The following is a 55507-nucleotide window of genomic DNA, read 5'->3' as shown; positions in this document are numbered from 1 at the left end:
GACGGTGATCTACAACGCCCTGCTGGCCACCCTGTCGCCCGGCGATGAGGTGATCGTGCCGGCGCCCTATTGGGTGAGCTACCCCGACATGGTGCTGCTGGCGGGCGGGGAGCCGGTGCGGGTGGTCGGGCATGAGGCCGACGGCTTCAAGCTGAAGCCCGCCGCGCTGGAAGCGGCGATCACGCCCCGCACGAAATGGCTGATCCTGAACTCGCCGTCGAACCCGACCGGCGCGGCCTATACGGGGGCCGAGCTGGAGGCGCTGGCCGCCGTGCTGCGCCGTCACCCGCAGGTCTGGATCCTGACCGACGACATGTATGAGCACCTGATCTACGGCGACTTCGACTACCGCACGATCGCCCAGGTGGCGCCGGACCTCTACGACCGGACGCTGACGGTGAACGGCGTGTCCAAGGCCTACGCCATGACCGGCTGGCGCATCGGCTACGGCGGCGGGCCCAAACCGCTGATCGACCTGATGCGCAAGGTGGCGGGACAGACCACGTCCAACCCGTCCTCGATCAGCCAGTGGGCGGCGGTCGAGGCGTTGAGCGGGCCGCAGGATTTCATCGCCGAGCGGGCGAAACATTTCGAGGCGCGGCGCGATCTGGTCGTGTCGATGTTGAACCAGGCCACCGGCATCCGCTGCGCCACGCCCGAGGGCGCCTTCTACGTCTATCCGTCGATCGAGGGGCTGATCGGCAAGACGACCGGCGGCGGCGTGGTGATCGACAGCGACGACACGTTCGCGACCGAACTGCTGGACGCCGAAGGGGTGGCGGTGGTGCAGGGCTCGGCCTTCGGCCTGAGCCCCTATTTCCGCATCAGCTATGCGACGTCCGAGAGCGTGCTGGAGGAAGGCTGCCGGCGGATCCAGCGGTTTTGCGCGGGTCTGCGCTAGATTCACTTTTGAATATTGTTTCAACTCCGACTACCATAACACGGATTTCGGAGCGGAGACTTTTCAATGACCCAGCCAGTGGATTCGGCGGCTCTCAAAGCCGCTTTCGCCGCGCGGCTTTTGCAGGCTTGCGATGCGGCAGGAGTGCCGCCGCGCCATCGGGGCCGTCTACGCTGGATCCGCGACGAAATGCAGCGTCGGTTCAATGAGCAAGTAACAGTTGAAGGCGTCCGGAAATGGTTGTCCGGGGAGGTGTTTCCTCGCCCGGGAAAGTTGACGATGCTCGCCGCCATTCTTGGCGTCGCTCCGGGCTGGCTTTCAAATGGTCCCAGCGCCACCGCAGTGGAGGAGAAGACCGCTCCGTTTCGCCATGCCAAGCCGCCAGCCGAAGCCGACCGGGGTCGGCTTATCCTGGACCGCATTCGGGAAAGGCTGGGCGGAACAGTCACGATCATGCCCGGGGTCGATCTCACTGAGCCCACGGGAGAAATCTGGGACGCGGAGCGTGACTGACCGTCCAATTCTGCTCGATACCTGCGCGGCGCTTTGGCTCGCGGCGGGGGAGATGAAGAGCCCCGCATTGGACGAAGTCCGATCGACCCTCTCCGCCGGGACGTCCGTCCTCGTGTCTCCGATCACCGCGTGGGAGGTCGGCATGCTGGTTTCCAAGCGGCGGATCGCCCTCGCCATGCCGGTGCTGACCTGGTTCGAAGCTTTGGTGGAGGCTGGTATTGATCGCGCCGAGCTGTCGCCCGCGGTCCTCGTCGCTGCGACCGAGCTCAACGCACCCGGGCTCCGTGACCCGGCCGACCGGGTCATCGCCGCGACCGCGCGCGCCTTCCACTACAGGCTCATGACCCGTGACCGGCCGTTGCTGGATTTCGCGGCCGCAGGGCACGCTTCCGCGATCGCGTGCTGAACGCTCAGGCCGCCCGGCTGACCGCGAAATCCGCCAGCTGTTCCAGCGCTTCGCGCCAATCGCTCGCCGGCAATGCCCGCAGGGCGGCCTTGGCGACGTCGGCGTACTCACCGGCGGTGTCGAGGGTGGCGCTGACGGCGCCGGTGCCGAACACCAGTTCGCGGGCCCGGCGGAAATCGTCGTCGGTGCGCTGGCCCTGATTGATGGTGCGGTCCCAGAAGGCGTCCTCGCGGCCGCGCGTACGGGCGGCGGCCAGCAGCAGGGGCATGGTCACCTTGCCCTCGCGGAAGTCGTCGCCGGCGTTCTTGCCCAGAACCTCGGACGTGCCGCCGTAGTCAAGGGCGTCGTCGGCCAGCTGGAAGGCCAGGCCGAGGTTCAGGCCATAGACGCGCAGGGCCTCGACGGATGTTTCGTCAGCCCCCGCGCCCACCGCGCCCGCCTCGGCGGCGGCGGCGAACAGTTCGGCGGTCTTGGCCGAGATGATGCGCAGATAGGTTTCCTGATCCAGATTCAGGTCGTGGGCGCGCGTCAGCTGCAGCACCTCGCCCTCGGAAATGACGCTGGAGGCGCGGGCGAGGATGCCCAGGGATCGCATCTGGCCGGTCTCGACCATCAGTTCAAAGGCGCGGGCGAACAGGAAGTCACCGACCAGGACGCTGGACGGCGCGCCCCAGATCAGATGGGCCGCGACCTTGCCGCGTCGCAGGTTCGAGCTGTCGACCACGTCATCGTGCAGCAGGGTGGCGGTGTGGATGAACTCAACCGCCGCCGCCAGTTTGACCGAAGCGGTGATATCGCCCGCCGCGCCGGAGGCGCGCGCGGCTGCCAGGGTCAGGAGAGGCCGCAGCCGCTTGCCGCCGGCGGAGATCAGATGCTCGGCCAGCAGGGGGATGACCGGCACCCGGGACTGCATCCGGTCGAGGATCAGGGCGTCGACGGTCGCCATGTCGCGCGCCGCCAGCCGCACGAGCGGCTCGACATTCCCCTTCGAGCGGGGCTCGGCGACGGTGAAAGCGTCCAACGGGAAACTCATCGAAACGGCGGCGCGGGGGAGAATCACGCCCGAATATCCAGCCGCCGCCTTGCCCGGCGACGATGCGGCGCACAATGGTGATCGCTCCATGAAGGGTCAAGCCGCGTGACCGTCGCACCGTTCCCTCAATTCGAAGGCGCCGCCGTCGAGAACGCCCTGCTGGGCGGGCGCGTCCGGCTGCGTCAGCCGGCCAAGGGCTACCGCGCGGGCATGGACGCCGCCCTGCTGGCGGCGGCCGTGGAGGCCGGGCCGAGGCAGCGGGTGATCGAGGCGGGCTGCGGCGCGGGCGCGGTGATGATGCAGATCGCCGCGCGGCGTCCCGACGCGGCCCTGACCGGGCTGGAGCGCGACCCGGCCATGGCGGCGCTGGCGCGGGAGAATGCGGCGCTGAACGGGGCGGACGCCCGGATCGTCGAGGGCGACGTCGCGGCGGGGTTCCGGACGCTCGACCTGCCGCCGTTCGACTGGGCCATCAGCAATCCGCCCTTCTTCGACGACCCGGGCGCCCTGCGGGCGCCGGCGGACAGCAAGCGCGGGGCCTGGATGGCCGACGACGGGCTGAAGGCCTGGACGACATTTCTGTTGAAGTCCGTGCGCGAGGGCGGGCGGATCGTGATCATCCACCGGGCCGACCGGCTGGCCGACCTGCTGGGGTTGCTGGGGGAGACGGCGGGTTCGTTCGCCGTGCGCGGCATTCATCCGTATGCGGACGAACCGGCAAAACGGGTGCTGGTGCAGGCCATCAAGACCGGCAGGGCGCCGTTGCGGCTGTTGCCGCCGCTTGTGCTGCACGACAGGTCGGGGGCGAAGCATACGGCGGAGGCGGAGGCGGTGTTGCGGGGCGAGGCCGCCCTGCCCTTCTGATCGCCGGCCCCTTGCGCTAGAGAGCCCCCATGTCCCTGCGTCCCCTCTTCGTCACCCAGGTCTACGAGGCCTCGCTGGCCGCCTCGCCGGGCTTCGCCGCCTTCAACGCCGGTCTGGCCGACGCCTGCCGCATGCTGGCCCTCGAGGATCAGGCCGGGCGGGCCTGGTGCCGGGAGCACGGCTATCGCGGCTACACCTCCTACGGCTCCCTGGCCGACCTGCCTCACCGCATGCCCGAGTTCGCGGACCTGAAGCGCCATCTGGACCGGCACGCGCTCGCCTATGCGAAGGCGCTGAATTTCGATCTGGCGCACAAGCCGCGGCTGGACAGCCTGTGGGTCAACATCCTCAAGCCCGGCGGCGGCCACACGGGCCATATCCATCCACACGCCTTCCTCAGCGGCACCGTCTATGTCGAGGTCCCCGACGGCGCCTCCGCGCTGAAGCTGGAGGACCCGCGCCTGCCGATGATGATGGCCCGCCCCGGCGTCCACGCCGACGCGCCCGAGGCGGAGCGGCCTTTCGTCTATCTGGCGCCGGCCGCCGGGACGGTGCTGATGTGGGAAAGCTGGCTGCGCCACGAGGTGCCGCCGAACGCGGCGAAAAGCGAGCGGATCTCGGTGAGTTTCAACTACGCCTGATCGGCCATCAAACCGCCCTCCCCCGCACCTAGGGATTTGCCGAACGGCGGCGCGGCGGCTACACCCCGCGCCAACCTCCCGACACCTCCAGACGACAGGGCGCACCGCACCTCATGGCGCAGCAATATATTTTCCAGATGCAGGGTCTGACCAAGACCTTTCCCGGCGGCAAGAAGATCTTCGAGAACATCTGGCTGAGCTTCTACAACGACGCCAAGATCGGCGTGGTCGGGGTCAACGGCTCGGGTAAATCCACCCTGCTGAAAATCATGGCCGGGCTGGACAGCGAGTTCAACGGCGAGGCCCGGGCCGCCGACGGGATCAAGCGCGGCTACCTCGAACAGGAGCCCCAGCTCAACGACAGCCTGACCGTCCGAGAGAACGTCGAGGCCTGGTGCGAGGAGAAGCAGTGGGTCAACCGCTTCAACGCCATCGCCATGGAAATGGCCGAGGAATACACTGACGAGCTGATGGCCGAGATGACGGCCCTGCAGGAAAAGATCGACGCCGGCGACGTCTGGGACATCGACGCCCGCATCGAAATGGCCATGGACGCCCTGCGCTGTCCGCCCGACGAGTCGGCCACGACCAACCTGTCTGGCGGTGAAAAGCGCCGCGTGGCGCTGGCGCGGCTGCTGCTGAGCAAGCCCGACATGCTGCTGCTCGACGAACCGACCAACCACCTGGACGCCGAGTCCGTGGCCTGGCTGCAGCATCACCTCGAGGCCTTCCCCGGCTGCGTCATCCTGGTGACCCACGACCGCTACTTCCTCGATCTGGTGACCAAGTGGACGCTGGAGCTGGACCGCGGCAAGGGCCATCCGCACGAGGGCAACTACTCCAGCTGGCTTGAGGCCAAGACCAAGCGCGTGGTGCAGGAGAACTCGGAATCCGAAGCCCGCCAGCGCGCCCTGACCCGCGAACTGGAATGGGTCCGCTCGGGCGCCAAGGCCCGTCAGGCCAAGTCCAAGGCCCGTCTGGCCGCCTATGAGCGGATGGTCGACGAGCAGGAAAGCATGCGCGGCGCCCAGACCCACGCGGTGATCCAGATCCCGCCCGGCCCCCGCCTCGGCAATGTCGTGCTGGAGGTCGAGAACCTCGAGAAGGAATATGGCGACAAGATCCTGTTCAAGGGCCTGTCGTTCAAACTGCCGCCCAACGGCATCGTCGGCGTCATCGGGCCAAACGGCGCCGGCAAGTCGACCCTGTTCCGCCTGATCACCGGACAAGAGAAACCCGACGGGGGCGTGATCAAGGTCGGTGAGACGGTCAAACTGGCCTATGTCGACCAGAGCCGCGACGATCTGGAGCCCAACAAGACCATCTGGGAAGTCATCTCGGGCGGCACCGACGTGATGATGGTCGGCAAGCGCGAGATCAACACCCGCGCCTATGTCGGCAGCTTCAACTTCAAGGGCGGCGACCAGCAGAAGAAGGTCGGCCAGCTGTCAGGCGGCGAGCGCAACCGCGTGCACCTGGCCAAGACCCTGGCGACCGGCGGCAACCTGCTGCTGCTCGACGAACCGACCAACGACCTCGACATCGAGACGCTGCAGAACCTCGAGGAGGCGCTGGAAGGCTTCGCCGGCTGCGCCGTGGTCATCTCCCACGACCGCTGGTTCCTCGACCGTCTGGCGACGCACATCCTGGCGTTTGAAGGCGACAGTCACGTCGAATGGTTCGAGGGCAACTTCGAAGCGTACGAGGAAGACAAGAAGCGGCGGCTGGGGGTGGAGAGCCTGATCCCGCACAGGATCAAGTTCCAGAAATTCGGGCGGTAACGCGGGGCGCGCCTTCAGTTTTATTGGCACAGCGAGTTCGTCGCCAGCCCACAAACTGTCCCGGATCGTCGATTTCCGTCCGTAACCGGTTTCGTCCGCCTTTGAAACGCGGCCGTGGGAACGGGGCAGATCCCAACTGGTAGCGCCAATCGTTGAACGCCGGTCCGGGCCGTCCCTGCAAGGGTCCGGCGCCCGTCGATCAAGCATCCTTTGCGGTTCGTCTGTTCATCAGCACGAACGGCGGGGATGAAACACCGATCTCCGTTCGTTGGCATTGCGAGGCCGATTGTCCGCCGCGAGCGGCAGCCGGATGGCAGTCAACCAGGGAGGATCGAATGGCGGCGTTTTCCAGCAAGGTGCGGAACGAGATTTTGGACGGGGACTGGCTCCCCTCGTCGTTTGGGCGATGGAATGCGCCCTTGAGCTTTTCGGACCTGTCGCTAACCGCGGTCGGCCACGTGTCGCCAGCCCCGCTGGTGCTGGCGGCCAATGATCCTGACGATGCCCGGGCCGGCTGGAACCTCGGCTGCGGCTGCGGGTGCAGCAAGCGCTACACCGAGTTTCAGGACGGCGTCGGCGACGGACCGCGCCCCACCAGCCTGCCCCTGGCCCTGATCACCACCGACCTGATCCCCGGCGATACCTCAACCACGGCGACCCTGGCGATCGATGGCGCCCATGTGGTTTCCACGATCGATACGATCGGCGACGAGGACTACTATTCGATCCAGCTGGTCGAGGGCCGGACCTACGACATCAGCATGTTCCTGGTCACCGGCGGCCCGAGCGGCGTCCCTCTGGCTGACGCCTACATCGAGTTGTATGACTCGCTCGGCAACTTGGTGGTGACGGCCGACGGCGGGGGGCCGAACACGCCTTCCGGCCTGGACGCCATCCTGACGTATACGGCGCAGAGCAGCGGGACCTTCTACGTCAACGCCCGGGCCTTTGACAACGCAAGCGCCAACGGGACGAGCGGGGATTTCGTCGGCGACTACGAGATATTCGCCGCGACCGTGGACACCAGCGCTCCGGGCGCCTACGTGCCTTTCTATTCACCCGACAGCCCGCTGCATTCCCTTGACTGGGGAACCCAGTTTTCGCGCACTTCGCGCAATCCGGATGGCGATAACGGCACACGCACGGACAACGGCGTCGCCAACGGCGGCTCCCCAATCGTCAACAGCGACTATGGGATCGTCGGCAAGAACGTCATCACCTACTACTACGCCCAGACCGGCGACATCTTTGTGAGCGAAAACCCGACCAGCCCGGGGCTGACCGAGAACATCGTCGCCCAAGGCATGAAGGACTGGGAGAAAGCCGCCTTCGAAAAGGCCTTCGACATCTATGAGAGCGTCGCCGACATCCAGTATGTGCGGGTGTTCAACCGCAATGAAGCCGACATCAAGATCATCACCTACGAAGGCACGCCCGGCGTCGGGGCCAGCCTGCTGGGCCGCATGAGCCCTCCCGGCGAGCAGAACGCCGGCCAGATGGAGGTCAACTCCGGCGACGCGCGCTGGACCGAGGAAGGCGTCTCGCAGGGCGGCTTCTACTTCCCCACCTTGCTGCACGAACTCGGTCACGGCCACGGCATGGCCCATCCGCACGACAACGGGGGCCGCTCCAGCGTGATGCGCGGCGCCGGACCGAGCGATGACCCGGTGGAAGGCGCCATCGGCGGCCAGTACGGCGACTTCGGCCTGAGCCAGCAGGTGTTCACCGTCATGTCGTACAATGACGGCTGGAACGAGGGCCTGGAGTCGGGCGGCGCTCCCGACGGCCACGGGCGGCCGCGGTCGGGTGGCATTACCGGCACGCAGGTCGATCATTTCGGCTGGGTCGGCACGCTGAGCCCGCTCGACATCGCGGTGCTACAGGACAAGTACGGCGTCAACGAGGAAACCGCGAGAGGCAACGACGTCTACACCATCGGCGATGTCAACCAGGCCGGCGCCTTCTATTCAACGATCTGGGACGGCGGCGGGACCGACGAAATCCGCTATGTCGGCGCACGCGACGCCACTATCGATCTGCGCGCGGCGACCCTGAAGTATGAGGAAGGCGGCGGCGGGCGCGTGTCGCACGCCCTCGGCGCCTGGACCGGATTCACCATCGCCAACGGCGTGACGATCGAAAACGCCACCGGCGGGTCGGGCGACGACGTCCTGACCGGCAACCACGTTGCCAACCGGCTGAGCGGCGGGTTTGGCGATGACGTGCTCGCTGGAGGCAGAGGCGCCGATATACTGGACGGCGGCTTTGGACGCGATACGGCCGACTATTCCGACGCCGCCGCGGGCGTCACGGTCAAGCTGAAGGCGTCGAAGGCGTCGAATGACGGCGACGGCGCGTCTGATACCCTGTTCAGCATCGAGGATCTGATCGGTTCGGCGTTCAACGACTTCCTGACGGGCGAGGACGGCGCCAACCGTCTGGACGGCGGTGCAGGCCACGACACGCTGAACGGTTTGGGAGGCGACGATACGCTGACGGGCGGATCCGGCGATGACACGATCAATGGCGGCGGGGGCGTGGACGTGGTCGTTCTGGCCGGCGTGCGGTCGGACTATGTCATCACCGCGGGCGCAACCGCCGGCGCCTATCCGGTCGAGGACACCATGGCCTTGCGGGACGGGATCGACTCCCTCGCCCAGGTCGAGTGGCTGCGCTTCGGCGACGGTTCGACGGCGAGGTTGTCCGACATGGTGGCGATCCCGTCGATCGCCTCCGGCAAGGCGACGACCGCCTTTGTGCAACCGGCGCTCGCTGACGACGAGTTTGTTCTGGGCAAACTGGACGTTGGGCCGCTGGTGCTACCCGGCGCAGGGTTTGGCGACTTCGCTTTCGAAGGCAGCGACCTGTCGACTTTGGTCCCCGCCAAGGACAACCGGATGCTGAACCTTTTCGACGACGGCGATCCGGCTTGGCGGCCCATGGTCGACGACGCGTGGTATTCGCCGCAGGGACACGACCACTGGCAATAAGGGTAACGGGACGCCGCCTGTCGGGGCGTCCCGAACCTCCGCCGCCGGTGCGCTCGCCGATGCAGGCTTGGCCATGACCCAGTCGCCTGATCTAATCGCCACATGCCCCACCGCCCTGCCCTCCTCATCATGCAGCGCCACCTCGCGCCATTGACGGCCTTTCTCGAGAGCGAATGGACGGTCTGGCGCTTCTGGGAGGGGCCGCCGGCAGAGGCGCAGGGGCAGATCAGGGCGCTGGTGGTGGCGGGGGAGTTTCCGCTGGACAAGGCGCTGATCGAAAGCCTGCCGGCGCTGCAGCTGATCGCCTGTTTCACCTCGGGCTATGACGGGATTGATGTCGACTGGTGCCGGGCGCGGGGGCTGCCGGTCAGCCATGCGCCGGGGGTCAATCACGAGGATGTGGCCGACCATGCGCTGGGCCTGATCCTGGCCGCGCGGCGGCAGATCGCGGCCGGGGACCGGGCCCTGCGAGCCGGCGGCTGGACGGTGGACGCCAAGATGATCACCCCGTCGCTGAAGGACCAGCGGCTGGGTGTCGTCGGCCTGGGATCGATCGGCGAGGCGGTGGCGCGACGCGGCGACGCGATGCGGATGGCGGTGAGCTGGTGGGGGCCGCGCGAGAAGGAAAGCCCGTGGCCGCGCGCGGACACGCTGCTGGAGCTGGCGCGGGACAGCGACATACTGGTGGTCGCCTGCAAGGCCGACGAAAGCAATCGCGGCCTGATCTCGCGGGCGGTGATCGAGGCGCTGGGGCCGCAAGGGCTGCTGGTCAATGTCGCGCGCGGTCAGCTGGTCGACGAGACGTCCCTGATCGCGGCGCTGAAGGACGGCCGGCTGGGTCAGGCGGCGCTGGACGTGTTCGAGGAGGAGCCGACCGACGCGGCGCGCTGGGCCGACGTACCCAACACCGTACTGACGCCGCACACCGGCGGGGCGACCACGGAGGCGGTGCAGGGCATGCTGACGCTGCTGATAGAGAACCTGCGGGCGGCCTTTGCGGGCGAGCCGCTGAAGACGCCGGTTCCGTAGCCCCCCCGGTCGGGATCAACCCCCGTCGGGCGGATTGTCCGGGAAGGTCGGCATGGTCGAGGCCGGGGGCGGCATGGCCACGGGCGGAGGCGGCGCCGGTCGCTGGGGCAGTTCGTCGTCAGCCAGCTGGCCGTCGCCGTCGCGGTCCATGCGGGTGAACATCCGTTGCGCCCCGGCGGACAATTCCTCGGCGCTGATGCGGGAGTCCCGATTGGCGTCGGACTGGACGATCATGGCGCGCATGCGGGAGCCGCCCATGGCCGCAACCGTCGGGTTGGCGAAAATGGCCAGCTCATCGCCGGTGATGCTGGCGTCCTGATTGACGTCCAGCCGGGTGAAGATGCGGGCGGACCAGGGCGCGACCTCCTCCGATGTGCGTGGCAGGCTCATGCCGCCGCCCATTCCACCCCCCATGCCGCCCCCCGGGGGCGGTGGGGTCTGGGCGGCCGCCGATCCGGCGAGCGCGGCGAGAAGGACGAAGGGGGCGATGAGGTTGATCGGGCGAAGGGTCATGGATGGCCTCACGACAACGGTTAGCCGTTGCACGCAGACTGATCCCGGATCCGGGGTCTGACCAGCGATTTTCCTTGCCAAATCATATAAGGATATCTTTATATAAAGGGATGTCGTTGACTGCAGACCAGACCGTCGAAGCCCTGCGCGCCGTAGGCGAGCCGACCCGCCTGAGGGTGCTGTCGCTGCTGGCCGGCGAGGAACTGTCCGTGATGGAGCTGTCGCGCATTCTGGACCAGAGCCAGCCGCGAGTGTCCCGCCATCTCAAGCTGATGGCCGACGCCGGCCTGATCGAGCGGTTTCCGGACGGTGCGCGCGTCTTCTACCGCCTGTCGTCGGACCTGCCGGCGCGGCGGCTGATCGATACAGTGCTGGACCTGCTGGACGTCTCGGCGGGCGAGGCCGACGACCGGCGGCTGGAAGCCGTCCGGCGCGACCGCGAACTGGCGGCCGGAGCCTATTTCGAGCGGATCGCGCCGCAGTGGGACCGGATCCGCTCGTTGTACGTCAGCGAAGGCGCGGTCGAGGCCGCCATCACCCGCGCCGCGGGGGACGGACCGTTCGAGCGGGTCGTCGACCTGGGCACCGGCTCGGGCCGGATGCTGACCCTGCTGGGCAGGAAGGCCAGGATGTCGGTCGGGCTGGATCTCAGCCAGAACATGCTGAACATCGCCCGCGCCAATGTGACCAGGGCGGGGCTGGACAAGGTCGAGCTGCGCCACGGCGACATCTTCGCCACCCGCCTGCCCGAACAGAGCGCCGATCTGGTGATGGTGCATCAGGTTCTGCACTACCTCGCCGATCCGGCGGCGGCGGTGGCCGAGGCGGCGCGGCTGGTCATGCCGGGGGGTCGGTTGCTGATCGTCGACTTCGCTCCGCATCAGCTCGAATATCTGCGCGAAGAGCATCAGCACCGCCGGCTCGGCTTCTCCGATGTCGAGATGCGGCGCTGGTTGTCCGCCGCCGGTCTGACCCCCAGCGCACCGATCGCCCTGCCCCCCGACACAGATGGTCTGACCGTCTCGATCTGGACCGCCGAACGCCCGGCCGTCGCCGCGGAGAAGGTCGCATGAGCATCGCCCCCCGCAGCCTGGCCGAGGCCCGCGCCCTGTTGCTGTCGCCGCTGGGGCCCGTGGCCCGGGCGGGGCAAGACCTGTCGCGTCCGAGCGTGTCGTTCGAATTCTTCCCGCCCAAGTCCGACGAGGCCGAGGTCAATCTGTGGAAGGCGGTCACCCGTCTGGCCCCGCTGGCGCCCGAGTTCGTCTCAGTCACCTACGGCGCGGGCGGCTCGACCCGCGAGCGGACCCACCGGACGGTGGAGCGCATCCTCGCCGAGACCCCGCTGACGCCGGCGGCGCACCTGACCTGCGTAGAGGCCAGCCGCGAGGAGGTCGACTCCGTCATCGAAGGTTATCGCGACGCCGGAGTGCGCCACATCGTGGCCCTGCGCGGCGATCCGCCGGGCGGGAACGGCATCGGCGGGGCTTATGTTCCGCGTACGGATGGTTACGCCAATGCGACCGAACTGACCGCCGCGATCACCGCAAAAGGCGGGTTTGACGTCATCGTCGGCTGCTATCCCGAGGGTCACCCGGAGAGCCCTTCCGCCGACCATGATCTTGACGTTCTGAAAGCCAAGGTCGACGCCGGCGCGACGCGGGCGATCAGCCAGTTCTTCTTCGACATCGACGCCTTCCTGCGTTTCCGTGATCGCGTGCGGGCGGCGGGGATCACCATTCCGCTGTCGCCGGGGATCATGCCGGTGACCAATTTCAACGGGCTGAAGCGGATGTCAGCGGCGTGCGGCGCGGCCGTGCCCGACTGGCTGGCGGCGCATTTCGACGGATTGGACAACGACCCGGAGACGCGCAAGCTGATCGCCGCCTCGGTGGCCGCCGAGACCTGCGCCCGGCTGCAGGAGGAAGGCTTCGCCGACTTCCACTTCTACACCCTGAACCGCGCCGACCTGGTCTATGCCATCTGCCGGGTGCTGGGTGTGCGTGAGACGCGGGCCGATGCGTGATCTCTCGACAGTCGCGCATGCCCTCCCCTTCCCCTCGAGGGGGAAGGGGTCGGGGGATGGGGTGGAGGCAGTTCCCCTCCGGACAAGGCGCCTGAGGCGTCGCCTATCGGTCGACCGCGCCTTTCGCACCCGTCCTTTATCAGCCTGCCTCCACCCCCACCCAACCCTCCCCCCTCAAGGGGCAGGGCTTTGGAGTTGTTCATGACCCGCAGCGAACGCATCGCCGCCCTTCACCGGGTCGCAAAGGAACGCATCCTCGTCCTCGACGGCGCCTGGGGCGTGATGATCCAGCGCAGCGACCTGTCGGAAGAGGATTTCCGCGGCGACCGCTTCAAGGATCACGACGGTCAGATGAAGGGCAATAACGACATCCTGTGCCTGACCCGGCCGGACATCATCGCCGGCCTGCACGACCAGTATTTCGCCGCCGGCGCCGACATCTCCGAGACCAACACCTTCTCGGCCACGGTCATCGCCCAGGACGATTACAAACTCGACGAACAGTCGGTCCGGGACATCAATCTGGAGGGCGCCAAACTGGCCCGCGCCGCCGCCGACCGCTGGACGGAAAAGGAGCCGCACAAGCCGCGCTTCGCCGCCGGTTCGATCGGGCCGCTGAACAAGATGCTGTCGATGTCGTCGGACGTGAACGACCCCGGCGCCCGGTTGGTGGCCTTCGATCAGGTCTATGACGCCTATCGCCATCAGGTGAAGGCGCTGAACGAGGGCGGGGTCGACCTCTATCTGATCGAGACCATCACCGACACGCTGAACTGCAAGGCCGCGATCAAGGCCATCAAGGACCTCGAGGACGAGGGTATGGAGGCCCTGCCGATCTGGATTTCGGGCACGATCACCGACCGTTCCGGCCGGACCCTGTCAGGCCAAACGGCCGAAGCCTTCTGGAACAGCGTGCGCCACGCCAGGCCGTTCGCCATCGGCTTCAACTGCGCCCTGGGCGCCGATCTGATGCGGCCGTTCATCGCCGAGCTGAGCCGGGTGGCCGACACCCTGGTCGCCGCCTATCCCAACGCCGGCCTGCCCAACGCCATGGGCCAGTACGACGAGGAACCGCACCAGACCGCCCACTTCCTCGAGGAATGGGCGGCCTCGGGTCTGGTCAACATCGTCGGCGGCTGCTGCGGCACCACACCGGAGCATATCCGGCACACGGCCGAGGCGGTGGCAGGGATGACGCCGCGGGCGATTCCGGAGCGGCCGGTGGCCATGCGGCTGTCCGGCCTCGAACCGTTCGAGCTGGTGGCATGATGCTTACCCTTCTCCGCTCATCCCGGCGAAAGCCGGGACCCAGTGCTCTGGGTGATGACACGCATCCGGATCACGCCGCCCGCAATCCCATGCACCCTGCCTTGCGAAAGCACTGGGTCCCGGCTTTCGCCGGGATGAGCGGAAGTTTGTAATGCGTCCCACCTTCATCAACGTCGGCGAGCGGACCAATGTCACCGGCTCGGCCAAATTCAAGAAGCTGATCATCGACGGCGACTATCCCGCCGCCCTGTCGGTGGCGCGTCAGCAGGTCGAGGCCGGGGCCTCGGTCATCGACATCAACATGGACGAGGGCCTGCTGGATTCGAAGCAGGCCATGGTCACCTTCCTCAACCTGATCGCGGCCGAGCCCGACATCGCCCGCGTGCCGGTGATGATCGACAGCTCAAAATGGGAGGTCATCGAGGCCGGGCTGAAATGCGTCCAGGGCAAGCCGATCGTCAATTCGATCTCGATGAAGGCGGGCGAGGCCGAGTTCCGCGAACAGGCGGTCAAATGCCTGCGCTACGGCGCCGCCGTGGTGGTCATGGCCTTCGACGAGGTCGGCCAGGCCGATACCGCCGCGCGCAAGATCGAGATCTGCACCCGCGCCTATCGCATCCTGGTGGACGAGGTCGGCTTCCCGCCCGAGGACATCATCTTCGACCCCAACATCTTCGCCGTGGCGACGGGGATCGAGGAGCACGACAACTACGCTGTCGACTTCATCGAGGCGACCAAGGTCATCAAGGCGACCCTGCCGTACGTGAGGGTGTCCGGCGGGGTGTCGAACGTCTCGTTCAGCTTCCGCGGCAACGAGCCGGTGCGCCGGGCGATCCACAGCGTCTTCCTGTACCACGCCATCCAGGCGGGCATGGACATGGGCATCGTCAACGCCGGCGACCTGCCCGTCTATACCGACATCGAGGCGACGCTGCGCGAGGCCGTCGAGGACGTGATCCTCAATCGCCGTCAGCGGACCAACGTCTCCAACACCGAACGCCTCGTCGACATCGCCCCGAACTACAAGGGCGACAAGGGCGTGGCCCGGGTCGTCGATCTGAAATGGCGCGACCAGCCTGTCGGCAAGCGGATTGAACACGCCCTGGTCAATGGCATCACCGAATACATCGACGCCGACACCGAGGAGGCGCGGCTGTCGTTCGACCGGCCGCTGCACGTCATCGAAGGTCCGCTGATGGACGGGATGAATGTGGTCGGCGACCTGTTCGGCTCGGGCAAGATGTTCCTGCCGCAGGTGGTCAAGTCGGCGCGGGTGATGAAACAGGCTGTCGCCTGGCTGGAGCCCTATATGGAGGCCGAAAAGGCCGGCAAGCCGCGCGAGCAGGCCGGCCGCATCCTGATGGCCACGGTCAAGGGCGATGTCCACGACATCGGCAAGAACATCGTCGGCGTCGTGCTGCAGTGTAACAACTACGAGGTCATCGACCTGGGCGTCATGGTCCCGGCCGACCGCATCCTCGACGCCGCTGTCGAGCACAAGGTCGACATCGTCGGCCTGTCGGGCCTGATCACGCCGTCGCTGGACGAGATGGTGTTCGTGGCCCGCGAGATGGAGCGCCGCGGCTTCGACATTCCGCTGCTGATCGGCGGGGCGACGACCAGTCGTACGCATACGGCGGTGAAGATCGAACCCGGCTATCGCGCCGGTTCGACCACCTATGTCATCGACGCCAGCCGCGCTGTCGGCGTGGTCTCGGGCCTGCTGTCGAAGACCGAACGGGCGAAGAACGAGGCCATCACGCGCGACGAATACGTCCGCATCCGCGAGCAATATGCGCGCGGTCAGGAGGTCAAGGCGCGGGCGGCCCTGCCCGCCGCGCGCCAGAACCGCTTCCGGGCCGATCCGGCGGTCCCCCTGCCCTGCGCGCCGTCCTTCCTCGGCGTGCGCGCCTTCGACAGCTGGGACCTCGGCGATCTGGCCGACCACATCGACTGGACCCCCTTCTTCGCCGGCTGGGAGCTGATCGGCCGCTATCCGCTGATCCTCGAGGACGAGATCGTAGGATCGGCGGCCCGCGATCTGTTCGCTGATGCACAGGCGATGCTGAAGCGGATCGTCGACGAGAAATGGTTCACCGCCCGGGGCGTGGTCGGCTTCTGGCCCGCCAATGCGGTCGGCGACGACATCGCCGTCTACGCCGACGAGACCAGAACCGAGGAGGTGGCCCGCTTCCACACCCTGCGCCAGCAGATCAGGAAGTCGAACGGCAAGCCCAATCTGGCCCTGTCGGACTTCGTGGCCGAGACCGGCTCTGACTACATCGGCGCCTTCGCCGTGACCGCCGGCCACGGCGAGCTGGAGATCGCCAAACGGTTCAAGGAGGCCGGCGACGACTATTCGGCCATCATGGCGACGACCCTGGCCGACCGCCTGGCCGAGGCCTTCGCCGAGGCGCTGCACAAGAAGGTGCGGACAGAGCTGTGGGGGCATGCGCCGGACGAGGCGACGACGGTCGAGGACCTGATCGCCGAGCAATATCAAGGCATTCGCCCAGCCCCCGGCTATCCGGCCCAGCCCGACCATACGGAGAAGGCGACGCTGTTCCGGCTGCTGCAGGCCGAAGACAACGCCGGCATGGCGCTGACGGAAAGCTTCGCCATGACGCCCCCGGCGTCGGTGTCGGGCCTGTATTTCGGCCATGCCGGGAGCCACTATTTCGGCGTCGGCAAGATCGATCCGGACCAGGTCGCCGACTACGCCCGGCGCAAGGGCTGGGACGTGGCGACGGCCGAGCGCTGGCTGTCGCCGATCCTCAACTATGACCCCGGCGCGCCCGCGCGAAGCGACGCAGCGTGACGCAGGAAGCCGGCCGCTTGGCCGGACCGGCGGGTTGATCTAACAAGGCAGGGCGGCGGGCGAGGCTCGGCGCGGTCCCGATTCACGGTCTGACTGGAGCCGGCATGAGCCCTTCGCCTTCCGAGAAGCGGCGCGGCTGGCACTGGAGCGACTATTGGCGAAGCGGTCGCACTGACGTCATGACGGTGCAGACGGCGGCCGGACCGGTCGCATTTGACACCGAACCGATCTGGGGGACTTGGTTCCAGTCCTTTGCTGCCGGCGCGCACCTGCTGGATCTCGCTACCGGAAACGGTCAGGTGGCGGGCTATGCGAGCGGCGCGTCTGCGGCGTGCGGCAAGGCCTTCGCGATCACGGGCGTCGACTATGCCGATGTCGAGGCCGCAGGCGCGCGCATGCCCCCTGATTGTCGGCTTTTGGGCGGCGTCGCCCTGGAAAAGCTGCCCTTCCCTGCGGCGTCCTTTGACGGCGCCTCATCGCAGTTCGGGATCGAATATGCGGACACCCGGCCCGCGCTCCAGGAGCTCGGTCGGGTGCTGAAGCCGGATGGCCGGGCATTGATGCTGATCCACCATTCCGACAGCGTCATCACTCGGCAGACGGCGGAGCAGATCGCGGCCTATGACGCGGTGCTGGGCAAATCCGGCGCGATCCGCCACGCCCGCCGCGCCTTTACCGCCCACCTCAAGGGCTTGCCCGCCGCCGCAGCGGAAGACGCGCTGAGGTCCGCGGTTCAGCAGGCCGCCGTCCGGCTCGAGCCGACGGTGGCGTTCGAGCCAGTGCGCTACATGGTGGGTTATCTCGATGACCTGGCGCGCGGCGTCGCCTCGTATGAGCCGAAAAGCGCCCTCGCCCGCCTCGAGGTTTTCGAGGCCGGGAATGCAGCGTGGCGGCATCGCCAGCAAAGCCAAACCCGGGCCGCGCTGGACGGACCGGGTCGGGATGCCTTTATCCAGCGAGCAGCCCAGGCGGGGCTGGCGCTGACGGAACGCGCCGAACTGACGGACGCCGGAGGTCAACGGATCGGCTGGCGGGCGGCGTTCCTGAAGTCATAGCGCGTTCCCCTCGGCGGACCCTTATTCCAAACCGACGTCCGCGGGTGTGGCCGGCGGGGTGGTGATGTGCTCACGGATGCGGCGCGCGGCGTGTTCGCAGCGGCCCGGCAGGCCGAAGAACAGGCCGAAGGCCTGGCTGCGCACGGCCTCTTCCTGACCGACGAGAGAGGTCCATCTGGCGGACGCTTCAGCGGCGGCGGCGGCGGCGGCGGCGCGACTGGCGGCGGTCTGGCGCGGCTCGGCGGCGATCAGGGCGGCGCGGAAATCAGACGCCTCCAGCTTGCCCAGACGGATGATGTCCAGATCCAGTGGATCGCCGTTGGTCAGGGTCTCGCCAAGCGCAACATGGCCGTTCACCAGCGCCTCGCACCAGGCGACGAGGGGATAGTCGCTCTCCGGCGCGCCCCGCGGCATCGGATTGGCGTAGGCCACGGCCTCGCGAAAGCGTTCCGCCTCGACCACATCGACGCCCGGCGCGGTGGATATGACTCCGACGTCCTGGGCTGGAGGCGGAGTCTGCGTGGCGATGACGAGGGCGGAGACGAGGCTGAGAAACATGAAGACATCCGGGATCGTGCAACGGGAAGGTCAGACCGCAACGCTTGAACAGGGCAGATGGTTTTTCTGCGGCGGCGGCCCGGGCAATAAAAAGGGCGGCGGACCCGAAGATCCGCCGCCCCAGATGTTCTCGAAGTCAGGCCCTAGAAGTTGGCGGTGACACCGACGAAGAAGTAACGGCCCAGCGAGTCATACAGCTGCGGGAAGGTGTTGCCGTTGCCGGTCGTACCGGTGCTCAGCGTCAGCTGCGGATCGTCATCCAGGACGTTGTTGACGCCGGCGCGGAGGGTGACGGTATCCATCACCTGCCAGACGGCAGCCAGGTCGAGGTAGTTCTCGGCATCGAAGTAGCGATCGATACGGGCGCCGCCGTTATTCAGCGAGCCGTTCGCCGCGAGAACGGCGACTTCAGCTTCGCCGTAGTGACGCCATGTGGCCGTGAGGTCCAGGTCCCACGGGGTGAGCCAGGTGACCCGGGCGCGGTGGCGGTATTCCGGGTTCGGGACGCCGCACTGGTTGGCGTAGAAGCCGGCGCAGTCATAGACCGAGTTGGCCGCGCCCAGTCCGGTGTCGGTGACCAGCGATTCCAGCAGGGTGCCCACGAAGGCGAACTGCATCGAACCCATGTTGGACATGCCCACGTCTTCGAGGTCGAAGGCATAGTTGGCGTTGAAGTCCCAACCCGTGGTGGCGAGGCCACCAATGTTGTTGTTCAGGTCTTCAACCTGGCCGGAGCCGATCCAGAGCTGACCACCGACGTTACGACGGATACGACCGCAAGCTGCGGCATCCGGCGACGCGCCGTAGCACTGGGCGATGGTGTTCAGGGCCCCGATCGACGACACGAGGTCTTCGACCGCGATATCGAAATAGTCGATCGTCAAGTTGAAGCCCGGGACGAAGCTGGGCGTCCAGACCACACCATAGGTGTAGGTGTCCGCCACTTCCGCGTTCAGGTTCGGGTTGCCGCCGGCGAGCAGGTTATACTGACCCGCCGGGCTGTTCAGGGCGCCGCTGCCCGATTGGCCGGCGGTGACCTGGTGCGGAGCCCCGCCGATGCAGTTCGCCGCCACGGCGCCGGTAGTGGCGTCGCAGGGGTCACGATCCAGGTCGAACAGGCCAGCCCCCTGGGAGGCGAACAGTTCGATCACGTTGGGCGCCCGCACAGCGCGCGAATAGCTGGCGCGGAAGCGGATGTCCTCGATCGGGGCGTAGTCGGCGCCGAACTTGTAGGTGTCGGCTCCGAAGGCGTCGTACTCCGAACGACGGTAGGCGGCGTCGACCGAGGCCGAATAGGCCCAGGGCTGATCGTCGGCCAGCGGGATCTGGATTTCACCGAAGACTTCGGCGACGTCCGCGGCGCCCGACAGACCGATCGTCGGTCCACCCTGACCGGCGCCGTCGCCCGAGACGAAGGCGGAGTCCGGAGTGGAGGACAGGCCGTCCCGGCGATACTCGGCGCCGAAGGCGACCTGAACGTTGCGGGCGGCGGTCGGCATCGACCAGCCGGTGTCGCCCGTGATGGCCGCGGTGACGATCTGCTGGGTGGTTTCACCGCGCTGGATCAGCGGGATCTGCACATAGTCGAGGGCCGCCTGGGTGACGCCACCGACGATGAAGATATCGTAGGGGACGCAGTTCGGGTCGGTGCCATTGACCACCGAGCGGCAGGTCGGGGTGCCGGCGACGTTGACGACGTCGAGCGCGCGACCGAGGCGCGTGACCGAGAAGTCGTTGAGATAGGTCCGGGCCAGGGCGACGCGCGAATATTGCGCGGCGATGTCATAGTTCCAGCCGGGGGTGAGCTCCCCGCGAACACCGACCACACCACGATAGGAGGTGTAGTTCAGGTCGTCCTGACGACCACCGCCTTCCACGTTGCGGCGACCGATGTAGAGCGTGCGGCGGTTGTCGGCAGCGACGTCGGCCGGCGTACAGCCGATGGTCGTACGCTGTTGGGCGCCGAGCAGCGGGTTTCCGCAGTTGATGTCGGACGTGCTGAAGAAGTTGCCCGACGGCGCGATCTGGCCGACCGAGCGATAGTCGGAGAACATCAGCTGGGCGAACACCTCGGCATTGTCATTGACCTCATAGCGGCCGAAGGCCCCCAGGGTGTAGCGCTCGTCCGGACGCTGATAGTAGTTGATCGGACCATAGTTGTACTGGTGCAGGGCGTTGCTGAACGGCACGAAGGTGCGTCCGGCGCCCAGGGTCTGGTTGAACGTCGCAAAGTCGGTGAAACGACCGGGGAAGGACGTGCCCGAACCACCGCAGGTGAAGGATTGCGGCGTGGCGCTGGCCGGAGTGGCGATCGAACAGGCCGAATAGTCGCGGTCGCGCTGCAGGATCGGGTTGTTGTTGCGATAGCCGGCATAGGCCATCACACTGCCGCGGCCGTCCGGGGCCGCAACGCCCATCAGAATATTGAGCGAGCGGCTCTCGCCATCCGAGACATCGTCTTCCGGCAGGGCGAACTGGGCCGGGTTGGTCGCGCCGCGGGCGGCGACGACCGCACGCAGGTTGCCCACGCCGTCATAGTCGTTGGTGTGCTGATAGAAGCCGTACTGGGCGTCGATCTGCAGGCCTTCGAAGTCCTTCTTCATGATGAAGTTGACGACACCGGCGACAGCGTCCGAACCGTAAACGGCGGAGGCGCCGCCGGTCAGGACTTCAACACGCTCGACCATTTGTTCCGGAATTTGGTTCAGGTCGGCTGCGTCGTCGTTCGGCGAACCGTAGCCCATGCGGCGACCGTCGATCAGCACCAGGGTGCGCGACGAGCCGAGGTTGCGCAGCGAAACCGTGGCCGTACCCGTAGCGCCGTTCGAGACGGTCGAGTTCTGGGCGGCGAAGGCTTGCGGCAGTTGCGAGATCAGGTCCTCGACCCGGGTCACGCCCGCGATGTCGATGTCCTCGCCGGTGACCTGCGTCACGGGGCTGGTGGTGACCAGGTTGGTTTGCGGAATGCGCGAACCGGTGACGATGACATCGTCGAGGTCCTGCGACGCCGGGGCGTCCTGGGCCATGGCCGGCGCGGCGAAGGCGAGAGCGGCGAATCCGCCGATCATCGTCGTCGACAGCAGCCGATTACGGATTTTCTGGGTTCTCAAGGTCGTCTCCTGATGTTCGACGCGGCCCGGCTTCCGGAACGTCGCGGCCTTAGAAATGGAATATTCCCTTCCCCCGCGACGGAATCCCGACCGCAGTTGGCTAAGGTTATGCGCTGCGCCGCCCCATTCGCCAGCCAAATTACACGACTGTAACTATGTCGAAGCGTGACTGTCGTATTTAGGCCACGATCCCGCCACAGGCGCTTTGGGGGGTCGGGAGTTGACCCTGGGGGGTTCTTGTCCGACTGAAGTCGGGCGTCCCGAAGCGGGCTTTATCGAGGTTGAACAGATGTCTTTGATTTCCGGCCTGGCGGCGCTGGCGGCGGCTTCAACCCTCTCGACCCAGGCGGAGCCCGCGCAGGAACGCCCCGAGGCGCTGGCGCGGCTGATGGCCTGCCGCGGTATCGCCGATAGCGCGGCGCGGCTGGTCTGTTTCGACACCGCGGCCGGGGCCCTGGACACAGCTGAACGGCAGGGCGACGTCGTGGTTATCGACCGCGCCGGGGTCGCCGAGACCCGCCGCCAGCTGTTCGGCTTTGAAATGCCGTCGCTGCCCCGCCTGTTCGGTCCGGAGGGCGCGGTCGAGCTCGATTCGATCGATTCGACGCTGCAGAGCGCTTCGCTGGTCGGCGAAGGTCGCTGGGTTTTCCGCCTGGCCGACGGAAGCGTGTGGCGCCAGATCGATTCCGAACGCGTCCGCTTCCAGAATCGCCCCGGCCAGCCTGTCCGGGTCCGCAAGGCCGCCCTGGGCAGCTTCCTGCTGACCGTGGACGGCAGCCGGGCGGTCCGGGTGCGAAGGCAGTAACGGTGACGCTACGTCCTCTGTCGCCGACCGTCTCGGTCTCGGCGCAGCTTTCCCCGGACGTCATGCCGGCCCTGGCGGCTTCCGGCGTCGGCCGGGTCATCAACAATCGTCCGGACGGCGAGGAACCCGACCAGCCCCCGGCCGCCGCAATGGAAGCGGCCGCGCGGGACGCGGGCCTGACCTTCGCCTGGATCCCGGTGTCCGGCCTGCCGGGGCCGGATCAGGTCGCGGCGATGGCGGAGTTGCTGGCCGATGGCGTACCGACGGTGATGTTCTGCCGATCCGGCATGCGTTCGGCCGCGGCCTGGGCCATGGCGGAACGGCTTAAGGGGGCGGATGCACAAGACCTGCGCGAGGCCGCCGCGGCGGCGGGCTACGACCTCGGCCGGGTTCCGCTGTAAGGGCCTGGAGCGAAATCGGTCTTGGTGGACGCAGTCCGCCAAGGCTCAGATTTCGCTCCAGTATAATGCTGGACCATTTTTTGGATTCAGGTCGATTCGACCTGAAACAAAAATGGTCTAGCGCAGGATGGCCACACGGGTGGCGTAGGGCGCCGGTTCCGGCGTGCAGGACGCCACGGCGAGTTGCATCGCCATGAGACACAGGAAGGCCGCCGCTATAGGCTGGAGCCGATTTGAGACAGCCAGGGCGATGGAAACGGCCACTTGGGGCACTCCGCAGAAGGTTTACGAAGTCCTGACGCAAGGGGCGGGCCGCGCCTGATGATCCCTTTCGTTCCAATGCCGGGGTTCGAATACGGGCGGACTGATGCGGTCTCGCCGCTGATCCGGCGCGTGATCGCGAACAATCCGGGGCCTTTCACCTTCACCGGGACCGGGACCTATATCGTCGGCCGCGGCGAGGTCGGGGCGGGCGTGGCGGTGATCGATCCGGGTCCGCTGGACGAGACCCATCTGGCGGCCCTGCTGGCGGCGGTCGAAGGCCAGACGGTCAGCCATGTGCTGGTCACCCATACCCACCGCGACCACGCCCCTCTCGCCCGTCCGTTTGCGGAGGCCGTCGGCGCGCCGGTTCTGGCCGCCCGCCCCCCCGCGCGGACGGTCCACGCCTCTGCGTCGCTGGACGAGGAAGACGACGAGACCTTCTCGCCCGATATCGTCCTGACGGGCGGCGAGCGGCTGCGGGGCGACGGCTGGACGATCGAGGCGATGGCCACGCCGGGCCACGCCTCCAACCACATGGCCTTCGTGCACGTGGAGGAGAACGCCCTGTTCAGCGGGGATCACGTCATGGGCTGGTCCACGACCATCGTGGCCCCACCGGACGGCGACATGGCCGTCTATATGGCCAGTCTGGACGCGGTGATGGCGCGCGACTTCTCAACGATCTGGCCGACCCACGGCGCGCCGATCACCGAGCCGGGGCCTTTTCTGAAAGCCTACAAGGCGCACCGGCTGGCCCGCGAGACGCAGGTTCTGACCCGGCTGGCGGCCGGAGACCGGCGGATCGCCGACATGGTTCCGGTTCTCTACGCCGCCGTGGATTCGCGGCTGTGGCCGGCGGCCAGCCTGTCGGTCTGGGCCCATCTGATCGCGCTGGAACGGGCGGAGATCGTGCAGGCGACGCCCGGGCCGACGATCGATGCGGACTGGTCGCTGGCCTGATTTCAGCCGGCGGCGCGCAGGGTTTCGCTGATCGCGGTCGCCATGCGGCAGGACTCGCCGCCGTGGGGCCGGTGATCGCGGGCGGCGACGCGAATGTCCGTGCGACCCGGACGGATGCGGATCACGGCGTCGTGGTCGAAGCCGAACCAGAAGCCTTCCTGACTGCCGTCCGCCCGGGCCACGCCCGCGCCGCGCAGGGTGAAGCCGGCCTGTTCGAGGGCGTAAATGGCCGCGGTGGGCGCGATCTGGCGCATGACCGGCAGGGCGCCCGGGCAGGCCTCCGCCCCCACGGCCGGACCGGGTCCCTGCCCGCTCCGCGCGTCGCCAAGGTCGCCGAAGCCCGGAACCTCGGTCAGGTCGGTGCTGACGTTCTCGACGGGACCGGCCGAAAGGCGGGCCTTTTGCCAGATGAAGCCGCCGAGTGTCGTTCCGGCGACCAGCACGGCGGCGATCGCCAGCAGACCTGATCTGCGGAAATTGCCGAACGACAGGGCGAGGGCGCCGAAGGCCGCCGCGGCGCCGAAGAAGGCGAGGAACCAGCCGGCCTGCATGGTCAGCAGGTCATAGCCTGTCCCGACCGGCCAGGCCCCGACCCGCGTCCCCAGGGCCGCGACCAGCACCAGAACCGGCGCGGCGACGGCGAGGAGAGCCAGCACCTGGACCCGACCGGCGCCGGTCGTGCGGCGCGCCATAGCCTCAGGCCCCCGCTGTCGGCAGGCGATAGTCCTTCAGCCGTTCGCGGACCAGTTTCTTGTCGATCTTGCCGGTGGCGCCCAGCGGGATGTCATCCACGAACACCACATCGTCGGGCATCCACCATTTGGCGATCTTGCCTTGCAGGAAGTCGAGGTGCTCCTGCTTGTTCTGGACCTCGTCCGGCTTCAGTTTGACGATCAGCACCGGCCTTTCGTCCCATTTCGGATGAGCCGCGCCGATGACGGCGGCCAGCTCGACCTTGGGATGGCCGACGGCGATGTTCTCGATCTCGATCGAGCTGATCCACTCGCCACCCGACTTGATCACGTCCTTGGCGCGGTCCGTGATCTGCATGAAGCCCTGCTCGTCGATCGTCGAGACGTCGCCGGTGTCGAAGAAGCCCTCATGGTCGAGGATGTCGCCGCCCTCGCCCTTGAAATAGGCCCCCGAAATAGTCGGGCCCTTGATCATCAGCCGGCCATAGGTGTGCCCGTCGTGCGGCATCTCCTGACCGGCGTAGTTCTTGAGTTTGAGCTCGACCCCGAGCGGCGGCATGCCCTGTTTGACCCGCCATTTCATGCCCTCGTCATAGGGCAGGGCCTCAAGCTCCGGAGTCAGGATCGAAATCGTGCCGATCGGCGAGGTTTCGGTCATGCCCCAGCCCTGGACCACCTCGATGCCGAACTCGTCGTGGAAGGCCCGGATCAGGCTTTCGGGCACGGCCGAGCCGCCGATCATCACGCGTTTGACCGTCGGGATCGTCAGGTTGTTCTCGCGCAGATGCGTCAGGAGCATCTGCCAGACCGTCGGCACGGCGGCGGAGAAGGTCACGCCCTCGGACACGATCAGCTCGTATATGCCCGCGCCGTCCATCCGGGCGCCCGGCATGACCAGCTTGGCGCCTGAGGCCGGGCCGGCGAAGGCGATGCCCCAGGCGTTGGCGTGGAACATCGGCACCACCGGCAGGATCACCTCCTTCGGCGACGGCCCCAGGACCGTGGACTGCATTCCGAGCAGGGTATGGATGAAGTTCGAGCGGTGCGAATACAGCACCCCCTTCGGATTGCCGGTCGTGCCTGAGGTGTAGCAGAGGCCGCAGGCCGTCAGCTCGTCGAACCCGCCCCAGGCGACGTCTTCCGACGCGGACCCAAGCAGCGCTTCGTAGCATTCGGCGCCCGGCAGTTTGGTCGCCGGCATGGTCAGTTCGTCGGTCATGACGATGACCCGCTCGACGGTCGGGCAGTGCGGCAGGATGGCTTCCAGCAGCGGGATGAAGGTCAGGTCGACGAAGATGATGCGGTCTTCGGCGTGGTTGATGATGTAGATCAGCTGTTCCGGGAACAGTCGCGGGTTCAGGGTGTGGCAGACAGCGCCCATGCCCATGATGCCGTACCAGACCTCCATGTGGCGGCTGGTGTTCCAGGCCAGGGTGGCGATCCGGTCGCCGACCTTCACGTCCCAGCCCTTCAGCACGCTGGAGACCCGCTTGGAGCGGGCATGGATCTCGGCATAGGTGGTGCGAACGATCGGACCTTCCACCGACCGGGTCACCACCTCGCGATGGCCGTGCCAGTTCTTCGCGTGGTCGAGGATCTTGTCGACCGTCAGCGGCCAGTCCTGCATCAGTCCGAGCATCACTATCCCTCAAGGCTGCGCCTGCTTTTCGAGGCGCTTGGCGGCCACGCTATCGGCGCCACAGGCGATAAGCAACGTGACGTCAGGTCATCCTTGCCCGCCGTCCGCTTGGCGAACCGCCTCCAGCGGCCCTAGAACCGGTTCATGCCCATTCTCATCGCCATCACCGGCGGCTCCGGCTCCGGCAAAAGCACGCTCGCCGAGGCCCTGGTCTCGACCCTGCCCGACAGGGCGGCGGTGCTGCTGCGCGAGGACTCCTACTATCGCGACGCGGCCAGCCTGCCCGATTTCGATCCCGCCACGTTCGACTTCGACGATGTGGCGGCGCGCGACCACGAGCTGATGATCCGCGACCTCGCCGAGCTGAAGGCCGGGCGGGACATCGTGGCTCCCCTCTATTCCTTCATCCACCATGGACGGGAGCCGGGAGGCGAGCCGGTGCGGGCCGCCGACGTCGTCATCGTCGAGGGCACCCATGTGCTGTGCACACCCGGACTGACAGCCCTGTTCGATATCCGCGTGTTCGTCGACACCCCGGCCGACATCCGTTTCATCCGCCGCCTGCTGCGCGACCAGACCGAGCGTGGGCGCACCCCGGATTCGGTGATCGCCCAGTACCTGGCGACCGTGCGCCCCGGCCATGAGCGGCTGACCGAGCCCTCGCGGTTGAATGCGGACTTCATCTTGGCGGACGCGACCGCCGCGGTGCGGCTCGAAGACCCCCAGGCCGTGGTCCGGCTGGCCGCGCCCGTGCTGACCCATCCGCTGCTCGCGCCGATAATCAACGGGCAATCCCGAGAACATCGTTCGATCACCCCTTGACCCGCCGTGTGCTCACGCGTCACCCTGTGAACCTAAGCGAGTGATGAATGCCATGCACGGCCCCGGCGTCGGTTCTTCCATTCCCCTCGATTCCAAACGACAGGCGATCCTCGGGTACGCCCGCAAGGCCTTCGTCAGCGACGGATACGCCGCGACCAGGATCGAGCCGATTGCGCGGGAAGCGGGAGTTTCTACCGCGACCCTCTATGCCCTGTTCGGCGGCAAGGCCCAGCTGTTCTCGGCCGTCATTGAGGACGCCGCCAGGGATTTCGCGCGACAAATGGCCGGGGTCCGCACGACCGGGGGCGACGCCCGCCAGCAACTGATCAGCTTTGCCGAGGCCTACGCCGACTTCATGAGCGCTCCCTTCGTCCGGGCCGTCTTCCGTCTGGTGATGGCGGAAAGGCCGCGCTTCCAGGCCGTAGCGCGGCGGTTCTTTGACCAGGGCCAGGCGACCTTCGGCGCCACGCTGATCGGAATACTGAAGGCCCAGTCAAAGACCGGCGCCCTGCGGCCGATTGCTCGACCGTCGTGGGCGGCGGGGCATCTGATGGGCATGCTGGAGCATCCGGTCTTCTTCGTTCCGCTGGTCACCGGCGACGAGATCAAGGTCCGGCGCACCAACGCCGAGATCGTCGAGGACGCCGTCGACACCTTCCTGACCCGTTACGGGGCCTGACGGCTCAGGGCCAGAGACGGGTCCTCGCCCAGTTCACTCCGGTGCGGTCGAAGCGTAGCCGGTCGTGCAGGCGGAACGGCCGGTCGCGCCAGAATTCGATGCTGTCGGGAATGATGCGCCAGCCGGTCCAGCGCTCCGGGCGCGCCACGTCCTTATCCTCGAACCGCGCCGTCTCGCGCGCCACGGCGGCTTCCAGCGCCGCGCGACTGTCAAGCGGCCGCGACTGGTCCGAGACCCAGGCCCCGATCCGGCTTTCGCGCGCCCGGCTGGCGAAATAGGCGTCGGCCTCGGCGATAGTGACGGGCTCAACGGAGCCGCGCACCCGGACCTGACGGCGCAGCGACTTCCAGTGGAACAGCAGGGCCGCGCGGGGATGGGCGGCGAGGTCGAGACCCTTGGCGCTCTCGCGATTGGAATAGAAGGTGAAGCCGCGCGCATCGACGTCCTTGAGAAGCACGATCCGGGCGTCCGGCGCGCCCGACGCATCCACCGTCGACAGGGTCATGGCGTTGGGGTCGTTCGGCTCGGTCCGGGTGGCGTCGCCCAGCCACTCAACGAACAGGCCGATCGGCTCGGCGCGGTCGAAGATGGTTTCGTCGCCATTGGCGGCCAGGGCGGCGGCATAGTGCTCCGCATACTCCTCGCGGGTCGGGCTGGGGGGTATCAGGGGTGTGGTCATGGATTGCAGATAGACCCTCGCGGCCCGGCTGGGGAGAGGCTTCACAGTTAACCGGGCCTTGACCATGTGCAGGGCCTTAGTGCGCCGATGCGCGCCCGATCGCACTCCGAAGTCGCCTCGACCCGCGAGGCCTACGCCCTGCTTGGCCTGACCGGCCCGGCTGAGGGCGAGGCGCTGACTGCGGCCTTCCGGATCGCCATCAAGGCCGCGCGACCCGACGCCGCAGGCGGCAGCGAGGCGCGGTTTCGCAAGACGATCGCTGCCTGGCGGCTGATCCAGCGGCAGATCGCGCCCCTGGCGCTGGCCGCCCCCGCGGCGCCGCCACCCGTCGCCCCGATTCTGGCGATCAGTCCGCTCGACGCCCTGAACGGCGGGGCGGTCGAGGTCCGGATCGGCGGGCGCCTGCTGCGCGTCCGTGCGCCAGCCGGCCTGCGCACCGGCGAGCATCTGAGGCTGAAGGCGGCGGGCGATGACGGAGCGGACCTTTATCTGCCGGTGCTGGTGCGCGGCGCGCACGGGCTGAGCGCGGTCGGCGACGACCTCTATATGACCTGTCCGGTATCCCCTCGCCTGCTGGCGGACGGCGGACGGTTGGAAGTCGAGACCCATGCGGGACGGCGCTCGGCCTGGCTGGTCGCGGGGCATCAGCCGCTACGGCTGCGGCTCAAGGGGCTGGGCCTGCCGGCCCGGGGCGCCCGGCCGCAGGGGCACCTGTTCGTGACGCTGGAGCCGTCCGAGGACGCGCCTTCGGCAGCGGAAGACCTGCTGGTGCGGTTCACGCGCGTCTGGACGCCGGACCGGCTGGCGGCGTGAGATTGCGGGAGCGCATCAAATAGTGCATCATTGATACAATTTTTGATGCGGACATCCGGGATGCGAACTACCCTGACCCTCGACGATGAACTCATGGCCAAGGCGGCCAAATATTCGGGGCTCACCGAGACCTCGGCCATTGTCCACCACGCATTGAGAACCCTGATCGAGCTCGAGGCCTCGCGCAGGCTCGCCCGGATGGGAGGGAGCGCGCCCGACTTCGAACCGGGGCCGCGCGGACGGCCGTGGTCGGTTCAGGAGGACTGAAATCCGTGATCCTGGCCGACACCTCGATCTGGACGGATCATCTTCGTTCGCCTTCGCCGGAGCTGAGCACGCGTCTGATCGTGCGCGAAGTCTTGATGCACCCCTTCATCCTCGGCGAGCTCGCACTGGGAAATCTCCCCCGGCGGGCGAGCTTTCTCGCCGATCTTTCTGATATGCCTGGGGCGACCGTCGCGGACGACAAGGAAGTGTTGCAGATGATCGAAGCCAACCGGTTGAACGGGAGCGGCATTGGCTGGGTGGACGCCCACCTGATCGCCTCTGCGCGACTGTTCGAGGCAACGGCATTGTGGACACGCGACAAACGCATGTTCGCCGTGGCGCAGCGCCTCGGTGTCACAGCCCACGGGCTCCGCTGACCATGTCCCACAACACATTCGGCCATCTGTTTCGCGTGACGACATGGGGCGAGAGCCACGGGCCGGCGATCGGCTGCGTCATCGACGGCTGTCCGCCGCTGATCCCGTTGACCGAGGCCGACCTGCAGCCATGGCTGGACCGGCGCAAGCCCGGCGGCAGCCGTTTCGTGACCCAGCGTCAGGAAAGCGACACGGCGCGCATCCTGTCGGGCGTGTTCGACGACGGTAACGGCCCGGTGACCACCGGAGCGCCCATCGCCATCCAGATCGACAACGAGGACGCCCGCTCCAGGGACTATGGCGAGATCGCCCGCGCCTATCGTCCCGGCCACGCCGACTATGCGTATCAGGCCAAATACGGGGTCCGCGATCACCGCGGCGGCGGCCGGTCCTCGGCGCGCGAAACGGCGATGCGGGTGGCGGCTGGGGCGGTGGCGCGCAAGGTTCTGGGCGACGGCGTGCGGATCCGCGCCGGGGTAATCCAGCTGGGGCCGCACCGGATCGCGCCCGGGGCGGTGGATTTCGACGCAGTCCATGACAACGCACTGTTCGCGGCCTCGGCCGAGGTCGTGCCGGCGTGGGAGGCGTATCTGGACGGCGTGCGCAAGGCGGGGTCGTCGATCGGGGCCGTGGTGGCCCTTGAGGTCACGGGCCTGCCCGCGGGCTGGGGCGCGCCGATCTATGGCAAGCTGGACGCCGAACTGGCGGCGGCGATGATGTCGATCAATGCGGTCAAGGGCGTCGAGATCGGCGCGGGCTTCGGCGCGGCTGAATTGACGGGCGAAGAGAACGCCGACGCCATGCGGCTGGGCGAGAACGGCGCACCAGTCTTCCTGTCCAACCATGCGGGCGGGGTGCTGGGCGGCATATCGACAGGCCAGCCGTTGACGGCGCGGGTGGCGTTCAAGCCGACCTCTTCCATCCTCACGCCGGGCCAGACCATCACCCGCGACGGGACCGAGACCGACGTCCGCACCAGGGGTCGTCACGACCCCTGCGTCGCTCTCCGCGGCGTGCCGGTGGTCGAGGCGATGGCGGCCTGCGTGTTGGCGGATGCGATGCTGCGGCACCGGGCGCAGGTGGGGTGACCCCTTTTAGCCACCGCAACTGTTGCCTATATAGGCGCCAGCGAGGTTCATAACCCTCGGAGTCCCGGGAGCATCCCCATGATCGACGTTCGACCCTTCAACACCCTCGGCGGCGCCAACCACGGCTGGCTGAACGCCAAACACCATTTCTCCTTCGCCAACTACCACGATCCCAACCGCATGAGCTGGGGCCGGCTGCGGGTCTGGAACGACGACGAGATCGCGGCCCAGTCCGGCTTTCCGCCTCACCCCCACGCCGACATGGAGATCATCACCTATGTCCGCACCGGGGCCATCACCCATGAGGACTCGATGGGCAACCGCGGCCGCACCGGCGCGGGCGACGTGCAGGTGATGAGCGCGGGGACGGGCGTACGTCACGCCGAGTTCAACCTCGAAAACGAGATGACGACCCTGTTCCAGATCTGGATCGAGACCGACAAGCCGGGGGCGAAGCCCGGCTGGGGCATGAAGCCGTTCCCGAAGTCGGACCGGACCGGCAGGTTCCAGGTCCTGGCCTCGGGCGATCCGGCCGACGACGCCCTGACCATCAACGCCGACGCCCGGGTGCTGGGCGCGACCCTGAAGGCCGGTGAGAGCCTGACCTATAGCCTCGCCGAGGGCCGACGCGCCTATCTGGTGCCGGCGCTCGGTGCGGTCGAGGTGAATGGCACGCCCCTGAACGCCCGCGACGGCGCGGCGATCAAGGACGAGGCCGAGATCACGATCACGGCGAAGGACGATGCGGAGCTGGTGATGGTGGACTCGCTGTAGCCGGTCCTTCTCCCATTGGGAGAAGGTGGCGCGCAGCGCCGGATGAGGGTCGGATGGTTCGAGCGGCGAAGCCGCCCCCGGACAGTCGACCCTCACCCTTTCGCGCAAGGACGACCGCTTCGCGCTCGTGCGCTCAAGCCCTCTCCCAACGGGAGAGGGCTTCTTTTCGTCAGTGCGTTGCGACCACCGCGCCCGGGTCCTGCACCGGCGGGGCGGTCGGCAGCGGATCCGTAGCCTCGTCCCATTCGACCGGCGTCAGCGTGCCGGTCAGGGCCCATTTCAGGGCCTCGTCGGCGGTCTTGATCGGGATGATCTCCAGCGCCGACTTCACATTGTCAGGCACCTCGGCGAGGTCCTTCTCGTTCTCCTCGGGGATCAGCACCGTCTTGATGCCCGAGCGCAGGGCCGCCAGCAGCTTCTCCTTCAGCCCGCCGATGGCGGTGACCCGGCCGCGCAGGGTGATTTCGCCGGTCATGGCGATGTCCTTGCGGATCGGTATGCCGGTCAGGACCGAGACCATGGCGACCGTCATGGCCACGCCGGCCGAGGGACCATCCTTGGGCGTGGCGCCGTCCGGCACGTGCACGTGGATGTCGGTCTTCTCGAACGCCGGCGGCTTGACGCCGATGCTGAGCGAACGGGCCCGGACATAGGAGGCGGCGGCGGAGATGGACTCCTTCATCACCTCCTTGAGGTTGCCGGTCACGGTCATGCGGCCGCGGCCCGGCATCTTGATCGCCTCGATGGTCAGGATCTCGCCGCCGAACTCGGTCCAGGCCAGGCCGGTGACAATGCCGACCTGATCCTCCTCGTCCGTCTCACCGTAGCGGTATTTCCGCACGCCCGCGTATTTGGCCAGTTTCTCGTCGTCGATGGTGATCGACAGCGTCTTCTCGCGGGCCATCTCGCGCACCGACTTGCGGGCCAGGCCGCCGAGAGCGCGCTCCAGCGAGCGCACGCCCGCCTCGCGGGTGTAGTAGCGGATCAGGTCGCGGATCGCGGCTTCCGGCACAACGAATTCCGCTGGTTTGAGGCCGTTCTCTGCGGTCACCTTGGGCAGAACGTGGCGCAGGGCGATCTGGACCTTCTCGTCCTCGGTGTAGCCCGACACCCGGATGATCTCCATCCGGTCCAGCAGGGGCTGGGGCATGTTCAGCGTATTGGCCGTGGTCACGAACATGACGTTGGACAGGTCGTAGTCGACCTCGAGATAGTGGTCGCCGAAGGCGTTGTTCTGGGCCGGGTCCAGCACCTCGAGCAGGGCCGAGGTCGGATCGCCGCGCCAGTCGGCGCCCAGTTTGTCGATCTCGTCCAGCAGGATGAAGGCGTTGGTGGTCTTCACCTTCTTCATCGACTGGATGATCTTGCCCGGCATGGAGCCGATATAGGTCCGGCGATGGCCGCGGATTTCGGCCTCGTCGCGCACGCCGCCCAGCGACATGCGGATGTACTCACGGCCCGTGGCCTTGGCGATCGATTTGGCCAGCGAGGTCTTGCCGACGCCTGGAGGACCGACGAGGCACAGGATCGGCCCCTTGAGGGCGTTGGTGCGCGCCTGGACCGCCAGATATTCGATGATCCGTTCCTTGACCTTCTCGAGGCCGTAGTGGTCCTCCTCGAGGATCTCCTCGGCCTTGTTGAGGTCGATGGGCTTGGTCTTGGCCTTGCCCCAGGGGATCGACAGCAGCCAGTCAAGGTAGTTGCGGACCACCGTCGATTCCGCCGACATCGGGCTCATATTGCGGAGCTTCTTGACCTCGGCCTCGGCCTTGGTCCGGGCTTCCTTGGACAGGCGCGTCTTACGGATGCGCTTCTCCAGCTCCATGATCTCGTCACGGCTGTCGTCGGTCTCGCCGAGCTCGCGCTGGATCGCCTTCATCTGCTCGTTCAGATAATATTCGCGCTGGGTCTTCTCCATCTGGCGCTTCACGCGCGAGCGGATCTTCTTCTCGACCTGGAGGACGGAAATCTCGCCCTCCATCAGACCGTAGACCTTCTCCAGCCGGGCCGGGACGGCGATGGTTTCCAGCAGACCCTGCTTGTCGGCGATCTTGACCGACAGATGGGCCGCCACGCTGTCAGCCAGCTTGGACGGGTCAGTGATCTGGGGGATGGAGCTGAGGGCCTCGGGCGGCACCTTCTTGTTCAGCTTCACATAGTTTTCGAACTGCTCGATCACGGCGCGCAGCAGGGCTTCGGACTGGGCCGGCTCGCCCGGATCGTCGGCGATCTCGACAGCCTCGGCCTCAAAATACTCGGTGCGGTCGGTGAATTTGGTCAGGTGCGCGCGGCTCTTGCCTTCGACCAGCACCTTGACGGTGCCGTCGGGCAGTTTGAGCAGCTGGAGTACGGTCGCCAGCACGCCGATCGGATAGATGGCGTCGGCGGAGGGGTCGTCATCGACGCTGTTCTTCTGGGTGGCCAGCAGGATCTGCTTTTCGCCCTTCATGATCTCGTCGAGCGCCTTGACCGACTTCTCGCGGCCCACGAACAGCGGCACGACCATGTGCGGAAAGACGACGATGTCTCTCAGCGGCAGGACGGGCAGGGTTTTGGTCGGACTTTGGGTCTCTGGCATGATGCAACTCTCACAGGGTCCTCGTTGATCTCGGACCCGCCGCGGCGGCGTGCGGAGCGTCTGTGCCCCGCCGTTTCGACTCGGCCCGCCATTCAGCGGCCTTCGGATGAGTATGTGGTTTACGAACGGCGCGGTTCAAGCGTGACGGGCGCCGAACGACTCCTTCCATCCACAGACGGCAAGGCTGCATGATCCGAAGCGGTCAAGCGGCCAGGCCGCATGGATCTTGCGGAAAACCCGCTGAAGCCGCTGTCCCGTGGCCGCCGGGGCCTGTGGCCATCGCGCATCATCCGTGTGCTCGCAGGTATCCGAAGCTCAAGGAAAAGGGCGGGCCCGTCGCCGGACCCGCCCCTTCCTGCGTCGTTTGGTCCGTCCGCGATCAGGCGGCGCTGTCGGGAGCGGCCTTCTTGGACTTGGTCTCGGAATAGATCAGCAGAGGCTGGGCCTTGCCCTCGATGACCTCGGCGTTGACCACCACTTCCTCGACGCCTTCGAAGGTCGGCAGTTCGAACATCGTCTCCAGCAGGATGCCTTCGAGGATCGAACGCAGGCCGCGTGCGCCGGTCTTGCGGGTGATAGCCTTCTTGGCCACCGCGATCAGGGCGTCGTCGGTGAACGTCAGATCGACGTTCTCCATCTCGAACAGGCGCTTGTACTGTTTGACCAGGGCGTTCTTGGGCTCGGTCAGAATGGTGACCAGCGCCTCCTCGTCGAGGTCTTCCAGCGTCGCCAGCACAGGTAGACGGCCGATGAATTCGGGGATCAGGCCGAAGCGCATCAGATCGTCGGGCTCAACGCCCTTGAGGATGTCACCGGTGCGGCGCTCGTCGATTTCCTTGACCTTGGCGCCGAAGCCGATCGAGGCGCCGTCGCCGCGTGCCGCGATGACCTTCTCAAGGCCCGAGAAGGCGCCGCCCACGATGAACAGGATGTTGGCGGTGTCGACCTGCAGGAACTCCTGCTGCGGATGTTTGCGGCCGCCCTGCGGGGGCACGGAAGCGACGGTGCCTTCCATGATCTTCAGCAGGGCCTGCTGCACGCCCTCGCCCGAGACGTCGCGGGTGATCGAGGGGTTGTCCGACTTGCGCGAAATCTTGTCGATCTCGTCGATGTAGACGATGCCGCGCTGGGCCCGCTCGACGTTGTAGTCCGAGGCCTGGAGCAGCTTGAGAATGATGTTTTCGACGTCCTCACCGACATAACCGGCTTCGGTCAGGGTCGTGGCGTCGGCCATGGTGAAGGGCACGTCAATGATGCGCGCCAGCGTCTGGGCCAGCAGCGTCTTGCCCGAGCCGGTCGGCCCGATCAGCATGATGTTGGACTTGGCCAGCTCGACGTCGTTGTTCTTCGTCGCGTGGTTCAGCCGCTTGTAGTGATTGTGCACCGCGACCGAGAGCACCTTCTTGGCGTGGCTCTGACCGATCACATAGTCGTCCAGAACCTCGCGGATCTCCTTGGGCGAAGGAACGCCGTCCTTGGCCTTGGAGAACGAGATTTTGTGCTCTTCACGGATGATATCCATGCAGAGTTCGACACATTCATCGCAGATGAACACGGTCGGTCCGGCGATGAGCTTGCGCACCTCATGCTGGCTCTTGCCGCAGAACGAGCAGTAGAGCGTGCTTTTGGCGTCTGTGCCGGCGGCTTTGGTCATCGAGTCTTCTCACTCCCGCGGTTCACCCCGATATGAGGCTAACGCGCATCCTTCGCGTTTGATTCCCGGACAATGGGCGCAAAGGTCTTCAAAAATTGACAATCACCCATACCGAGGCCCGCCACAACCCCGGCCAAGCGTGGCCGGATACGGAAGCGGACGGTCGTATGTCGACGGAGATCGCGGCGAATGTCTGACATGGGAAGCCCTGCCCTGATTCACCAGCCGCGTCGCAAGGATCAGGCCATCGTGGCCTTTGATTTCGACGGTACGCTGACGGTCAGCGACAGTTTCACGCAGTTCCTGCGCTGGCGGGCGGGCGCGGGCGGCTGGTTCGGGGGACTGACCAGGATGGCGCCGGACCTGACGGCCTATATCGGCCATCGGGACCGGGGGCGGCTCAAGGCCGCCTCGGTGCGGGAGTTCCTGAAGAGCGTGCCCCGTATCCAGCTGGAAGCCGACGCCGAAGCCTTCGCCGGCCAGGTCTGGCCCGGCTTCATCCGCCATGACGCCCTCGCCTGCTGGAAGGATTGGGGAAAGAAGGGCGCCTACCGGGTGATCGTCACCGCCAGTCCCGAGACCACCGTGGCTCCGTTCGCGCGGCGTCTCGGCGCGGAGGCCTTGCTGGGCACGCCGCTGGTCTTCGACAGCGATGATCGGGTGACGGGCGCTTTCGCCAGCCCCAACTGCCGGGGCGAGGAAAAGGTGCGACGGCTGAGGATGGCGTTCGGAGAGGATATGCAGCTGGCGGCGGCCTATGGCGACACCACGGGCGACACGGAGATGCTGGCCATCGCGGATGAGGCCGGGTTCCGGCGGTTCAAGGGCTGACGGGGCGTCAGCGGCCGTCGGCGTCCACATCGAACACCATGGACTTGCCGCGTGAGGTGGGGTTCCAGCCCGCCTCGATCGCGGCGGCGACCGCGTTACGCACGCTTTCGACATTGACCCGCTGCTTTTCCATATCGGGCCGGCCATTCGGCCGCATCGGCATGGGAAACAGGACGATCGCCTCTCGCTTGAAGTCTTTCAGACGGAGGCTCAGCCCCATGCCGTCCCACTTGCCGCCGGCCAGCGGCCGGGGCTGGCGACGGATTTCCCACTCATAGGTCTCGCCGTCGACCTCAACGGTCCCGCTCGTCTCACGCGTATGTTCCATGGCGGCCTGATAACACAAAAGACAAAGGGCGCGCCGGTGACGGCGCGCCCTTCTTTCACTTGTCGGCGGAGCGGATCAAACCGTCTTGACGCCGTCGCCCTCGGCCTGTTCGCGACGGTCGTAGACGTGGTCGACGACGCCCCAGGCCTTGGCTTCCTCGGCGCTCATGAAATGGTCGCGGTCGAGCGTCTTCTCGACCTCTTCATAGGTCCGGCCAGTGTGGTGGACATAGATCTCGTTGAGGCGACGCTTGGTGTAGCGGATGTCGGCGGCGTGCAATTCGATGTCCGAGGCCTGGCCGCGGAAGCCGCCCGAGGGCTGGTGCACCATGATGCGGGCGTTCGGCAGGGCCACGCGCTGACCAGCGGCGCCGGCGGCGAGGATCAGCGAGCCGGCCGAGGCGGCCATGCCCATGCAGACGGTCGAAACCGGCGAGCGGATGTATTGCATGGTGTCGTAGATCGCGAGCGCCGACGACACCTGTCCGCCGGGACTGTTGATATACATGCTGATTTCCTTCTTCGGGTTCTCCGATTCCAGGAACAGCAGCTGGGCGCAGATCAACGAGGCCATGCTGTCGTCGAACGGCCCGGTCAGGAAGATGATCCGCTCGCGCAGCAGGCGCGAGAAGATGTCGAAGGCGCGCTCGCCCCGGCTGGACTGCTCGACCACCATGGGGACGAGGTTCATGTTCATCAGTTCGATGGGATCGCGCATTTGGGCCTTCTCGGGATGCATTCGGGTGCGACTCACCGGTCGCTCCCCCTGTTGGACAGGATATCGCGTTGCCGAACCGTTGACGCAAGGCGCGAAGGCTTCAGCAACGCCCGATCACTCCGGCGCGGTCTCCGCCGCCTCACGCCGGTCCTGGATCACAGCCTCGGCCACGGCGCGGACCTGGCTATTGCGGTTGATGCGCAGCTGGTCGTGTTCGTAGAGAGCGATCAGGTAGGAACGATCCCAGTCCGTCAGGCCCGCCGGAGCCGAGGCCGGGTCTGCGAACAGGTTCAGGATGGTTGGAAAGGCCGAGGTGTCGGCTTCGGCGTCGACCTGGGCGAGGGCCACCAGCGCCAGATAGTCGCCCAGCTGCACCAGATTGGCCCCGGCCAGCCGCTCGACATCGACGATGATGACCGATCGCACCATGTCGTCGCGGATCTGGGTCCGGAGGCGCGAAGCCGCGAAGACGTGGATGGCGGGGACGGCTGGTTGGCCACTCGCGGGATCGATGTCGCCGGGCAGTCTCACGGCCCGGCCGCCGGTCTCGGAATCGATCGGCATGCTGATCTGCCACCAGCGCACCGGTTGATCACCGGTCCGGAAATTCCGGAACGCCCGCGTCCCGGCGTCGGTGCCGTTGTGGCGCAGATCGAAATTGCGCGGACGGTCCTCGACGATGGCGGAGGCCAGGGCGGCGCCGTCGTCGGCGGCCACGATGAGGATGTTGGGCCGGCAGCCGGGTTCACCCGCCTCGACTTCCAGTTCACGGGCGACGTCAGAGATGCGGTCGACGACATACTGGCCAACGTCGTTGCGCAGGTTGACCGCGCCGACGCAGATGGGCCGGTTCCACCGCGCCAGACCGCGGTTATTGGCCGGATTGGACACCTCCGTGACGAAGTTTCGGACCAGCGCCTCGAGCTGACGCCCCTCCACGACCACGTCATCCAGCTGGGCCGGGGGCCGGGCGGGCGGCGTCTGCGTGACAGGCTCCTGCGCCGAGGCTGTGCCGGCCGCCAGCGCGAAGGTCAGAGCCAGAACGGCGGACAAGGACGACATGACAACCCCCACTGACATTACGTTCCCCACCCTGACCTCGCCACACTGACGGGTCAATGCCGGTCAATACCACCCAGACGCGATCTACGTCCGGCAGGGGTCAGGGCTGTTCGAGGTCTTCGGGTTCGGCGGCGCCGCCGCGGTAGGCGCTGGCGATGGCGGAGGCGACGGCCTGGACCTGGGCCCTCTGGTTGATCCGGTGGGTTTCCGAATCGACACTATACAGCCCTTCCAGATAGGCCCGGTCCCAGCCCGTCAGACCCGTCGGCGCCGTCGCCGGATCGTCGAACAGGTTCAGGATGGTGTCGAAACGTCCTGTATCCGCGTCAGGATCGACCTGGGCCATGGCGATCATGGCCACATAGTCCCCGAGCTGCTCCAGGCTGGCGCCGTTCAGTTGATCGACATCGACGATGATGAAGACCCGTGTGAGGATATCCTCGGTCTGGTCGTTGAGACGGGAAGGAGCGTGGATCCTGGTGTTCGGCGCATATTCCTGGGCCGAAGACCCGAGCGCATTTGGGGCCGCTGAGCCCCCGACATAGCCGGGCAGACGCACCACCGGGTCTCCGGTCTCGCTGTCCACCGGCAGGCTGACGTGCCACCAGCGGACGGGCCGTTCCTCGTTGATGAAGTCGCGCAGCTCGGCTGAACCGCGATCCATGCCCGCGCCGCCGACCCGGAACAGCCGGGGTCGCATGGCCACGAAGGCCTCGGTGAACCCGGGTCCGTCGCTGGTGGCGACGATCAGGACGCTGGGATGGCACTCGGGCTCGTGGGCGCGGAGGCCCAGGCTGCGGGCCACGTCGGAAACACGGTCGGCGAGAAACTGGGCCGTCCCGGACTCCAGATTCACGACGCCGACGCACATGCCGTCCTTCCAGCGGGCCAGACCCCGGCGACGCGCGGGCGCCGCGACTTCGTCGACATAAGCCTCCGTGGTGTCTTCGAGCCGCCGGGCGTCGACCACCACGTCTTCCAGCCGGACGGGGTCCTGGGAAGCCGGCGGCGTCTGGGTGATCGGGGCGGATTGGGGCGACGCAAGCAAGGCGGCGGCCATCAGGGCGTACAACATAGCCGTGTCCCAAGCTGAATGGACACGGAGCGTAACAGTGTTTCGACCGGTCGGGAACAAGCCCTTCGGACCGATCCCGGGCATGAAAACCCCGCCCCGGCGGGACCGGGGCGGGGGTGATGTCGTCAGGCCGGACGCCGAACCCTAGATGTCGTCGTCTTCCTTGAGCAGCTCTTCCTTGGTGATCGGCGTGTCCGTCACCTTGGCGGTGTCGAAGATCAGGTCGCAGACCTTCTCCTCATAGATCGGGGCGCGCATCTGGGCGGCGGCGTTGGGGTTCTGGCGATAGAAGTCCAGCACCTGACGCTCCTGGCCCGGATAGTTGCGGGCCTCGTTCATGATGGCGTTGTTCAGCTCCTGGTCGGTGATCTGGACGTTATTGGCGCGGCCGATCTCGGCCAGCACCAGACCCAGGCGCACACGGCGCTCGGCGATCTTGTGGTACTCGTCCTTGAGCTTCTTCTCGGACTTCTTGGTGTCCTCTTCCGGCAGGCGGCCGGCTTCCTTGTCGGCCTGGACCTGCTGCCAGATGCCGTCGAACTCGGCCTCCACCATCTTGGGCGGCAGCGGGAAGTCGTGGGCCTTGTCCAGGGCGTCCAGCAGGGCGCGCTTCAGCTTGAAGCGGGCGGCGCCGGTGTACTGCTGGTTCAGGTTGGTGCGCAGCAGCTCCTTGAGCTTGTCCAGCGACTCGATGCCGATGCGCTTGGCGAACTCCTCGTCGACCACGGCAGGGGCCTCGGCCTTGATGGCCTTGACGGTGACGTCGAAGGTCACGGCCTTGCCGGCCAGATGGGCGGCCTGATAGTCCGCCGGGAAGGTCACGTTCAGGACCGTCTCGTCGCCGACCTTGGCGCCCTTGAGCTGCTCCTCGAAGCCCGGGATAAAACGGTTGGAGCCGATCACCAACTGGGCAGCCTCGGCGGCGCCGCCCTCGAAGGGTTCTCCGTCCAGCTTGCCGAGGAAGTCGATGGTGACCTCGTCGCCGTCGGCGGCCTTGACGGTCTTGCCCTTCTTGTCCGCATAGGACTTGGCCTGACCGGCCAGTTCGGCGAGGGCCTCGTCCAGATCGGCGTCGGTCGCCTCGTAGGTCGGGCGGGCCAGCTTCAGCTTCTTGACGTCGGTCGGAGTGAAGTCGGGCATGACCTCCAGCGCCATTTCATAGGCCAGGTCTTCCTGACCGGCGATGACCCTGTCCATGTCCGAGGTCAGCTTCATTTCGGCGGGCGCGGCCGGTCGCACCTTGGCGTCGTCCAGGGCCTTCTGGCTCGAGGTGTTCAGCGCGTCGTTGACGATCTCGCCCATCAGGTCGCGGCCGAAGGTCTTCTTGACGTGCGACATCGGGACCTTGCCGGGACGGAAGCCCTTCAGCTTCATCTGCGGCGCGACTTCCTTCAGCTTGGCGTCCAGCTTCTGGTTCAGCTCGGCGACAGGAATGGTCACCGCGATCACGCGGCTGAGACCTTCGTTGGATTTTTCGACAACTTGCATGGCCGGATTCTGACGCTCTGTGGCGGCGCCATTGAGGCAGGCGCTGCGCGGTGTGGGTAAAGCAACAAGGGCCGCCCTTTGGAGGCGGCGCCTTTGAAGCCCGCCCTTATGTCGAGGACGGTCCGAAAGGTCAACGTGAGACGCGGGAAACGGGACGGTTTCGGGAAGGACGCCGGCGCGCTATCTGGACGGCATGAGTTCCTCCCCCGCCCCCATCGGCGTCGCCGTCTTTCCGGTCACGCCCCTGCAACAGAACTGCACCCTCGTCTGGTGCCGCAAGACCATGAAGGCCGCGATCATCGATCCGGGAGCCTCGGTCGACGCCCTGCTGGGCGCGGTGGCGAAACAGGAACTGACGCTGGAGGCCATCTGGATCACCCACGGCCATCTCGACCACGCCGGCGGCGCGGCCGAGATGCAGGAGAAGACCGGCCTCGACATCATCGGCCCCCATCCGGACGACCAGTTCTGGATCGACGGCATCCCGGCCCAGGGTCAGATGTATGGCCTGCCCGAGGCGCGCAGCTTCACCCCGACCCGCTGGCTGGGCGACGGCGATGTGCTGACCCTCGGCGAGACGGTGTGGGAGGTCTGGCACTGCCCGGGTCACACGCCGGGCCATGTGATCTTCTTCAACCGTGAGGCGCGCTTTGCGCAGGTCGGGGACGTGCTGTTCCAGGGATCGATCGGCCGCACCGACTTCCCGCGCAGCGACCACGCCAGCCTGCTGCACGCCATCACCACCAAGCTCTGGCCGCTGGGCGACGACGTCACGTTCGTGCCGGGGCATGGGCCGACCTCGACCTTCGGGGCCGAGCGGCGCAGCAATCCGTTCGTATCGGACGCCGCCATGCGCGGCACGCCGATCGCCCGTCCGGCGACCGGGCCGTCCTGAGAGTCGGCCTAGCGCGCAGCCAGCATGCCGATCACCACCCCGAGGGCGAGCGCATAGAGCGTCGCCTTGAGCGGCTCGGCCTCGACCGTCCCCCGCAGCCGGGCGACCCGCTCCTGCCCCCAGTCGCGCACCAGCCCCGCGTCCTCCCGCACCGCGCGCCGCAGCGGACGAGCGTGGCGTTCGTCTTCCAGCAGGATGGCGTCCGCCTCCCGATCGAGGCGGGCCGAGGTGGAGTCTGCGTCCGCCTCGATGTCGTCGGCGAAGGTCTGTCCCGTGTGGGGCTCGGTCATGGCGTGGTCTTTCCGTCGGGAGATTCGCCTGCTTCAATCCTCTCTGATCAGCCCGGTTCCGGGATCACCTCCAATCGTGATTGAACGGCGCCCACTGCCGCCGCGTTCTCCTTTCAGGAAGGAGAAAAGCCATGACCTTTATCGAACCCGACAGCCCCGGCGGCCAGCCGGAGATCATGCCGCCCGAGACGCCGGGACCGGACATCGATCCGTCCGGCGCACCCGACGAAATACCGCAACAGGACCCGGGCGGCGGCGGCGAAGGCGACTCCCGACCGTACGGTGGCGAGTGAGCGCCGCTCGGCCAAACCCTGTGATTCGCTCGCAATTGTGTGACCGCCCATCCGGAACCGGAAGCGGCGCAGGGGGTTCTTCCCCCGAACCGCCATCGTCGCCACGAAAGGAGCCTCCAATGGCTCAAGGTCAGCCCACCCGAGCCTCTGGCGTCTCCAAACGGGGCTTCGCCTCGATGGATCCGGAACGTCAGCGTGAGATCGCGCGCAAGGGCGGCGCCAGCGTCCCCAGCGAGAAGCGCAGCTTCTCCCAGGACCGCAGTCTGGCGGCCCAGGCCGGCCGCAAGGGTGGCGAGGCCTCTCACGGCGCCCGCCCCCGCACGACGCCGCCCATCGTCGCCGAATAGGCTGCGCGGCGCGCCGATCCGAACAAGGCGGCGACCGCTCCGGTCGCCGCCTTTTTTGTTCAGGCCTCGAACAGCGCCAGGGCGACCGCGGGCTCCGGGCTGGTCTCGAACCCGGCCACGGTCCAGCCGGCCGCCCCGGCCAGTTCGCGCACGGAGTCCCCGGTGTATTTCCGCGAGCTTTCCGTATGGATGGTCTCGCCGCGCCTGAAGGCGATGCGGCGGCCGTCGAGCAGGACGGTCATGTCGCGAGTCGCCTCGAGATGCATCTCCATCCGCGACGCCGTGGCGTTCCAGACGGCGCGATGGGCGAAGGAATCCACGTCGAACCCGGCCCCCAATTCGCGGTTGGCGCGCACCAGCAGATTGCGATTGAAGGCGGCGGTCACGCCTGCGGAATCGTCGTAGGCGGCGATCAGCGTCTCGGGCGCCTTGACCAGATCGACGCCCAGAATGAACAGGGCGTCCGGGCCCAGAAGGCCGCGCGCCGCCGTCAGGAAGGCGATGGCCTCGTCCCGCTCCAGATTGCCGATCGTCGAACCCGGGAAGAAGCCGATGCGCCGCCCCTGCCCGATCCCGGCCGGCAAGGCCCCCAGATGCAGGAAGTCGCCGACCAGCGGAGTGACCGTCAGCGCCGGATAGGCCTCGGCGATCCGGCGGGCGGCGGCGTCGAGGGCGTCGGCGCTGATATCGATCGGAACATAGGCGCCGAGGTCGGTGGCGGCGTCGAGGACGATGCGGGTCTTCTCGCTGGCCCCCGATCCGAACTCGACCAGGGCCGCCTCGGGTCCGAAGCGCGCCGCCCAGTCCGGGGCGACGCGCCGCAGCAGGGCCGCTTCCTGCCGCGTCGGATAGTATTCCGGTAGCCGGGTGATGGCCTCGAACAGGCGCGAGCCCTCGGCGTCATAGAACCATTTCGGCGAGGCGACCTTGGGAGAGCGCGACAGACCGGCGATCAGATCACGGCGGAAACGGACGGTCTCGCCCTGATCCGTCGCGCGGACCAACGGCGCCGGAGCGTCCCCGGCCAGCCGCAATCCCGTGAAGGCCCAGCGCTGATGCGGATAGAAGAAATTGCGGTAGCTGACCCGCGCATGGCCCTCGGGCGTGGCGAAGCTGGAGCCGCGCAGCGCCATCTGGTTGGCCATGAATTTCCCGTTGTACTCCGACGCCGCGCCCTCGGTCGGCTGGAAACCCGGATAGGGGGCATAGGCGCTGGCGGTCCACTGCCAGACCTCGCCGAACGCATTGGAGAAGGCCTCGGGGCGGCAGCGCACCGCATGCTCCCACTCCGCCTCGGTCGGCAGCCGCTTGCCGGCCCAGCGGGCGTAGGCGTCGGCCTCATAGAAGCTGAGGTGGCGGACCGGCGCCGCCGGATCGACCGGCGAACGGCCCGCCAGACCCATGGTCGTCCAGCCGTCGCCATCGCGGCGCCAGTACAGGGGGGCGTCCCAGCTCTCGGCCTGAACCGTCGCCCAGCCGTCAGAGAGCCACAGCTCGGGGCGGGCGTAGCCGCCGTCCGCGATAAAGGCGAACCAGTCGGCGTTGGACACGAGGTCGTTGGCCAGCGCGTAGGGCTCCAGCCAGACGCGGTGCGCCGGCCCTTCATTGTCGAAAGCAAAGCCCGCGCCGTCGTGGCCGATTTCGACCAATCCGCCGTCGAACCGGCTGGTTCCCCCCAGCGCCCGCTGCGCCGGGCGCGCGCGCGGCTCAGCCTGATAGGCCCCCGGATCCAGCGGCGAGCGGGCCATCAGGTTCAGCAGGTCCATCAGGAACAGCTCCTGATGCTGCTGGTCGTGGTTCAGGCCGAGGGTGAACAGATACAGCCGGCGCGGATCGGTCGGACCCTCTCGCAGCCAGGCGGTCATGCGCCGGTCGATCTCGCGGCGATAGGCCAGCACCTCGTCCAGCGAAGGCCGGGTCATCAGTCCTCGCGCGGGGCGATCGACCCGCGGCCCGAGCGCCTCGTAATAGCTGTTGAACAGGGTCTGGAAGCGTGGATCGACCGGGCGGTAGCCGGGCTCCTCGCCCAGGATCAGGGCCTCGAAGAACCAGCTGGTGTGGGCCAGATGCCATTTGCCGGGGCTGCAGTCGGGCATCGACTGCGCCGCCAGGTCCTCCGGGCTCAGACCCTCGGCCAGAATCGGCATGGCGGCGCGAACGACCCGGAAGGCCATGAGGTCGTCGGCGGTGCGATCGGCGATGCGCGACGGTGCGTTCATGTCAGTCCTTCCGGCCCCGGACCGATCGCCGTCAAGCGAGAATGGTCTCGTTTTGTTCTATTTAGATGGGACATGGCGACTGTTCAATGACGTCGCGCTCAAAGCGTTGCGATAGCCTGCAAGAGTTCGTCCACGGCCTCTTCACGGGTCGCCCACGAGCAGACAAACCGCACCGAGCCGTCGTCGAAACGATAGCAGGCCCAACCAGTGTCGTTCAGCCGTTGGTGCGCCTGGGGCGGCATGCGCACGAACACCGCATTGGCCTCGACCGGATGGGCCAGGGCGAAGGCCGAGCGGGTAGCGATCCCCGCCGCCAGCCGCTGCGCCATCAGATTGGCATGGGCGGCCCCGGCTTCCCAGTCGCCGCTCTCCAGCAAACCCAGGATGGGGGCGGCGAGGAAGCGGGTCTTGGACGCCGTTTGCCCGGCCTGTTTCAGCCGGTTGTCGATCCGGCGGGCCAGCGACCTGTCGAACATGACGATGGCCTCGGCGCAGTTGGCGCCGGCCTTGGCGCCGCCGAACACCAGAACATCGACGCCCAGTCGGGCGATCTGCGTCAGGTCGAAACCGGCGGCGGCGGCGTTGGCCAGCCGCGCGCCGTCCATATGCACGCCGTGCCCCTTCAGCTTCGCCGGCTCAATCAGGTGACGCAGTTCCTCTTCGGTATAGACCGTGCCGTATTCGGTGGACTGGGTCAGGCTGAGCGCCGCCGGGGGTTGGCGGTGGCCGACCTCGGGCTCGTCCAGGATCGCCTGAAGCGCCTTCGGCTCGATCTTGCCCGACAGGCCCGGCAGGCCGATCAGGCCGACGCCCGAGCCGAAGAAGCCGGGGGCCCCCGTCTCGTCGGTGCAGACATGGGCCGCATGATGCGCCAGCACCGCCTCGTGCGGCCAGGCCAGCATCGAAAGGGCGATCGCGTTGCCGGCGGTGCCGGAGAAGACGAACCGGATTTCGGCGTCGGCGTCCAGCCTCGCGCGGATCAGGTCAGCGGCGCGGGCGGTGATGTCGTCGGCGCCATAGGCCCGGGCAAAGCCGTCGTTGGCGGCGACCAGGGCCCCAAGCGCGGCCGGGGCCATGCCGGCGGTGTTGTCGGAGCCGAAGTCATAACGCATCGGTCAGCCTTCCTCAGTGTCAGATGAGTCATCCGCGCCGGCCGACCGGCTCACGCCCTTCTGCTCCACCGTGCGGACTGTGACGACCGGCATGGCGTCTTCGTCCCCATACGGAACAGCGACCTGGTGCGGGAACGGAATCTCGATGCCCGCCGCGTCTATCGCTTCCTTGCCCGCCTGCATGAGGTCGGCCTGGGTCTGCCACCAATCCTCTGATTTGACCCAGGCCTGCAGAGTGATCTGAACCGCGCTGTCCAGCAGGCCGGTTACGCCAGTCCATGGCGGGGGATCGTCCAACACCTTCTCGTGGCCGTCGGCCACACCCGCCAGAACCGCCCTCGCAGCGCGCAGGTCCTCGCTGTAGCCCACGGTGAAATTGATCTCGACCCGTCGGGTCTTCTGGCCGGACAGGTTCAGGATCACGTCGCCCAGCACCTTGGCGTTTGGGACGATGATCTTGTGGTTGTTGGCGTTGGACATCTGGGTGGTGAACATGTCCAGCCGCTGGACAGACCCGGACACTCCACCGATGTCGATCACGTCGCCGACCTTGTAGGGCCGCAGGACCAGCAGCAGCACGCCCGCCGCCACATTGGACAGCGTCCCCTGAAGGGCGAGGCCGACCGCAAGGGAGGCGGCGCCGAGGACTGCGATAATTGAGGTGGTCTGGACGCCCAGTCGCTGCAGTACGGCGATCAGGCCGATGATGTAGACGATGACCCGAACCACCTGCACGGCGAAGCTGAGCACCGTCTGGTCGTGACGGAAGCCGCGGACCCGCGACAGGGTCCGCCGCGTGACGCCCGAGACCCAGCGCGCGGAGATCACCGTCGCGATCAGGATCACCACGGCGATGATCAGGTTGACCGCGAAGTCTCCGGCGATGTCAGTCAGCTTGACGATCATCGCCGCATCGACCGACGCGGCCTTTTCGCCGGCGGCGAAGGCCTGATTAAGAGGAGAGAGCAGGGAAGACATGTCCCGGGTCTAACGTCTCCGCCCCGTTTTGGAACCCCATGGGTATTGCAAACGCTGTTCGACGGGAGCGAGTTGGCCACACATGATCGGCCTGAGGGGGTTCCGTGAAGCTGTCGTCACTGAAGGTCGGCGTGGACGTGCCCTGGGTGACCAGCTGGACCGGAGAGCCGTCCCTCGGGGTAGGCCCCTGCCCTTCCGTCGGCGGCGCACTGGCCATCCTTCAGTCCGACAATCCTGGTCAGGGCAAGCCACTGTATTCCCAGAACCATGCCGTACGGCAGCGGCTGTCGGTCCGCGACATGCGGTGCCCGATGTGTGGCCATCCAACCCTGGCGAACGACCGGTGGACACAGGTGGCGCATCCGGTGGCCGCTGGCCGCCTGCGGGCGGACCGACGGGGCGGCTGGCTGCCGGCTGAACTGTCGGACGACAGCATCCTGGTGGACGCGGGCGCCATCGCTCCCCTGCATCGGGCCTGTGTCGACCGCTCGCTCCGCTACTGCCCGCACCTCAAGGCCGATCCGCACATCGACGTCCGGCGCTTCCCCGACCGCTGGATCGTCCTGCCGCTGATGGCCCGCGCCGAGGCGTCCGCACAGCTGTTCCTGGCCCGACCCACACCAGCCCGGACAGCGGCGGTGATCGGCTTTCTGCAACTGTGCGGGCTGACCGGCGAACGCGACCCGGCATGGCGAGGCGCGGGCAGCTGACGCGAAAACACCCAGCAGGTTTCCCTGCGGGGGCGCTCTTCAGGATGTCGGCGTGTCCTGGTTGAACAGGCCGCCGACTCAGGCGGCGGCTGCCGTCTCGCCGGTGTCGACCAGCGCCCGGATAGCCGACCGCCCGCCGCCGACCCGGTTCATGACCTTGGCCAGGGCGGCGAAATCGATGGGCTTGTTCAGATAGGCGTCGGCTCCGGCGTCCAGGCCCGCCGCATGGTCCTCTCTGCGGGCCGAGGCCGACAGGACGACGATAGGCGTGTCATGGTTCGGGCCGTCGCCGGCGCGGATAGCCCGCGTGGCGGTGAGGCCGTCCATCACGGGCATGTTCACGTCCATGATAATCAGATCGAAGCGTTGCTCGTCCGCGGCCTCAACAGCGATCTGACCGTTCTCGGCGGTGGCCGAGGCGTGGCCGGCGGAGCCCATCCAGGCTTCCAGGATCATGCGGTTGACCGGATGGTCCTCGACCACAAGGACGCTCAGCGCCCGGCCGTCCTTGACCTCGGCGTGGATCGGCTCGGCCGCCGCCTGACGGGTCCATTCGACCACATCGGCCTCGACCGTGAAGGTGAAGGTGGAGCCCTCGCCCAGGGTCGACACCACGCTGATGTCGCCTCCCATGATATTGGCCATGCGCCGCGAGATCGTCAGGCCCAGGCCCGTGCCGCCGAACCGGCGGGTCGAGGAGGCGTCGACCTGGGTGAAGGGCTGGAACAGCCGCGCCAGATCATCCGGCGCGATGCCGGCTCCGGAATCGGTGACGGCGAAATCGAAGCGGACGCGGCCGTTTTCCTGCCGCTCGCCGCGGACCAGATAGGACACCCCGCCCTTGTCGGTGAATTTCACCGCATTGGAGAGCAGGTTGTGAATGACCTGACAGACGCGCAGCGGGTCGCCGCGCACCACGGCCGGGATGTCGCCCTCGAAGCGGGCGGTGAAGGTCAGACCCTTGGCCTCGGCCTGGGCCTGGAACGGTCCCGTCACCCGCTTGTGCAGGTCCTCGACCGACACATCGACCGTCTCGAAGGTCATCTTGCCGGCCTCGATCTTGGTCATGTCGAGGATGTCATTGAGCAGGCTCAGCAGATTGTCGCCCGAGTTGCGGATGATCGACAGATATTCGCGCTGGGTCGGCTCCAGCCGGGTCGCCCCAAGCAGCTGGGCGGCGCCCAGGACGCCGTTCATCGGCGTGCGCAGCTCGTGCGAAATGACTCCGAGAAAATTGGACTTGGCGTCGCTGGCGGCGTTGGCCTTGTCGCGCGCGGCCTCCAGTTCCTCGATCAGATGGGACTGATGCTCCTGAAAGGCGCGGATGCGTTCTTCCCGCAGCATGGTCATCATCACCAGAACCACCAGACCTGAACCGGCCAGCGGGATGATCGAAAGGAAGGGCCAGAACAGCGGGCCGCCCCACATGCTGATGAGGATGACCGAAGCCGCGAGGCCATAGGGCGAGGAGATGACCAGGGCCTGTCGCGGCGAGGCGCGCAGTTGCGAGAACACCAGCACATAGCCGCATACCAGCAAGGTCGCGGCGAGCGCGGGTCCGAACGGGTGGCCGGAATACCAGGCGATCAGGGGCGCGGTCGCCCAGGCGGCGGTGGTCGCGGTCGCGACGGCTGGAAATACGAGCCCCCAGCCCGTGCCGACCCGGTCGCTGATGCGCTTTTCCACTGCGCCGCGGATGGCGCCGGCGGAGACGGTGCCGACAAACCACACCGCCGCGCTGGTGAAGCCGACCGTCGCCAGCAGGCCCAGCGCCCAGGTGCCGATGATTATGTAGCGGAGGTATTGGGTCTGGAGAATCGCGCGCAAGGCCTGCGCGGCCTCGCCGGCGCCGGGTTCGCCCGTGGTCGACTTGCCGATGCCGTCGGATTCAACCATTGCCACCAACCCCTCATTTACCCCGACCGGGACGCTAGGATGAACCTTCTAAGACGAGGTGAACGTGACGCTTCTGTCATGACCGATGTTCGGCGAACTTCAGCCGACCGGGGTTTCGGCCTCCGCAGGGGTCAAGGCCCGGATCGACACGGCATGGACCGGGCCGGCCAGTTCCTCCCGTAACAGGGCGTTGATGGCCCGCTGGCGCTGCACCCTGCCCTGCCCCTCAAACGCCGCCGAGACCACTGTGAGGTTGAAATGGCTCTCGCCGCCGGGGCGCCCGTCCATGCCGCCTTCATGGTGGTGACCCGCGTGCCGCGCGCTGTCGTCCTCGATCTCGAGCCGGTCGGGCGACAGGCCCGCCGTCAGTTTTTTCCGGATAATCGTCGCAATCGGGCCTTCCGGCATGGGTGTGTCCTTGTTGGTGACCAATTCGACCTTACACTTCGATCGATGTCATCTGCGTTTGAATACAAGCCACGCTTCAAGGATATGCGGATCAAGCCGCCCCGCCCCGAAGAGGAGGCGGCGGAGGCTGACGTCCTGCACCTCAAGCCCGGAGAAATCCGCTGCCAGTGGCCCGACTGCAGCAAGCCGGCGACGGCGCGCGCGCCCAAGTCGCGCGAGCGGCTGAACGACTTCTATGACTTCTGTCAGGGCCATGCGGGCGAGTACAACAAGGGTTGGAATTTCTACGCCGGCATGAGCGATGGCGAGGTTCGCGCCGCCAAGGAAAACGAGGCCATGACCGGCGGTCGCCCGACCTGGGAGATGAAGGCGGGCAAATTCAGCCGCGAGGCCGCCGCCTTCGCCTCGAAGATGGGCACGGCCAACACCAAGGGCGCCGGCAGCTGGCAGGACAGTTTCGGCCTGTTCGGCCGGCGCACCAAGGAACAGGCCGGACCCGCCGGCGAGGACACGCTTCGCCTCGGCAAGCTGGAGCGCGCCGCCCTGTCGGTGCTCGATCTTGACGCCCGGACCAACAAGACCGGGGTCAAGGCGCGCTATCACGAGATGCTGAAGCGCTTCCATCCGGACCTGAACCAGGGCGATCGGGGCGCCGAGGCCAAGCTGCAAAGCGTCATCAAGGCCTACAAGACGCTGAAGAAGGCGGGGCTGGCCTGACGGTTCACCGGGTTTTCGGGCGTCCCTGACCTTCGCCTAATCCAGCGTCGTCCGGTACCGCAACATCGCCAGCGCGCCGACCACCAGCACGAAGAGGGCGAGGGCCAACAGGCTGGGCCCGGCGTTCTCCAGCCCGACGCCCTTGAGCAGCGATCCCCGTACGACGCGCAGGAAATGGGTAACGGGGATGGCCAGGCCGATCGCCTGGGCCCAGTCCGGCATGCCCCGGAACGGGAACATGAAGCCCGACAGCAGGATCGACGGCAGCATGTAGAAGACGCTCATCTGCATCGCCTGCAACTGCGTCTTCGAGACCGTCGAGATCAGGAATCCCAGCGACAGGGAGCCGATGATGAACAGCATCAGCCCCGCCCCGAGAGCAATCCAGCCGCCGCTCATCGGCACCTGGAACAGCAGCCGCGCCAGGACCAGGATCACCACTGCCTGGACAAGACCGACCAGCACATAGGGCGTCAGCTTGCCGACCATGACCTCGAGCGGCTGCACCGGCGTGGCCAGCAGACTCTCCATCGTGCCCCGCTCGCGCTCGCGGGCCATGCCCAGCGAGGTCATCATCACCAGGGTCATCGACAGGATCACGCCGAGCAGCCCCGGCACTATGTTGTAGGCGGTGATGGCCTCGGGATTGTAGCGCCGGTGCACAATCACTTCGAACGGCGGTGCGCCGGGCGCGCGGCCGGCCAGCGGCCCCGTCAGGTCACGAACCAGGGCCTGGGCCGGCAGGTTGGCGAGGGCCGCGACCGCCCCGCTGGTCGCTGACGGGTCCGAAGCGTCGGCCTCGACCAGCAGTTGGGCCCGGTCGCCGCGCACCACCCGCCGGGTGAAGTCGGCCGGGATGATGACGGCGAACTGGACCTCGCCCCGCTCCAGCGCCCGGTCCAGCTCGCCCTGGCTGCGCGCCTCCGTCACGACGTCGAAATATCCGCTGTTCTCCAGCGCCGTCAGGATCGAGCGCGAGAAGGCCCCGTGATCCTGGACCAGCACCGCCGTGGGCAGGTTCTTTGGATCGTCGTTGATGGCGTAGCCGAACAGCAGCAGCTGCAGGATCGGCAGCAGCAGGATCATGGCGTAGGTCAGCCGGTCGCGCGTCAGCTGCACGAACTCCTTGGCCATGATGGCCCAGGTGCGTGTCAGGGACAGCATCTCAGGCCGCCTCATCCCGGCCGGCCTCGAGATCGTGGATCAGCTGGATGAACACATCCTCCAGCGTCGGCCGGGTCTCGGACCAGTCCAGCGGCGGCTTCCGGTACGGCTGGATCGCCGCTTCCAGCGCCGCGCGGTCGCGGCCGGAGACGTGCAGGGTGGTCCCGAACGGCGCGGCCATCTCCACACCGGGCCGGCCGCGCAGCTCGGCCCCCAACCGATCTGCCCCCGGCCCCTCCCCGTGGAAGGTGATCAGGCCCGAGGCCTCGATGACCTCGTCCGCCGTGCCGCGCGCCAGGGTCCGCCCGCCGGCGATATAGGCGATCTCGTGACAGCGCTCGGCCTCGTCCATGTAGTGGGTCGAGACCAGTACGGTCATGCCGTCCGCCGCCAGCGCATGGATCTCGTCCCAGAAGGTGCGCCGCGCCTCCGGATCGACCCCCGCCGTCGGCTCGTCCAGCAGCAACAGGTCGGGCCCGTGCAGGGTCGCCGCCGCCAGCGCCAGCCGCTGCTTCCACCCGCCGGACAGATGGCCCGCCAGCTGCGCCCGCCGCGGCGTCAGCCCCAGCCCGTCCAGCGCCGCCTGCACCCGCTCGCGCCGCCGGTCCAGTGCGTGCACCCGGGCCATGAAGGTCAGGTTCTGCTCGATCGACAGATCCTCATAGAGCGAGAATTTCTGAGTCATATAGCCGACCCGCTGTTTGATCAGCCGCGACTGGGTCATTACTTCATGGCCCAGCACCGTGCCCTCGCCGCTGTCCGGCGTCAGCAAGCCGCACAGCATCCGCAGGGTCGTGGTCTTGCCCGCCCCGTTGGGTCCGAGGAAGCCGCAGATACGGCCCCGGTTCACGGTGATACCGAAATCCTTCACCGCATGCAGCGACCCGAACGACTTGTTCAGTCCCCGCACGTCGATGACTTTCTCCGAGCCCTCCCCCTCGAGGGGGGAGGGTTGGGAGGGGGTGGAGGCAGGATGTTCGTCAGAGCGCCCGGATAGGCTCCGGCCGTCCTTCGACGACGCCTCCCGCACCATCTCCTTTGACGGACTGCCGCCACCCCTACCCCCAACCCCTTCCCCCTCGAGGGGAAGGGGAGTCGATTTGCGGCTCCCGCTCATGGGTTTGTCCCGATCGGAAAGACATCCACCGGCAGGCCGGGGTTCAGGGTCGCGGCGTTCGCCGGCAGGGCCTCGACGCGATAGACCAGCCGGTCGCGGCTGCCCTTGCTGTAAAGGATCGGCGGCGTGAACTCGGGTCGCGGGCTGACCCAGGTGATCCGGGCGCTGCCCGTCGCCACGCAGCCGTCGCAGCTGAAGCTCACGGTTCGGCCGGGGCGATAGCGCGCCATCTCGGCCTCGGGCACGAAGAAGACCAGCTTGACCTCATTGTCCGGCAGCAGGGCCAGGATTGGCGCATTGGCCGCGGCCCATTCGCCGGGGCGATAGAAGATCTCCTCCACCCGCGCCGCCGACGGGGCCGCGGGCGACAGCTGACCCAGTCGGGCCTCGGCCTCGCTCAGCCCGCCCTCAGCCTGGGCCGTCTGCTGTTCGGCCTGGCGAAGCGCGTCGTCGCGGGCGCCGAGGGTCGCCACCTCGCGCCGCCGCCGCACCGCCGCGGTCCGGGCCCGGGCCGCGTCGCGCGCCGCCCGCACCTGATCCAGCCGCGCCGGGGCGTAGATGCCCTGCCGCACCAGCGGCGCGATGCGACCATAGTCGGCGTCGGCCGCCCGTTCGCCGGCCAGGGCCGCCTGCAGCTCGGCGTCGAACACTTCCAGCTCCTGCGCCCGCTGGCCCTTGCGCAGGTCTTCGGCCCGCGCCTCGGCGGCGCCCACCGCCGCTGCCGCGCCGGCCGCCTGGGCCCGCTGCACCCGCGGATCGATCAGGAAGGTGCGGCCGCCCGCCTCCACCCGCTCGCCCTCGCGCACATACAGCGCGGCCACCGCCCCCGACACCGGGGCCGCGAGGTAGATCCGCTCCCCCTCGACATAGCCGGTGAGGGTCGGCGCCTCGCTGTCCCGCAGGAACAGCAGCCAGACCAGCAGGCCCAGAACCGCGATCGCCGCGATGATCAGCACCGGCCGCAGACGTTTCATGGCCTCATCCCCTTCAGGACCGTATCCAGATGCTGGTCGGCCAGCGCCGCCACATCCACCGGCGCCGCCCCGACCGGCTCGAACGTCTCGCGCCAGACCATGGACAGGACCATCGGCCCCATCAGGCCGAAGGCGAACAGGCGCGGGTCGCCGGGGCGCACCTCGCCGCGCGCCTGGGCCGCCGCGATCAGGCCGCTGATCAGCCGGACGCCCGGCTCGACCACCGTCTGGTGCCAGATGGTCGCCAGTTCGGGATGATTGCGGCTCTCGGCAATGACCAGCTTGACCACGCCGGTGATGCGGCGATCGACGGCCACGGTCCGGGCCAGCATGCCGAAGCCCATGCGCGCCGCCGTCTCGAAAGGGATGTCCGCGGTGGCCATCGCCGTCACCCGCTGGATATTCGGCGAGATGGCCTCCGTGACCACCGCCCGGAACAGGTCGGCCTTGGTCTCGAAATACAGGTACAGCGCGCCCTTCGACACGCCCGCCCGCTTCGCCACCTCTTCCAGCCGCGCCGCCTGGAAGCCGCGCTCGGCGAACACTTCCAGCGCCGCCGCCAGGATTTCGGCCGGGCGGTCCGCTGGCCGGCGGCGGAATTTTGGCTCTCCGGGCGGCAGCATGAACACTCCTGCTAACTGACTGGTCAGTTATTTACTCGCTTGAACCGCGACTGTAAAGCGCGGTTCTTGCTCCCGGCCTCCACCCGGTGCTGGACCCCGCCCCCGGGCTTTTCTATGGAAGCGCATGACCTCCCTGCTCGAAGCCTCCCCCGACCCGCTGTTGACCCTGGAACCGCACCGCAAGGCGACCGTGCGCGAGATCTTCGGCGTCGACTCCGACATGACCGTGCCGGTCTTCACCGAGCGCGACAGCCATGTGCCCGAGAT

55 protein-coding genes (2 of these 55 running past the window's edge) are annotated in these 55507 nt (G+C 67.3%); 30 read left to right on the top strand and 25 right to left on the bottom strand.

All coding sequences use genetic code 11. From position 1 onward, the window contains the following. The 3 genes from ACTIEW_RS09095 to ACTIEW_RS09085 all read left to right on the top strand — a co-directional run. On the top strand, positions 1-901 hold the 3' portion of the coding sequence (locus tag ACTIEW_RS09095) for a pyridoxal phosphate-dependent aminotransferase (protein WP_439477589.1). The gene continues 305 nt to the left of window position 1, outside the view; the window shows 901 of its 1206 coding nt (coding positions 306-1206); its start codon lies off the left edge, out of view; it ends in the stop codon at positions 899-901. 66 nt (positions 902-967) lie between these two features. Next, the gene (locus tag ACTIEW_RS09090) at positions 968-1414 is read left to right on the top strand and encodes a hypothetical protein (RefSeq protein WP_439477588.1); all 447 of its coding nucleotides are present in this window, start codon (positions 968-970) and stop codon (positions 1412-1414) included. Continuing rightward, entirely contained in the window at positions 1407-1820 is a 414-nt protein-coding gene (locus ACTIEW_RS09085; protein WP_439477587.1) for a type II toxin-antitoxin system VapC family toxin, read from the top strand. The genes ACTIEW_RS09090 and ACTIEW_RS09085 overlap by 8 nt, the downstream gene beginning before the upstream one ends. A 4-nt stretch (positions 1821-1824) precedes the next feature. Here the strand turns inward: ACTIEW_RS09085 and ACTIEW_RS09080 are convergent, their stop codons facing one another. Continuing rightward, a complete protein-coding gene (locus ACTIEW_RS09080) occupies positions 1825-2853 on the bottom strand; it encodes a polyprenyl synthetase family protein (RefSeq protein WP_439477643.1) in 1029 nt (342 codons plus the stop codon). Positions 2854-2958: 105 nt separating this feature from the next. Here ACTIEW_RS09080 and ACTIEW_RS09075 point away from each other — a divergent pair, with 105 nt between their 5' ends. The 5 genes from ACTIEW_RS09075 (at position 2959) to ACTIEW_RS09055 (ending at position 10158) form a co-directional block, all read left to right on the top strand. Then, entirely contained in the window at positions 2959-3717 is a 759-nt protein-coding gene (locus ACTIEW_RS09075) for a tRNA1(Val) (adenine(37)-N6)-methyltransferase (RefSeq protein WP_439477586.1), read from the top strand. A gap of 29 nt (positions 3718-3746) precedes the next feature. Further along, entirely contained in the window at positions 3747-4358 is a 612-nt protein-coding gene (locus ACTIEW_RS09070; protein WP_439477585.1) for a TIGR02466 family protein, read from the top strand. Positions 4359-4471: 113 nt separating this feature from the next. Beyond that, entirely contained in the window at positions 4472-6139 is a 1668-nt protein-coding gene (ettA, locus tag ACTIEW_RS09065) for an energy-dependent translational throttle protein EttA (RefSeq protein ID WP_439477584.1), read from the top strand. Between the two features lie 419 nt (positions 6140-6558). Further along, a complete protein-coding gene (locus ACTIEW_RS09060; protein ID WP_439477583.1) occupies positions 6559-9129 on the top strand; it encodes a matrixin family metalloprotease in 2571 nt (856 codons plus the stop codon). Between the two features lie 102 nt (positions 9130-9231). Then, positions 9232-10158 (top strand): 2-hydroxyacid dehydrogenase, encoded by a 927-nt coding sequence (locus ACTIEW_RS09055; protein WP_439477582.1) that lies wholly within the window; start codon positions 9232-9234, stop codon positions 10156-10158. Positions 10159-10173: 15 nt separating this feature from the next. Here ACTIEW_RS09055 and ACTIEW_RS09050 read toward each other — a convergent pair whose 3' ends face one another. Further along, positions 10174-10671: an EF-hand domain-containing protein gene (locus ACTIEW_RS09050; RefSeq protein WP_439477581.1), complete on the bottom strand. Its 498-nt coding sequence runs from the start codon at positions 10669-10671 to the stop codon at positions 10174-10176. Positions 10672-10781: 110 nt separating this feature from the next. Between ACTIEW_RS09050 and ACTIEW_RS09045 the strand changes: the two genes are divergently transcribed. The 5 genes from ACTIEW_RS09045 (at position 10782) to ACTIEW_RS09025 (ending at position 17836) form a co-directional block, all read left to right on the top strand. Then, complete coding sequence (locus ACTIEW_RS09045) at positions 10782-11744, top strand: ArsR/SmtB family transcription factor (RefSeq protein WP_439477580.1); 963 nt, start codon at positions 10782-10784, stop codon at positions 11742-11744. After that, positions 11741-12694: a methylenetetrahydrofolate reductase [NAD(P)H] gene (metF, locus tag ACTIEW_RS09040; protein ID WP_439477579.1), complete on the top strand. Its 954-nt coding sequence runs from the start codon at positions 11741-11743 to the stop codon at positions 12692-12694. The genes ACTIEW_RS09045 and metF overlap by 4 nt, the downstream gene beginning before the upstream one ends. A gap of 201 nt (positions 12695-12895) precedes the next feature. After that, positions 12896-13963 (top strand): homocysteine S-methyltransferase family protein, encoded by a 1068-nt coding sequence (locus tag ACTIEW_RS09035; protein WP_439477578.1) that lies wholly within the window; start codon positions 12896-12898, stop codon positions 13961-13963. A 151-nt stretch (positions 13964-14114) separates the two neighbouring features. Beyond that, the gene (metH, locus tag ACTIEW_RS09030; protein WP_439477577.1) at positions 14115-16781 is read left to right on the top strand and encodes a methionine synthase; all 2667 of its coding nucleotides are present in this window, start codon (positions 14115-14117) and stop codon (positions 16779-16781) included. A gap of 179 nt (positions 16782-16960) precedes the next feature. Then, positions 16961-17836 (top strand): methyltransferase domain-containing protein, encoded by an 876-nt coding sequence (locus ACTIEW_RS09025; protein ID WP_439477576.1) that lies wholly within the window; start codon positions 16961-16963, stop codon positions 17834-17836. Between the two features lie 21 nt (positions 17837-17857). Here ACTIEW_RS09025 and ACTIEW_RS09020 read toward each other — a convergent pair whose 3' ends face one another. Both ACTIEW_RS09020 and ACTIEW_RS09015 read right to left on the bottom strand, forming a co-directional pair. Continuing rightward, a complete protein-coding gene (locus ACTIEW_RS09020) occupies positions 17858-18394 on the bottom strand; it encodes a hypothetical protein (RefSeq protein WP_439477575.1) in 537 nt (178 codons plus the stop codon). Between the two features lie 143 nt (positions 18395-18537). Continuing rightward, a complete protein-coding gene (locus ACTIEW_RS09015) occupies positions 18538-21504 on the bottom strand; it encodes a TonB-dependent receptor plug domain-containing protein (RefSeq protein ID WP_439477574.1) in 2967 nt (988 codons plus the stop codon). 289 nt (positions 21505-21793) lie between these two features. On the opposite strand from ACTIEW_RS09015, the gene ACTIEW_RS09010 reads away from it, so the two are divergent. Together ACTIEW_RS09010 and ACTIEW_RS09005 are read left to right on the top strand one after the other, a co-directional pair. Beyond that, positions 21794-22309 (top strand): hypothetical protein, encoded by a 516-nt coding sequence (locus ACTIEW_RS09010; RefSeq protein WP_439477573.1) that lies wholly within the window; start codon positions 21794-21796, stop codon positions 22307-22309. Positions 22310-22311: 2 nt separating this feature from the next. Continuing rightward, positions 22312-22710: a TIGR01244 family sulfur transferase gene (locus tag ACTIEW_RS09005; protein ID WP_439477572.1), complete on the top strand. Its 399-nt coding sequence runs from the start codon at positions 22312-22314 to the stop codon at positions 22708-22710. Between the two features lie 117 nt (positions 22711-22827). Here the strand turns inward: ACTIEW_RS09005 and ACTIEW_RS09000 are convergent, their stop codons facing one another. Further along, entirely contained in the window at positions 22828-22974 is a 147-nt protein-coding gene (locus tag ACTIEW_RS09000) for a hypothetical protein (protein WP_284221743.1), read from the bottom strand. 57 nt (positions 22975-23031) lie between these two features. Here ACTIEW_RS09000 and ACTIEW_RS08995 point away from each other — a divergent pair, with 57 nt between their 5' ends. Next, the gene (locus ACTIEW_RS08995) at positions 23032-23934 is read left to right on the top strand and encodes an MBL fold metallo-hydrolase (RefSeq protein WP_439477571.1); all 903 of its coding nucleotides are present in this window, start codon (positions 23032-23034) and stop codon (positions 23932-23934) included. A 2-nt stretch (positions 23935-23936) separates the two neighbouring features. Here the strand turns inward: ACTIEW_RS08995 and ACTIEW_RS08990 are convergent, their stop codons facing one another. Both ACTIEW_RS08990 and ACTIEW_RS08985 read right to left on the bottom strand, forming a co-directional pair. Next, a complete protein-coding gene (locus ACTIEW_RS08990) occupies positions 23937-24626 on the bottom strand; it encodes a DUF1499 domain-containing protein (RefSeq protein ID WP_439477570.1) in 690 nt (229 codons plus the stop codon). A 4-nt stretch (positions 24627-24630) separates the two neighbouring features. Beyond that, entirely contained in the window at positions 24631-26265 is a 1635-nt protein-coding gene (locus tag ACTIEW_RS08985) for a long-chain-fatty-acid--CoA ligase (RefSeq protein WP_439477569.1), read from the bottom strand. Between the two features lie 144 nt (positions 26266-26409). On the opposite strand from ACTIEW_RS08985, the gene udk reads away from it, so the two are divergent. Both udk and ACTIEW_RS08975 read left to right on the top strand, forming a co-directional pair. Then, complete coding sequence (gene udk, locus ACTIEW_RS08980; protein WP_439477568.1) at positions 26410-27087, top strand: uridine kinase; 678 nt, start codon at positions 26410-26412, stop codon at positions 27085-27087. 43 nt (positions 27088-27130) lie between these two features. Then, on the top strand, positions 27131-27766 hold the full coding sequence (locus ACTIEW_RS08975; protein WP_439477567.1) for a TetR/AcrR family transcriptional regulator: 636 nt from the start codon (positions 27131-27133) through the stop codon (positions 27764-27766). A 4-nt stretch (positions 27767-27770) separates the two neighbouring features. On the opposite strand, the gene pdxH is transcribed toward ACTIEW_RS08975, so the two are convergent. Beyond that, positions 27771-28445, bottom strand: coding sequence for a pyridoxamine 5'-phosphate oxidase (pdxH, locus tag ACTIEW_RS08970; RefSeq protein ID WP_439477566.1), 675 nt, complete (start codon positions 28443-28445; stop codon positions 27771-27773). An 87-nt stretch (positions 28446-28532) separates the two neighbouring features. Here pdxH and ACTIEW_RS08965 point away from each other — a divergent pair, with 87 nt between their 5' ends. From ACTIEW_RS08965 to ACTIEW_RS08945, 5 genes are all read left to right on the top strand, one after another. Beyond that, complete coding sequence (locus ACTIEW_RS08965) at positions 28533-29258, top strand: DnaJ C-terminal domain-containing protein (protein ID WP_439477565.1); 726 nt, start codon at positions 28533-28535, stop codon at positions 29256-29258. A gap of 60 nt (positions 29259-29318) precedes the next feature. Next, positions 29319-29525 carry a type II toxin-antitoxin system VapB family antitoxin gene (locus ACTIEW_RS08960; protein WP_439477564.1) on the top strand — a complete coding sequence of 69 codons (207 nt, stop codon included), beginning with the start codon at positions 29319-29321 and terminating at the stop codon, positions 29523-29525. A gap of 5 nt (positions 29526-29530) precedes the next feature. Then, the gene (locus ACTIEW_RS08955) at positions 29531-29902 is read left to right on the top strand and encodes a type II toxin-antitoxin system VapC family toxin (protein ID WP_439477563.1); all 372 of its coding nucleotides are present in this window, start codon (positions 29531-29533) and stop codon (positions 29900-29902) included. A gap of 2 nt (positions 29903-29904) precedes the next feature. Beyond that, entirely contained in the window at positions 29905-30990 is a 1086-nt protein-coding gene (aroC, locus tag ACTIEW_RS08950; protein WP_439477562.1) for a chorismate synthase, read from the top strand. 78 nt (positions 30991-31068) lie between these two features. Next, complete coding sequence (locus ACTIEW_RS08945; RefSeq protein WP_439477561.1) at positions 31069-31764, top strand: pirin family protein; 696 nt, start codon at positions 31069-31071, stop codon at positions 31762-31764. Between the two features lie 169 nt (positions 31765-31933). Here the strand turns inward: ACTIEW_RS08945 and lon are convergent, their stop codons facing one another. Together lon and clpX are read right to left on the bottom strand one after the other, a co-directional pair. Beyond that, entirely contained in the window at positions 31934-34342 is a 2409-nt protein-coding gene (gene lon, locus ACTIEW_RS08940; RefSeq protein ID WP_439477560.1) for an endopeptidase La, read from the bottom strand. 379 nt (positions 34343-34721) lie between these two features. After that, entirely contained in the window at positions 34722-35996 is a 1275-nt protein-coding gene (clpX, locus tag ACTIEW_RS08935; protein ID WP_439477559.1) for an ATP-dependent Clp protease ATP-binding subunit ClpX, read from the bottom strand. 189 nt (positions 35997-36185) lie between these two features. On the opposite strand from clpX, the gene ACTIEW_RS08930 reads away from it, so the two are divergent. After that, on the top strand, positions 36186-36827 hold the full coding sequence (locus ACTIEW_RS08930) for an HAD-IB family hydrolase (protein ID WP_439477558.1): 642 nt from the start codon (positions 36186-36188) through the stop codon (positions 36825-36827). Between the two features lie 7 nt (positions 36828-36834). Here ACTIEW_RS08930 and ACTIEW_RS08925 read toward each other — a convergent pair whose 3' ends face one another. From ACTIEW_RS08925 to tig, 5 genes are all read right to left on the bottom strand, one after another. Then, complete coding sequence (locus ACTIEW_RS08925; RefSeq protein WP_439477557.1) at positions 36835-37155, bottom strand: hypothetical protein; 321 nt, start codon at positions 37153-37155, stop codon at positions 36835-36837. A 75-nt stretch (positions 37156-37230) separates the two neighbouring features. Next, positions 37231-37872 (bottom strand): ATP-dependent Clp protease proteolytic subunit, encoded by a 642-nt coding sequence (locus tag ACTIEW_RS08920; RefSeq protein WP_439477642.1) that lies wholly within the window; start codon positions 37870-37872, stop codon positions 37231-37233. A gap of 114 nt (positions 37873-37986) precedes the next feature. Next, a complete protein-coding gene (locus tag ACTIEW_RS08915) occupies positions 37987-38934 on the bottom strand; it encodes a hypothetical protein (RefSeq protein WP_439477556.1) in 948 nt (315 codons plus the stop codon). A 100-nt stretch (positions 38935-39034) separates the two neighbouring features. After that, entirely contained in the window at positions 39035-40009 is a 975-nt protein-coding gene (locus tag ACTIEW_RS08910) for a hypothetical protein (RefSeq protein ID WP_439477555.1), read from the bottom strand. Between the two features lie 144 nt (positions 40010-40153). Beyond that, the gene (tig, locus tag ACTIEW_RS08905; protein ID WP_439477554.1) at positions 40154-41497 is read right to left on the bottom strand and encodes a trigger factor; all 1344 of its coding nucleotides are present in this window, start codon (positions 41495-41497) and stop codon (positions 40154-40156) included. 193 nt (positions 41498-41690) lie between these two features. Between tig and ACTIEW_RS08900 the strand changes: the two genes are divergently transcribed. Next, the gene (locus ACTIEW_RS08900) at positions 41691-42392 is read left to right on the top strand and encodes an MBL fold metallo-hydrolase (RefSeq protein WP_439477553.1); all 702 of its coding nucleotides are present in this window, start codon (positions 41691-41693) and stop codon (positions 42390-42392) included. A gap of 8 nt (positions 42393-42400) precedes the next feature. Here ACTIEW_RS08900 and ACTIEW_RS08895 read toward each other — a convergent pair whose 3' ends face one another. Continuing rightward, positions 42401-42682 carry a hypothetical protein gene (locus ACTIEW_RS08895; protein WP_439477552.1) on the bottom strand — a complete coding sequence of 94 codons (282 nt, stop codon included), beginning with the start codon at positions 42680-42682 and terminating at the stop codon, positions 42401-42403. 131 nt (positions 42683-42813) lie between these two features. On the opposite strand from ACTIEW_RS08895, the gene ACTIEW_RS08890 reads away from it, so the two are divergent. Both ACTIEW_RS08890 and ACTIEW_RS08885 read left to right on the top strand, forming a co-directional pair. Continuing rightward, a complete protein-coding gene (locus ACTIEW_RS08890) occupies positions 42814-42975 on the top strand; it encodes a hypothetical protein (RefSeq protein WP_439477551.1) in 162 nt (53 codons plus the stop codon). A 119-nt stretch (positions 42976-43094) separates the two neighbouring features. Further along, positions 43095-43322, top strand: a complete 228-nt coding sequence (locus ACTIEW_RS08885) for a general stress protein (RefSeq protein WP_439477550.1) — start codon at positions 43095-43097, stop codon at positions 43320-43322. Positions 43323-43381: 59 nt separating this feature from the next. Here the strand turns inward: ACTIEW_RS08885 and egtB are convergent, their stop codons facing one another. From egtB to ACTIEW_RS08870, 3 genes are all read right to left on the bottom strand, one after another. Further along, positions 43382-45541: an ergothioneine biosynthesis protein EgtB gene (gene egtB / locus ACTIEW_RS08880; RefSeq protein ID WP_439477549.1), complete on the bottom strand. Its 2160-nt coding sequence runs from the start codon at positions 45539-45541 to the stop codon at positions 43382-43384. A gap of 98 nt (positions 45542-45639) precedes the next feature. Then, complete coding sequence (locus ACTIEW_RS08875; protein WP_439477548.1) at positions 45640-46653, bottom strand: threonine aldolase family protein; 1014 nt, start codon at positions 46651-46653, stop codon at positions 45640-45642. Between the two features lie 3 nt (positions 46654-46656). Beyond that, positions 46657-47631: a mechanosensitive ion channel family protein gene (locus ACTIEW_RS08870; RefSeq protein WP_439477547.1), complete on the bottom strand. Its 975-nt coding sequence runs from the start codon at positions 47629-47631 to the stop codon at positions 46657-46659. A gap of 104 nt (positions 47632-47735) precedes the next feature. Here ACTIEW_RS08870 and ACTIEW_RS08865 point away from each other — a divergent pair, with 104 nt between their 5' ends. Further along, complete coding sequence (locus tag ACTIEW_RS08865; RefSeq protein WP_439477546.1) at positions 47736-48341, top strand: hypothetical protein; 606 nt, start codon at positions 47736-47738, stop codon at positions 48339-48341. 78 nt (positions 48342-48419) lie between these two features. Here the strand turns inward: ACTIEW_RS08865 and ACTIEW_RS08860 are convergent, their stop codons facing one another. Beyond that, positions 48420-50237 (bottom strand): response regulator, encoded by a 1818-nt coding sequence (locus ACTIEW_RS08860; protein ID WP_439477545.1) that lies wholly within the window; start codon positions 50235-50237, stop codon positions 48420-48422. Between the two features lie 99 nt (positions 50238-50336). After that, positions 50337-50645: a BolA family protein gene (locus ACTIEW_RS08855; protein WP_439477544.1), complete on the bottom strand. Its 309-nt coding sequence runs from the start codon at positions 50643-50645 to the stop codon at positions 50337-50339. Between the two features lie 45 nt (positions 50646-50690). On the opposite strand from ACTIEW_RS08855, the gene ACTIEW_RS08850 reads away from it, so the two are divergent. Further along, positions 50691-51362, top strand: coding sequence for a J domain-containing protein (locus ACTIEW_RS08850; protein ID WP_439477543.1), 672 nt, complete (start codon positions 50691-50693; stop codon positions 51360-51362). 36 nt (positions 51363-51398) lie between these two features. On the opposite strand, the gene ACTIEW_RS08845 is transcribed toward ACTIEW_RS08850, so the two are convergent. The 4 genes from ACTIEW_RS08845 to ACTIEW_RS08830 all read right to left on the bottom strand — a co-directional run bounded on the left by ACTIEW_RS08845 (position 51399) and on the right by ACTIEW_RS08830 (position 55240). Continuing rightward, entirely contained in the window at positions 51399-52526 is a 1128-nt protein-coding gene (locus ACTIEW_RS08845) for an ABC transporter permease (protein ID WP_439477542.1), read from the bottom strand. 1 nt (position 52527) lies between these two features. Beyond that, complete coding sequence (locus ACTIEW_RS08840; protein ID WP_439477541.1) at positions 52528-53436, bottom strand: ABC transporter ATP-binding protein; 909 nt, start codon at positions 53434-53436, stop codon at positions 52528-52530. A gap of 203 nt (positions 53437-53639) precedes the next feature. Then, positions 53640-54617: an HlyD family secretion protein gene (locus ACTIEW_RS08835; RefSeq protein ID WP_439477540.1), complete on the bottom strand. Its 978-nt coding sequence runs from the start codon at positions 54615-54617 to the stop codon at positions 53640-53642. Then, positions 54614-55240: a TetR family transcriptional regulator gene (locus ACTIEW_RS08830; RefSeq protein WP_439477539.1), complete on the bottom strand. Its 627-nt coding sequence runs from the start codon at positions 55238-55240 to the stop codon at positions 54614-54616. Before ACTIEW_RS08830 ends, ACTIEW_RS08835 begins: the two co-directional genes overlap by 4 nt. Before the next feature lie 124 nt (positions 55241-55364). Here ACTIEW_RS08830 and cobS point away from each other — a divergent pair, with 124 nt between their 5' ends. Then, positions 55365-55507, top strand: partial view of a cobaltochelatase subunit CobS gene (cobS, locus tag ACTIEW_RS08825; protein WP_439477538.1) — the beginning only. The gene runs 862 nt beyond the window's last position; 143 of the gene's 1005 nt are visible here — the first part of the coding sequence; the start codon lies at positions 55365-55367; its stop codon lies beyond the right edge, outside the window.

The organism is Brevundimonas sp. (genome assembly GCF_051860745.1).
Classification (GTDB): domain Bacteria; phylum Pseudomonadota; class Alphaproteobacteria; order Caulobacterales; family Caulobacteraceae; genus Brevundimonas.
This window is presented reverse-complemented; position numbering and strand designations above follow the sequence as displayed.

What these genes read in the sequence shown, in the direction of transcription:
- ACTIEW_RS09090 (WP_439477588.1), top strand. Translation starts at nt 968, where the DNA reads ATGACCCAGCCAGTGGATTCGGCGGCTCTCAAAGCCGCTTTCGCCGCG.
- ACTIEW_RS09080 (WP_439477643.1), bottom strand. Translation starts at nt 2,853, where the DNA reads ATGAGTTTCCCGTTGGACGCTTTCACCGTCGCCGAGCCCCGCTCGAAG.
- ACTIEW_RS09070 (WP_439477585.1), top strand. Translation starts at nt 3,747, where the DNA reads ATGTCCCTGCGTCCCCTCTTCGTCACCCAGGTCTACGAGGCCTCGCTG.
- ettA (WP_439477584.1), top strand. Translation starts at nt 4,472, where the DNA reads ATGGCGCAGCAATATATTTTCCAGATGCAGGGTCTGACCAAGACCTTT.
- ACTIEW_RS09055 (WP_439477582.1), top strand. Translation starts at nt 9,232, where the DNA reads ATGCCCCACCGCCCTGCCCTCCTCATCATGCAGCGCCACCTCGCGCCA.
- ACTIEW_RS09050 (WP_439477581.1), bottom strand. Translation starts at nt 10,671, where the DNA reads ATGACCCTTCGCCCGATCAACCTCATCGCCCCCTTCGTCCTTCTCGCC.
- ACTIEW_RS09045 (WP_439477580.1), top strand. Translation starts at nt 10,782, where the DNA reads ATGTCGTTGACTGCAGACCAGACCGTCGAAGCCCTGCGCGCCGTAGGC.
- metF (WP_439477579.1), top strand. Translation starts at nt 11,741, where the DNA reads ATGAGCATCGCCCCCCGCAGCCTGGCCGAGGCCCGCGCCCTGTTGCTG.
- ACTIEW_RS09035 (WP_439477578.1), top strand. Translation starts at nt 12,896, where the DNA reads ATGACCCGCAGCGAACGCATCGCCGCCCTTCACCGGGTCGCAAAGGAA.
- metH (WP_439477577.1), top strand. Translation starts at nt 14,115, where the DNA reads ATGCGTCCCACCTTCATCAACGTCGGCGAGCGGACCAATGTCACCGGC.
- ACTIEW_RS09025 (WP_439477576.1), top strand. Translation starts at nt 16,961, where the DNA reads ATGACGGTGCAGACGGCGGCCGGACCGGTCGCATTTGACACCGAACCG.
- ACTIEW_RS09020 (WP_439477575.1), bottom strand. Translation starts at nt 18,394, where the DNA reads ATGTTTCTCAGCCTCGTCTCCGCCCTCGTCATCGCCACGCAGACTCCG.
- ACTIEW_RS09010 (WP_439477573.1), top strand. Translation starts at nt 21,794, where the DNA reads ATGTCTTTGATTTCCGGCCTGGCGGCGCTGGCGGCGGCTTCAACCCTC.
- ACTIEW_RS08995 (WP_439477571.1), top strand. Translation starts at nt 23,032, where the DNA reads ATGATCCCTTTCGTTCCAATGCCGGGGTTCGAATACGGGCGGACTGAT.
- ACTIEW_RS08990 (WP_439477570.1), bottom strand. Translation starts at nt 24,626, where the DNA reads ATGGCGCGCCGCACGACCGGCGCCGGTCGGGTCCAGGTGCTGGCTCTC.
- ACTIEW_RS08985 (WP_439477569.1), bottom strand. Translation starts at nt 26,265, where the DNA reads ATGCTCGGACTGATGCAGGACTGGCCGCTGACGGTCGACAAGATCCTC.
- udk (WP_439477568.1), top strand. Translation starts at nt 26,410, where the DNA reads ATGCCCATTCTCATCGCCATCACCGGCGGCTCCGGCTCCGGCAAAAGC.
- ACTIEW_RS08975 (WP_439477567.1), top strand. Translation starts at nt 27,131, where the DNA reads ATGAATGCCATGCACGGCCCCGGCGTCGGTTCTTCCATTCCCCTCGAT.
- pdxH (WP_439477566.1), bottom strand. Translation starts at nt 28,445, where the DNA reads ATGACCACACCCCTGATACCCCCCAGCCCGACCCGCGAGGAGTATGCG.
- ACTIEW_RS08965 (WP_439477565.1), top strand. Translation starts at nt 28,533, where the DNA reads ATGCGCGCCCGATCGCACTCCGAAGTCGCCTCGACCCGCGAGGCCTAC.
- ACTIEW_RS08960 (WP_439477564.1), top strand. Translation starts at nt 29,319, where the DNA reads ATGCGAACTACCCTGACCCTCGACGATGAACTCATGGCCAAGGCGGCC.
- aroC (WP_439477562.1), top strand. Translation starts at nt 29,905, where the DNA reads ATGTCCCACAACACATTCGGCCATCTGTTTCGCGTGACGACATGGGGC.
- ACTIEW_RS08945 (WP_439477561.1), top strand. Translation starts at nt 31,069, where the DNA reads ATGATCGACGTTCGACCCTTCAACACCCTCGGCGGCGCCAACCACGGC.
- lon (WP_439477560.1), bottom strand. Translation starts at nt 34,342, where the DNA reads ATGCCAGAGACCCAAAGTCCGACCAAAACCCTGCCCGTCCTGCCGCTG.
- clpX (WP_439477559.1), bottom strand. Translation starts at nt 35,996, where the DNA reads ATGACCAAAGCCGCCGGCACAGACGCCAAAAGCACGCTCTACTGCTCG.
- ACTIEW_RS08930 (WP_439477558.1), top strand. Translation starts at nt 36,186, where the DNA reads ATGTCTGACATGGGAAGCCCTGCCCTGATTCACCAGCCGCGTCGCAAG.
- ACTIEW_RS08925 (WP_439477557.1), bottom strand. Translation starts at nt 37,155, where the DNA reads ATGGAACATACGCGTGAGACGAGCGGGACCGTTGAGGTCGACGGCGAG.
- ACTIEW_RS08920 (WP_439477642.1), bottom strand. Translation starts at nt 37,872, where the DNA reads ATGCGCGATCCCATCGAACTGATGAACATGAACCTCGTCCCCATGGTG.
- ACTIEW_RS08915 (WP_439477556.1), bottom strand. Translation starts at nt 38,934, where the DNA reads ATGTCGTCCTTGTCCGCCGTTCTGGCTCTGACCTTCGCGCTGGCGGCC.
- ACTIEW_RS08910 (WP_439477555.1), bottom strand. Translation starts at nt 40,009, where the DNA reads ATGTTGTACGCCCTGATGGCCGCCGCCTTGCTTGCGTCGCCCCAATCC.
- tig (WP_439477554.1), bottom strand. Translation starts at nt 41,497, where the DNA reads ATGCAAGTTGTCGAAAAATCCAACGAAGGTCTCAGCCGCGTGATCGCG.
- ACTIEW_RS08900 (WP_439477553.1), top strand. Translation starts at nt 41,691, where the DNA reads ATGAGTTCCTCCCCCGCCCCCATCGGCGTCGCCGTCTTTCCGGTCACG.
- ACTIEW_RS08895 (WP_439477552.1), bottom strand. Translation starts at nt 42,682, where the DNA reads ATGACCGAGCCCCACACGGGACAGACCTTCGCCGACGACATCGAGGCG.
- ACTIEW_RS08890 (WP_439477551.1), top strand. Translation starts at nt 42,814, where the DNA reads ATGACCTTTATCGAACCCGACAGCCCCGGCGGCCAGCCGGAGATCATG.
- ACTIEW_RS08885 (WP_439477550.1), top strand. Translation starts at nt 43,095, where the DNA reads ATGGCTCAAGGTCAGCCCACCCGAGCCTCTGGCGTCTCCAAACGGGGC.
- egtB (WP_439477549.1), bottom strand. Translation starts at nt 45,541, where the DNA reads ATGAACGCACCGTCGCGCATCGCCGATCGCACCGCCGACGACCTCATG.
- ACTIEW_RS08875 (WP_439477548.1), bottom strand. Translation starts at nt 46,653, where the DNA reads ATGCGTTATGACTTCGGCTCCGACAACACCGCCGGCATGGCCCCGGCC.
- ACTIEW_RS08870 (WP_439477547.1), bottom strand. Translation starts at nt 47,631, where the DNA reads ATGTCTTCCCTGCTCTCTCCTCTTAATCAGGCCTTCGCCGCCGGCGAA.
- ACTIEW_RS08860 (WP_439477545.1), bottom strand. Translation starts at nt 50,237, where the DNA reads ATGGTTGAATCCGACGGCATCGGCAAGTCGACCACGGGCGAACCCGGC.
- ACTIEW_RS08855 (WP_439477544.1), bottom strand. Translation starts at nt 50,645, where the DNA reads ATGCCGGAAGGCCCGATTGCGACGATTATCCGGAAAAAACTGACGGCG.
- ACTIEW_RS08850 (WP_439477543.1), top strand. Translation starts at nt 50,691, where the DNA reads ATGTCATCTGCGTTTGAATACAAGCCACGCTTCAAGGATATGCGGATC.
- ACTIEW_RS08845 (WP_439477542.1), bottom strand. Translation starts at nt 52,526, where the DNA reads ATGCTGTCCCTGACACGCACCTGGGCCATCATGGCCAAGGAGTTCGTG.
- ACTIEW_RS08835 (WP_439477540.1), bottom strand. Translation starts at nt 54,617, where the DNA reads ATGAAACGTCTGCGGCCGGTGCTGATCATCGCGGCGATCGCGGTTCTG.
- ACTIEW_RS08830 (WP_439477539.1), bottom strand. Translation starts at nt 55,240, where the DNA reads ATGCTGCCGCCCGGAGAGCCAAAATTCCGCCGCCGGCCAGCGGACCGC.